This window comes from Mesorhizobium sp. Ca11 (assembly GCF_020165275.1).
Lineage (GTDB): Bacteria > Pseudomonadota > Alphaproteobacteria > Rhizobiales > Rhizobiaceae > Mesorhizobium.
The window spans coordinates 397228-452419 of record NZ_JAIUHU010000003.1 but is presented as its reverse complement, the minus strand read 5'-3'; the positions used below and the strand labels follow the sequence as shown (position 1 = coordinate 452419).

Sequence of the window (55192 nt, the reverse complement as noted above, 5' to 3'; positions counted from 1 at the left end):
TGTCGGCGCCAACCAGCTCGCTTCGGCGGTCGCCTCGGGATGCGACAGCCTCGAAGCGATCGGCTCGACGCTGCGCGCGGGCACCAATTGCGGCTCATGCCGCTCGGAGATCAGGGCGATCATCGACGCCCGCCGTGTGCAGGCTGCCGAGTAACCCATGCGTGTCGCCGTCGCCGGCATCGAAACGTTCTACTCCGGGTCTTTCTGCACTGGTCCCGCATAAGGCTACAGCGCGGTTTTGGCTCAGACGCTCGCGATCGCCAAGAGCCAGGCCAGAATGTCGAGCAGCAGAAAGAGCAGCGCGATCTGCAGAGCCACGCGCAGGCGCTGGATGATTCGCCAGTTGGCGGCCATGTCCGCCTTGATGCGAAGAGCAAGGGCGCGGTGCATCGCCGACATCGATGCCGGCCCGTCGCCATCGACATATTGATGCAGCAGTTCTTCCGGATCGAAGCGGAATGAGTATTGGTGATAGGGCCAAAGCATAAAGACGATGAGCCCGCCGATGCTGAACAGCAGGAACACCGCAATCCATTCCCAAAGCCCGAGCCCATCGGAAAGGGCCGCGCCGCCGAGCAGCGAATTCGCGAATGCTGTGGCGAAGATCAGGCTCCCGGCGCGGGTGCTCATGTTCTCCACCACGGTCTGCTGATGGGTGAGACCTCTCACCGCCTCCTGGTAGATGAACGCAAGACGAGGGTCATCGTCGGCGGGACTGTTTGCAGCAGCACGCGAACGCTCGGCCATCAGGGGTGCCTCTCCGATGCGACAGGGATGAGCCGCCTTAAAGTGCGTCGCCCGAAAACGGATTCGGGCGACGCACTTTAAATCCTTATTTTATGCATGTCGTTGCAGCAAAACCGCTGCGCACTTTTGCGCGACATGCCTTAGCTCAAATACTACCGGTCCTCGATGATCCTCAAATATGCCGCCGTCACGAACAGCACGATGAAGCCGAAGAGTATGCGGCGGCCGCCTTCGGGTATCTGCAGGATGGTGAGCAGCGTCGTCAGCACCGTCAGGATCAGCGCGCCGACGATGGTGCCCGTGTAGCCGCCGCGACCGCCGAAGATCGAGGTGCCGCCGATGACGGCCGCCGCCACCGAAGGCAGCACCAGCGGCTCGGCGAGCGACAGCGATGGCGCCTTGATCAGGCCTATATAGAGCAGGCCGGTGATGCCGGCGAGCAGGCTGGAGAGGACATAGAGCGCCGTGATCACCTGCCAGTAGCGGACGCCTGACAGGCGCGCGGCGCGTTCATTGTCGCCGACGGCATAGAGCAGGCGGCCGAAGCCGGTGCGGTTCAGCATGAAGACGATCAGCACCGCCACCGGCACGAACAGGAAGAGCGCGTTGGGAAAGCCGTAGGTGAGGCCGGTGCCCAGCCAGTTGAGGAAATCGGGAATCCTGGCGCCGGACGCGATCACGGTGCGCTGGTAGACCTGCAGGAAGCCGGTGCCTATCAGGCTGGTGCCCAGCGTCATGATCAGCGGATGCACCCGAAACACGCCGACGCCGATGCCGTTGACGAGGCCGATCAGCACGGCAGGCAGCATGGCCAGCAGGAAAGCCACCGCGGGATCCTGGTTGACGATTTGCGTCGCCATGATGAAGGCGCTCATCGTCGCCACGGTGCCGACCGAAAGGTCGATGCCGCCGGTCAGCATCGTCATGGTCTGGCAGCCGGCGAGGATCGCCAGCGGGATGGCGAACTTCGCCGTGTTGGCGATCCAGCGCTCGTTGACGATGCCCGGACGCAGGACCTGCAGGATCGCCACGAGGATGATCAAAAGGATGATCAGCGGGATGAGCGGCCGGTCCGCCATGAAGCGCTTCAAGCGGCGGCCGAACGAGACCGGCTGGGGCATGGTCGCGATGTCAGTCATGGCGTTGCTCCCACCGGACGGCCGCGGATGGTGATGAAGGCGCCGAACATCACGACCGCGACCATGATCGCGCCTTCGATGATGGCGGTAACGTTCGGATCGATGGCCAGAAGCGTCAGATCGGTGCGCACCAGCCGCAGCACGAAGACGGCGATGATCGGCCCGAGCAGGCCGCCCTTGCCGCCGCCGAGCGCGACGCCGCCCAGCACGACGGCGGCGACGCTGGCGAGCAGATAAGGCCCGGGAATGGGCGCGCCAATGCCGGTGCTGATGGTGAGAGACAATCCGCCCATCGCGGCGAACAGGCCGGAGAGCGCATAGGCGACGATCCTGGTGCGCGCCACCGGCACGCCGCTGCGAAAGGCGGCGAGTTCGTCGCTGCCGATGGCATAGATGGAGAGGCCAAGCCGCGAGCGCCTGAGCGGAATCCACACGATGCAGAGGCAGACGACGAGCAGCACCAGGGCTTTCGGCACCCAGGCGTCGGCCCAGTCCGGCAGGCCGGGGATGGGCGCGGTGCCGATGACGCTGGCCTTCAGCCACTCGGCGGCGGCGCCGCCGGGCGCACCAAGCACCAGCAGCGCCGCGCCCTGCAGCACGAACAGCATGGCCAAGGTGACGACAATGTCGGGCACCCGCGTGATGACGATGAGGACGCCGTTCAGCGCGCCGAGCACCAGCCCCATGGCCAGCACGAAGGGCACGACGAACAATGCATATTCCTCGCCGGCGCCGTTCATCATCGAGGCAGCGGTCACGCTGGTCAGCGCCATCATGGCGGCGACCGACAGATCGATGCCGCCGGCGATGACGACGACGGTCTGGGCCGCGACGGCAAAGGCGTAGGGCAGAACCGCCCGCGCCAGCGAACCGAAGTCGCCGCTGCCATAGCCCGGCTGGATCAGCTTGGTGACGACGAAGACAAAGATCAGCAGGGCGAACAGGCCTGCCACCCAGCCCTGGTTTCGCAAGAAGCGGCTCATGACGCGGCCTCGGCGCTGGAACCAGGTTTGACCTCGGCAAGGATGCCGACATCCGCCCTGGCGCCGCGCGGCAGGCCGTAGGCGGCCCGCATCAATGCCGCTTCGTCGGCGTCTTCGACCGGGAAAGTGTCGACGACGCGGCCGCCGAAGATGACGATCACGCGGTCGCAGACACGCTGCACCTCTTCCATCTCGGATGTGTAGAACAGCACCGACTTGCCCTGGCCGGCAAGCTCGCGCAGCAGCTTGTAGATCTCCTGCTTGGTGCCGACATCGATGCCGCGCGTCGGGTCGAAGCAAAGGATAGTGCGGGCGTTGGCGGCGATCCAGCGGGCGATGGTCACCTTCTGCTGGTTGCCGCCGGACAGGCGCTGCACTTCGCCCTGGGCGCGGGTGTCGATCTGCAACCTGCCGATGGCGCCGGAAACCACCACCTGCTCGCGGCGCATGCGGATCGGGCCCCATTTGCGCGGCGCCGCGCTGAAGGGCAGCGCGATGTTCTCGCGCACCGAACGCTGCATGGCCAAGGCCTCGGCGCGGTCGCCCGGCACATAGGCGATGCCGGCCTGGATGGCGTCGCTCGGATGCGAGAATTTGACCGGCGCGCCGTCGACGTCGATGCTGCCGCCGGTCGGACGGATCGAGCCGGCAAGCGCGGCGAAGAGCTCGTCCTGGCCTTGACCTTCGAGTGCAAAGACGCCGGCGACCTCGCCATTGGCGAGATCGAAGGAGACGTCGTTGAGCTTGGTGCCTAGCTGCAGGTTGCGGACCGACAATCGCGGACGACCGTCGCCGGCAACCGCCCCTTCATTCGCCGCGCGCGCGGCGACGCGCGTCTTCTCGATGCGGGTGCCGAGCATCATCTCGACTATTCTTTCCTCGATGCCCGGCTCGATGTCGACGACGCCGACAGTTGCGCCGTCGCGCAGCACGGTGGCGCGGTCGCAGAGCGCGGAGATCTCGACGAAACGGTGCGAGATGAAGATGACGGAGCGGCCGGCGTCGCCCTGGCGGCGCACGACTTCAAGCACTTTCTCAGCGAGGTTCGCCGGTAGTGCGGCGGTCATCTCGTCGAGAAGAAGCACGTCGGGCTCGACGGCGAGCGCGCGCGCCAAGTCGAGCACGCGCAGGATGGCCAAGGGGATATGACGCGCCGTCTCGCGGATATCGAGGTCGGGAATGCCGAGCTCGCGCACCCAGGCGCGGAACGGCTCGACCGGCGTGCCGGTGAGCCGCAGATTGGATAGGACATCGAGGTCGGGGATCAGCGAGGGTTCCTGGTAGACCGGCAGCAGGCCGGCGCGGCGGGCGGCGGCGGGCGAGCGGACATCGAGCTGCTGGCCGCGGATCAGGATGCGGCCGGCGTCTGCCTTGATCGCCCCCGTCAGGATCTTCACCAGCGTAGACTTGCCGGCGCCGTTGGCGCCCATCAGCGCATGCACCTCGCCCGGCAACACGGACAGCGAGGCGTTGCGCAGCGCGGCAACCGCACCATAGTTCTTCGCTACGCCGGAGGCGTCGAGGAGAGGGCTTCGCGGCAACGGGTTTGTTGTCAAATCGTGTGGTTCTCGTTCCAAAAACCGATGCAGGCCGCGGCTGACCTCCTCCTTCTCCCCTTGTGGGAGAAGGTGTCGCCGAAGGCGACGGATGAGGGGTGCTCCAGCGGAGTGAGACGTTGGCGTTCCCTGGAATACCCCTCATCCGTCTCGGCGCTGCGCGCCGATCCACCTTCTCCCACAAGGGGGAGAAGGCAGAAAGGCGTCTCGTCGCTTATTCGCCTGGGCCCTTGCAGGCGATGATCTGATCCTTGGTGTAGGTCGTCCAATCCGGGATCGAGATCGAGACAGGCCATTCGGGGCTGAGCGAGGGGTCGACGACGCTCTTCAGCTTGGCCTTGCCTTCGTCGGTGGCGTTTTCCCAAAGCTGCGGCTCGACCAGGACGGTCTGCTGCGCCGGCTTCTTGCCGTCGAGGATCTGCAGCGCCAGCGTCACGCCGGCGCCGCCGATCGAACCGGGATTGGTGACGGCCGCGCCCACCAGGCCCTTGACCGAGCTCAACTGGCCGACGAAGCCGGCATTGTCGGCGCCGACCACAGGCACCATCGGCGCCTGCTGCTCGACCAGGGCGTCGACGATGACGTTGTCGATGCCCGAGGTCCAGATGCCGTTGATCGGGGTGCCGGTGGCGAGAAAGGACAGGATCTGCTGCTTGGCCTGATCCTGCTGCCAGCCGGTGAAGACTTCCTGCGCGACCTTCACGTCGGGGAATTCGGCGAGCGCCTTCTTGAAGCCTTTGTCGCGATCCGAGTCGGCCGAAGCGCCGGCGGCGCCGCGCATGTAGAGCACCTCACCCTTGCCGCCCATCTGCTGGAACAGCCACTTGGCGCCGAGATAGGCATATTGTTCCTGGTTGTTGGAGATGATGTAGGCGGACGGCTCGGTCACCGCCTGGTCGACGGCGACGACGACGATGCCGGCCTTTGTCGCTTCCTCGAGACCGGCCTTGATGCCTGCCGGATCGGCCGGGTTGACGACGATGGCGTCGACCTTGGCGCTGATCAGGTTGCGGATGTCCTCGAGCTGGCCGGCGGCATCGGTGTTGCGATGGGCGATGTTGAGCTTCGCCACCTCGCCGGATGCGAGCGCCTGCGCCTTCATGGCGCAGATCATTTCCTCGCGCCAGCCATTGCCCTGCACGGTGTTGGAAATGCCGATCGTGTACTTGCCGGCGGCGGCCGAGGCGCCCGCCGAGGCAAGCAGCGCGGCGCCGGCAAGGAGCGAGGCCACGGTCAGATGTCTTTTCATTTCAGTACTCCTCCACATTGATCTTTTCAGTTCGGTTCCAGGCTCTGATTCAGTCGGAGCCAAGCTTTTCGTCATTTGATGAAGGGGCGCAGCACGTCGCGGGCCAGCAGGAAGCCGCGCTTGACCTTTTCGTCCGTCCCTTCGAAGCGCCGGTCCTCGTGCTCGATGATGACCGGCCCGTCATAGCCGGCCCGATACAGGCCCGAAAAAATCCTGCTCCAGTCGATGTCCCCAAGCCCCGGCATGCGCGGCACCTGCCAACCTATGCCAGCCGAAAGGATTCCGCGCTCGTACAATCCATCATGATCAATCATCAGGTCCTTGGCATGCACATGCAGCATGTTTGCGCCGAACTCGCGGATGAAGCGCTCCTTGTCGATCATCTGCCAGACGAGATGCGAAGGATCGAAGTTCATGCCGACATCGCCGCCCCAGGCTTCGAGGATGCGGCGCCAGACATAGGGCGAGTAGGCGATGTTGTGCCCGCCCGGCCATTCGTCATAGCTGAAGATCATCGGGCAGTTCTCGAAGGCGAGTTTTACGCCGTGCCCGCGGGCGTGGGCGACGATCGCCGGCCAGACTTTTTGCGCATCCTCCCAGTTGGCATCGATGGTCTTCGAAGCGTCGCCGCCGCAGAAGGTGTTGACGAGCGGCACGCCCATGCGGCTGGCAAGCACGATCACCTTCTTCAGATGGTCGATCACTGCTTCGCGATGCGCTTGGTCGGGATGGAGCGGATTGGGATAGAAGCCGAGACCTGAGATGGCCAGGCCCTTGCCGGCGAGCTCGTCCGCGATGTCCTTGGCCTCAGCGGCCGGGACGTCCACGTCGATATGGCTGGTGCCGGCGTAGCGGCGGCTGGCGCCGGAAGTCTTCGGCCAGCAGGCGATTTCCAGCGCCTCGAAGCCGGCCGAGCACGCCCAGTCGGCGACTTCGCCGAGCGGCGTGTCGGGAAACGGTGCTGTCAGCAGTCCAAGCTTCATGATCCCTCCCGGTTGCTAACTATGCAGATCGCGCCGGCTGCTTCAACCGCGCATCGGTTGGCCCAGCGCAGACCTGTCCGACAAAGCCCATCGGATCGCCCGAAAGCAAACCATCGAGCCCGGCGGCGACATGGGCACGGAATTTGGCGTTGGCGGCCAAGGCCGGGTCGAAGATAGCGTCGATGGCGAGGATCGAATCGACGAGCGCTTTGCTGTCCGCACCGAGGCGGTCGGCGATGGCGGCGATCTTGTCGGCAAAAGGATCGGACACCTGCCAGGCGCGGCCGAAGCGGGCAGAAGCCTTGATCAGATAAGCCATCCAGCCGGCAACCGGCACCGAGAGAAGCGCGATGCTCCCGCCCTTCGCCAGCCGGTCGCGGATCGGGTTGAGCAGGCGCTGCACGATCTTCTGCGAGCCGTCGGTGGCGATCTGGTGGTTGCGATGTCGGATCGCCGTGTTGGTGAGGCGCGACAGGCTCTGCTCGACATAGGCCGCCGGCTGAATGCCGGGCACGGGCGTCAGTGTCGGCAATGTTTCCTCGGTCAGCATGCGCCGGACGAAACGGGCCAGAACTGGGTCGGCGATGGTCTCGAACGTGTGCTCGAAGCCGCCCAAAACTCCGAGATAGCTGAGCGTCGTCTGGGCACCGTTTAGCACGCGCATCTTGAGGTGCTCGAATGGCGTAACGTCGTCGACGAAGGTCGCGCCGACAATGTCCCAGCGGGGCACTCGGCCGGCGAAGCGGTTCTCGACCACCCATTGGCGGAAGCGCTCGCCCACCACCACGGCGTCGTCGCGATAGCCGAAGCGCTGCTCGACGGCGTCGATATCGACCTCGGTCGTCGCCGGCGCGATGCGGTCGACCATGGCCGAGGGGAAGGCGACATAGGCTTCGATCCAGTCCGCCAGCTTCCTGCTGCGCCGCTCGGCGAATGTGCGTACGACGTTGCCGAGGATGACGCCGTTGGTCGGGATGTTGTCACAGGAGAGCAGCGTCACCGGCCTGCCATGCGTGGCCATGCGCAATTCCAGCGCGCGCGCCAGGATGCCGGGCACGCTGCGCGGCGTCTCGGGATTGGCGAGGTCGTGCACGATATCGGGATGGGCGAGGTCGAGCGCGCCGATCGAGGGGATGTGGCAATAGCCTTTCTCGGTCACCGTCATGGTGACCGTCGCGATGTCGGCCGAGGCGAGCACATCCAGCGCCGGCGCCGCGCTGTCCTGGCTGTCGACGACGCGAACGATGCTGCCGATGACGCGCGCCTCGACCTCGTCGTTCTGACGGATGAGCCGCGTGTAGAGACCGTCCTGGCGCCCCAGCGTGCCGGCCAGCAGGGGAGGGCGGATGTTGATGCCGACCAGTCCCCAGCGGTCGAAATCCTTCGCCAGAAGATCGTCGGTGTATTCGGCCTGATGGCAACGGTGGAAGGCGCCGACGCCGATATGGGCGATGCCCGGCTTCAGCGCGGCGCGATCGTAAGCCGGCGTGCGGACCTCCGACGGTAGGCGGCCGAGCAGGGCAGGGCCGAGATTTTCGGGCGGCGACACGCTCACCGGTTGGCTCCGATCACCCATTGTTCCTGGTCGATCAGCGCGCCGGTCATCGGGCCGGCCGCGTCGGAAAGCAGGAAGACGGCAAGATTGGCGATGTCGGTCACGGACAACAGCCGGCCGAAGGGTTGCGTCGCATTGGCCGCGTCGAGCCAGCCCGGACCGTGGCCGAGCGTCTCGGCCTGCATGACTCGTTCGGCCGGCGTGTCGGTCCAGCCGACATTGATGCCGTTGACGCGGATGCGGTCGAAGCGGTGCGCATTGGCGGCGTTCTTGGTCAGCGTCGCCAGCGCGCCCTTGGTGGCGGAATAAACGGCAAGCTCCGGCGAGCCGCAATGCGCGTTGATCGACAGGATGTTGACGATCGAGCCGCCCTGTCCGCGTTTCTTCATATCGGCGATTGCCGCCTGCATCAGGAAGAAGGGCGCGCGGGCGTTGACGGCAAACAGCGATTCCCAGTCGTCGAGCGTGGCATCGACGAAGGAAGCGCGGTCGGTCAGGCCGGCGGCGTTGACCAGGCCGTCGATGCGGCCGAAGAGGTCGATGCAGGCTTGCGCCAGCCGCGCCGGGGCCTCGGGATCGCCGAGATCGGCAGCAGCGAAGGCGGCGGGAGTGCCCATGGCCGAGAGTTCGGCGGTGACAGCATTGCCACGCTTCTGGTCCCGCCCGGTGATCAGCAGTCCGGCGGCGCCGGAGCGAGCAAGCGTCTCAGCGATCGCCCGGCCGATGCCTTGCGTCGCGCCGGTGACCAGCACCACCTTGCCGTCGAGACGAACCTCCATTCCTCCTCCCGGAACAAAGTTTCCATTTTTTCGAATATGGAACGACGGTTCTCTTTAGTCAATCGTGCTAAAGCGGTTCACCGTTTTCATGCAACCGGTGAACGGCCTATCTGCCTGCCTTTCGCAATTCCGGACGGAAGGTTACGGCGAAGACGCCGAACTTAACCGCTCACACTTTTCCTGGAATTGCTCTTGTCAGCCTGTCCGCTGCGCGACGACGCCGTGGACCAATGCCATGCCGACCGCGAGCGAGGCGGCAAGCGAGCGAAAGCCGCCAAAGTCCTGCTCGACCACTTCCAGCCAGGTGTCGGAGAGTTTTGCCAACGGCGAAAAGGTGCTGTCGGTGATGGTGAGAATGCGCGCCTTGCGCTCATGCGCCACGGCGACGAGGTCGGGCGTGATCGAGTTGTAGGGGCTGAAGGAGACGGCCAGCACCGCGTCGCGCGGCGTGATGCAGCCGACCTGGTCGAGCGCGGTCGAGCCGACATTGTCGACCAGCACGTTGCGCACGCCCTGCTGCGAGAGCGTCAGCGACAGATAGGTGGTGACGGGGAAGGCGCGCTTGCTGCCGATGACATAGATCAGCTCCGCCGCCGCCAGATGATCGACCATCGTCTCGAAAGCGGCGATATCGAGATCGTTGCCGATGCGGCCGAGCGAGGCCTGGCAGGCACCGACCATGCCATTGAGGAAATGCAGGTTGGCGTTCGGCTCCGCGGCCTTGTCCTGGCCGCCTTGCGTGTCCGGCCAGGAGCCTTTCATGCGGTCCTTGAACAGGAGCTGGAAATCGGAAAAGCCCGAATAGCCGAAGATCTGGGCGAAGCGCACCAGGGTCGAAGGCTGCACGCCGGCCTGGTCCGCCACCTGCGCGATCGTGCCAAGCGCCACCTCGCTCGGATGCTGCCAGAGAAAGATCGCCACCTGGCGAAGACGTTTCGGGAAATGCACAGTCCCCGACGCAAGCACCGCCCGCAATTCCTCGTAGGTTTGCGGTTTCGTGTAGCCAAGTGCTGCCAGCGAACGGCTCCGTTTTCTTGCCGCCGTCTCCAGACTATCTGTGAACGGTTCGTCAGCCGCTCCGCGATGGCCGCTCATAGAAATATGCCTCATCGTGACCCAACCGTCGGATGCGTCATCGGATCCTGTCCTCCGGAAGCGCCCGATCGCCTGGTCCCTAGGGTTAAAAAGCTAACGCGGCACAATCGTTTTACAAAACAAAAAATAGAAATATCATTTCGAAAACATCCGCGCCGGCCGGCATGCCGAACCTTGGGAGAATCGCAGTCATGGTCTATGCAACTGCCGACGGAACCTCGCGTCAACGCCTGCGGGTCGGCATGGTCGGAGGCGGCCGCAACGCCTTCATCGGCGCCGTGCACCGGCTGGCGATGCGGCTCGACGACCAGATCGCGCTGGTCGCCGGTGCGCTGTCCTCCGATCCGGAGAACGCAGCCGCCTCCGCCGCGGAGATCGGCATCGCGCCGGAGCGCAGCTATGCCGACTACCGCGCCATGGCGAAGGCCGAAGCGGCGCGGGCCGATGGCATCGAGGCGGTCGTTATCGTCACGCCCAACCATCTGCACGCGCCGATCGCCACGGCGTTCCTCGAGGCCGGCATCGACGTCATTTGCGACAAGCCGCTGTCGACGACGCTTGCCGAGGCGGAGGCGCTGGTGGCGCTGACAAAAGCGAAGCAGCGCCGCTTCGTCATCACGCTCAACAATACCGGCTACGCCATGGTCCGCCAGGCGCGCGAAATGGTGGCGGCGGGCGAGCTCGGCCGGATCGTTTCGGTGCATGGCGCCTAAATCCAGGACTGGCTGACCAGGCCGATCGACGCCGAGGGCCAGAAGCAGGCGGAATGGCGCACCGATCCGGCGCGCGCCGGACAGTCGGCGGTGCTCGCCGATATCGGCGTACATGCTTTTAACCTGGCAAGCTTCGTCTCCGGCTTCGAGGCCGAGGCGGTTTCCGCTGACCTCTTCACCGCCGTGCCGGGACGGCGGCTCGACGACAACGCGCATGTGCTGCTGCGCTGGGCGGGCGGGGCGCGGGGCACGATCCTCGCCAGCCAGACCTCGCCCGGCCACTACAACGACCTTTCGGTGCGCATCTATGGCGAGAAGGCCGGGCTCGAATGGTTTGGATCGCGGCCGGAGGAACTGCGCTTCTCGCCCTATGGCGAGGAAACCCGCACCCTGGTGCGCGGGGGCAATGGCTCGACGGCGGAAGCCCGGCGCGTCTCGCGCATGCCGGCGGCGCATCCGGAAGGCTATATCGAGGCCTTCGCCAATTTCTACCGCGACGCCGCCGAGATTATTCGCGCGCATCGATCGGGCGGTGCGGTTGATGCCGCGCGCGCGGCGCAGGTACCCGATGTCGTCGACGGCGCGCGCGGCGTGAAGTTTGTCGCCGCCGCGGTGGAGTCGAACGCGGCGGGAGGAGCTTGGACGGCGGCGAGGTTTGGGTGAGGACAGTCGCACTCTTGACGGCTTTGCCGAACTCAGTCTCCGATGGCCGCAAACGCAGTTGGATGAAGCTGCCTCGGTTAACCATGAAGCGCGCGCAGATCGAAGAGCAGAACCGTTACCTCCTGCGGCGCCAGCGCGAATTCCGCCAAGCTGCCGATGTCGTCACGCAGTCCTGGATGGCGTTCCCCGAGATCGAGGCGATCGCTGTCATAGGATCAGTGGCAAAACCACTCTGGAAGGAGATTCCGAGGTTCAGCGACTTCCGCCGCGCGCGTATCGAAGTTTGGCATGAATGCAGCGACCTCGACCTCGCTGTCTGGGTCGACTCGCAACACCGGCTTGGCGAGTTGCGCCGTAAGGGCGCCGCGGCGCTGCGGCAGGCGTTCGAGGCCGGGCTTGGCATCAGTGTCGCTGACCATCAGCTCGACGTCTTCCTGTTCGAGCCCGGCACTGACCGTTACCTTGGCCGGCTTTGCTCCTTCAACCGCTGTCCGAAGGGAAATCGGGATTGTCTGGTTCCAGGCTGCGGGACCATACCCTTCAACAAGCGCATCGCGGATTTCCGGCCTCACACCGATTTGTTGGAGCCGATCACATATTCTACTCTCTACCGCCGGGATCGCGGCTTACTGCGTTCCGCGCTTGAATTGCCGAATGTCGATGAGGCTGGCTGAGCGACTCTCGCAAGCTATCCCTTGATCGCCGATCCCACGATCGAATCGACGAAGAAGCGCTGCAGGAAGACGAAGAGGATGAGCGGCGGCAGCACGGCGAGCGTGGCGCCGGCCATCACCAGGCCGGTGTTGACGGCGCCGCGGTTGTAGCTGAGCAGCCGGCTGAGGCTGATGACGATCGGGTAGGCGTCGGCATTGCCCTGCAGCACGGTGAGCGGCCACAAATAGCTGTTCCAGTGATAGACGAAGGCGAAGAGCGCGAGCGCCGCGATCGCCGGCGCGACGCTCGGCGCCACGATCTTGAACAGGATGAGGAGCTCGGACGCGCCGTCCATGCGCGCGGCATCGATCAACTCGTCCGGCACGCCGGCGATGAACTGGCGCATCAGGAAGATGCCGAAGGCGTTGGCGAGGTTGGGCACGATGATACCGGCCAGACTGGCGCTCAAGCCCAGCGAGCCGACCATGCGGTAGAGCGGGATCAGCGTCACGATCGGCGGCAGGAACATGGTGGCGATCAGCACAGAGAAGAGCAATGAGCGGCCGGGGAAGGAGTATTTGGCGAAGGCGTAGCCGGCCATCATGCTGGTGACGAGGATGCCCGCCGTGGTGACTGTGGCGATAACAAGCGAATTCCACATGGAGCGCCCGACATTGATGACGCCGGCGACCTTTTCGTAGGCCTCGAGCGTCGGCGTACGCGGGATCCAGACCGGCGGCACGTGCATGGTCTCGGCCGGCGTCTTCAGGCTGGAGAGCACCATCCAAGCAAGGGGAAAGGCGGAGGCAACCGCGACCAGAAGCATTGCGGTGGCAAGCAGCGCCTTGCGGCCCGAAGGGCGCCTAAGGGACAGTGATCGGGCAGTCACGCTCATTCGCTGTCCTTGCGATTGGCAAAGGCAAACAGCGCCGAGACGCAGACGATCAGCGACAGCATCAGCATCACCGCCATGGCCGAGCCCAGCCCGCCCTGCGCGCGTTCGATGCCGACGCGGCGGATGTGGTAGGTGAGCACGTTGGTCGAGCCGACCGGTCCGCCTTGCGTGATCAGCGCCACCGGCTCGAATACCTGCACCGCATTGATGATGGCAATGACCGCGCTGAACAGAAGCGTGCGGCGAAGCAAGGGCAGGGTTATGAATCGGAACTGCTCGCGTCCGTTGGCGCCGTCGAGCGTCGCAGCCTCATAGAGGCTGCCGGGGATCTGCGTCAGTCCGGCGATGGCGAGCACCGTGAAATAGCCGACCTGCTGCCAGACATTGAGGAGCACGATCGAGATCAGCGCCGAGCGCGGCGAGGAGAGCCAGGGTTGCGGGCCGATGCCGACCAGCCCAAGCAACTGGTTGAGCGGACCCTCGCTCGGGGAATAAAGCTTCGACCAGACCAGCGCGACCGCGATCATCGGCACCATGTAGGTCGAAAACAGCACCGTGCGCAGCGCCGTGCCGCCGGCGATTTCGCGCTGGTAGACCAGCAGGCCGAAGACGACCGACAGCGGCAGGATGAGAACGACGGACAGCGCGGTGTAGACCGTAGTGTTGAGCAGCGCCGTCTTGAAATCACGGCCGACCGAGGTCGGGCCGAAGATTTCCTGGAAATTGCCGAGACCGGTGAAGCTCGCCTCGGAAAAGGGCGTCTGCGTCGACCAGTCCTGGCAGGACAGCCAGACGGTCAGCAGCATCGGCAGCAGCACGAACACGCCGATCAATGTCACGGCGGGCGCAAGCATGATGCCCGCCGAGGCACGAAAAGCTTTGGCCATTCACCTGCTTCCGATGGCTCCGGGTCAAAGACCCGAGCTTATTTCGCCGCGCGCTCCAGGATCGACGTGGCGTCGGCCTGCGCATTCGCCTGCGCATCCTTGGCCGAGACCTGGCCATACTGCAACGCCTCGAGCGTCTGCTGCAGGGATTCCGAGAATTCCTGGCCACCGAGCACGACAGGAAAGGGGCGCGCATCGGCAAGAACCGAGACGTAGCCGGACAGGAATTCGGAGCCGAGCTTGTCCTTATGCGCCTCAATGTCGGAGGTGCGTGACGGCAGGATGCCCATCGACATCAATATGTCGGACATGGCCGAGGCGCCGTTCTTGCCCGACTTCGGGCTGTTCAGCCAGGCGAGGAACTCCCAGGCCGCCTTCTGCTCGGCCTCGCCGGCCTTGGCGTTGACGACGGTCATCCAGGAATAGGAAATCGAATGCGGCTTGTCGCCGCTCGGGCCGACAGGGATGGGAGCGGTGGCGATGTTTGCGAACTTGTCGCCCATGCCGGTCTTCAGCGCGCTTTCCCACCAGTTGGCCATGATGATCATGCCGGTCTTGCCGGAGACGAAATTGTCGAGGAACGGGCCCGTGGTGTTGGCGTCCGCCGTTGCCATCGCCGGATTGCTCGCGCCGGACTTTATCAAGTCTTCATAGAGCGCGAAGGTTTCGCCGGCCTGGGGACTGTCCAGCGCCGGCTTGCGGTCCTTGACCAGGTTGCCACCATTGGAGACGAGCAGCGAGGCGAAAGGATGGACCACGCCCGCCGCCCATGAGTTGATCATGCCGAAGCCCTGCTGGCCCTTGGCCTTGTCGGTCAGCTTCGCGGCGGCATCCTTGAGTTCGGCCCAGGTTTTGGGCGGAGCGGCGATGCCCGCTTCCTTGAACAGTTCCTTGTTGTAGTTCAGCGCGTAGACGTCGATCTCGTTCGGAATGCCGTAGAGCGTCCCGCCGACCGAGGCGGCGCTGACGACGCCCGCCGGCCAGGCGCTCTTCACCTCGGCTGCCACCGCATCGGGAGCGGGGGCGACGAGCTTGTCCTTTGCCAGTTCCGGCAGCCACAGATCGTAGATACCGCCGATCGTCGGACCATCGGACGAGCCGCCCTGCGAGCGCAGCGTGGTCAAGAGATCGCCGAAGGGAACCGCACGCACGGTGACGGCGACATCCGGGTGCTCCTTGGAAAAATCCTTGGCCGCCGCTTCGAGCAGCGCCACCGTCTCCGGCGACCAATGCGTCAGGTAGGAGATGTTGACCGATTGCGCCCAGCCGGTCGCGGGCAGCGCAATAAGCCCCGCGGCGAATCCAAGCTTCGAGATCCAGGCAAGCGACATCGGCGTCCTCCACATAAGCCATGACCAGAGTAGATGACGTTATGACAAGTTTGAGCAAAGGTGCAAGCCCCCTCGCACATGGACGTGCGGATCATGCTTGCAGATGAAAAACTCGATGATGTCGATCCAGTCAGATTACGTAATAAATCAAAAGGATGAGATGCGGTTTCCTGGCCGATCGCCGATCAATAGGTAGCCGTCGACGTCTTTGCGGCTCTTGCGAGCGGCATCATGTCGTTATAATGACATCTGAAAAAATGCTGACCGGAGCCGCCATACATGACACGGGTTCTCGCCATCGATCTCGGCGGCACCAATCTGCGCGCCGCGTTCCATACGGGCGATATCGGCGAACTTGTGCCCCAGGTCCGTGAGTCGGCGCCGGCGAGCCTCGACGCGTTCGTGACGCGCGTCCGCACGCTTGCGGCCGCAGGCGAGGCCGAAGCGCTCGGGCTGGCCGTGCCGGGACTTGTCGAGGGCTCCGCATGCCGCTGGATACCGAATCTGCCTTGGCTCGACGGCGTCGACGTCGCGGCGCTGTTTCCCGACCTTCGCGTGGCGGTCGGCAATGACGCGCAGATCGCGCTGCTCGCGGAAGCGGCGCACGGCGCGGCCAAGGGTGTTTCCGATGCGATCCTGCTTGCGATCGGCACCGGCATCGGCTCGGCGGTGCTGGCCAATGGCGGCATCGTCGCCGGCGCGCATGGCGGCGCCTGTTCCTTCGGCTGGGCCAGCGCCGACGTCAGGGACCACGGCGAGGATCGCAGCGGCTGGCTGGAACGTGTCGCCTCCGGCCGTGCGCTGGACGCCCTTGCCGCACAGATCGGACTGGCCGACAGCCGCCAGCTGATCGCCGCCGCCAAAGCAGGCCAGCTTGCCGCGCAGACCCTGCTCGAGGTGCCGGCGCGCCAACTCGGCACGGCGCTGGCCGGCGCGGTCGGGTTGCTCGATCCAGGAGTCATCCTGGTCTCGGGCGGCCTGGCCGATGCGCTAGATGTGATTGCGCCGCCATTGCTTGCGGCGCTACGGCGTCAATTGCCGCCGCATCTGCGCGGCATCGAACTTAGGCCTGGATTGTTCGGCTCCCGCGCCGGCCTGGTCGGTGCTGCGCTTGCCGGACATGCGGGAAGCGGGTGGAGGCAGATCCGATGAGCGAAGCGAGCTTTCAGCAGCCGGACCGCAGGCGACCGGAGCCGCTCTGGTATCAGGTCGAGGAGGCGATCCGCGCCATCGTCAAGAGCGGCGAGTGGGCGACCGGCGACCAGATCCCGGCCGAGGACAGGCTCTGCGCGCTATTCGGCGTCAGCCGCATCACGCTTCGCCACGCGCTGCGCAATCTTGAGGAAAGCGGACTGCTCAGGCGCGAGCATGGGAGGGGCACTTTCGTGCGCTCGGCGACGCTGGTCGCCGGCACGCGCGAGCTCACCTCCTTCACCCAGGAGATGGGCAATATCGGCGTGGTCGCCGGCTCGCGCCTGCTCGACTGCAGCCTGACGACGGCGAATGCGGCGGCGGCCGGCGCGCTGGAGATCGAGGAGGGCGATCCTGTCGTGCGGATCCGGCGATTGAGGCTGGGCAACAACGAGCCGATCGGCATCCAGACGGCGCAACTGGCGGCCGCGCGCGTGCCGGGCTTTCTCGATGCCGGCCTGCTCAAGGGCTCGCTCTACGAGGCGCTGGAGCGTCAGTACGGCATCGTGCCGGCCGAGGCGCGCGAGAACTACCGCGTCGGCGCGGTCAGCGCCGCCGACGCCGAGCTGCTCGACCTGCCCGCGGGCAGTCCCGCCTTCGTCGTCGAGCGCATCACCATCGACGAGCGCGGCCCGTTCGAATTCACCGTCTCGGTCATGCGCGGCGACCGCTACGAGATACGCTCGACGCTGCGCGCCGGCCGTCTCCCAAACACCAGAAGCTGACACGATCAACAGGAGTACCGAAGTGTCCGATCTCTACATCCCCCGTCTCGCCGCCCTCCTCGAACAGGCATCGAAGGCCAATGAAGAAGCCTTCGGCCAGGCGGCGAGCCGCTTCGCCGACACGCTGCAAAATGGCGGGCTGGTCCATCTCTACGGCTCGGGCCATTCGGTGCTGCCGGCGCAGGAGATGTTTCCGCGCTATGGCAGCTTCGTCGGCTTCAATCCGCTGACCGACCCGCGCGTGATGTGGCACAACGTGCTCGGCGCAGGCGGCGTGCGCGAGCTTTTGTGGCTGGAGCGGACCGAGAAATATGCCGAGAAGTTCCTCGACCATCAGCCGCTGAACACGGGCGATTCCATCATCATCTTCGGCCATAGCGGCCGCAATTCCTCCGGCATCGACACCGCGCTCTATGCCAAGAAGCGCAGCATCTTCGTCGTCGCGGTCACCAGCAAGAACAATCTCGACAAGCCAGCCACGCATTCCTCCGGCAAGCGGCTGGCGGACGCCGCCGACCTCGTCATCGACACCTGCTCGCCGATCGAGGACGCGGTGGTGCCGATCGAAGGCTGGAGCCGCCCGGTGTCGGGCTCGTCGACGGTGCTGGCGATGATCATGGCGCATGAGTTGCTCGCCCGCACGGCCGAGCAATTGTCGAAGCGCGGCATCGAGCTGCCGGTCTTCGCCTCGCCGACCATTGCGGGCGTGACGCTGCACGACACCGACGTCATCTACGGCGTCTACCGCGAACGCATGATCGAGGCGCAGAAGAAGCACCTGCCGACCTTCCAGGCGACGATGCGCGGGGAATGATCAGGCGGGAGGCGCATCAGGCGCCTCCCGCGAGTCGCTCAAATTCGGCGCCGCCTGGTTGCGGAATGCCTGGGCGGTGCGTCATTCTCATCGGGATTGGGGATCGGCTCCTCGTCGGGCAGCCGGTCCGGCTCCGGTTCGCGCACCGGTTTCGGTTCCGGGATGGGCGGCGGCGTGGGCACGGGCGTGGGAGATGGGTCCGGATTGGGGAGAATGGCCATCGCGTTTTCCTTCCGTTCGATGCCTTGGCAAGGCCTGCTGCGAATCCCAAAAACGGGGATGTCCTGCCCGACCTGAACTGATGGAGGTGACCGCTGCATTCGGACGCTTCGTCTGGAGCGATCGGCGGCGCAAGCTGGCAGAACGGCCACGCCCGCGGATGGTTCCAACACGATCGCGGCGTGCGACGGCGGCAGACAATGATCAAATGATTCCACCTGCCTATTTCGGCTCTTGCCGGCGTCGGTCGGCGCCTTAAATCCCGTTGTGGACGGGGGCCATCTGCCGACACAGGAGACGGCCGTGAAGCACCAAACCCTTGATCAGATCAACGCCGTTGCCGACGTTCATACCGAAGCACCGGCTCTCATCGCCAATCGCGGTCAGCGTCTTGAGCGCTGGGCGCAGCTTCTTGAACAAAATCCCGGCCGCCGCCTCACGGCGCTGGCGGGCACCGAATACGCCTCAGCCGATGTGCGCCAAAGAATGCGTATCGACGGCTCGGCGATCACCATCGCTTTCGAGGATCCGATCTTCCGCGCGCAAGGCCTGCGGGACGACACTTACGGCGAAGCCAAGCGCTTCTTCGAAATGAGCGACTGGCAGCTGCATGAAGTCGTCTGCCATTGCCATGTCGGCGCCAACATGCCGGCCCGCTGGGCGGCCTCGCGCGTGCGGGCGGCGATCTCCCCGGGCGCCGGCATTCTTGCGTGGCTGAGAGCGGTGTTCATGCGCTAGAGCGGGTCCGTCGGCGGGATCGCGTCGGGCTCGCTGATTGACGCAGACGAAGGAGAGGCGCCGGGCTCTCCTCCGCGTCAGCGATCGATCTCGCCGAACACGATGTCGAGCGAGCCGATGATCGCCGCGACATCGGCCACCATGTGCCCGCGCGACAGGAAATCCATCGCCTGGAGATGGGCGAAGGATGGCGCGCGTATCTTGCAGCGGTAGGGAACGTTGCTGCCGTCCGAGACCAGATAGACGCCGAACTCGCCTTTCGGCGCCTCGACAGCGGCATAGACCTCTCCGGGCGGCACGCGGTGGCCTTCGGTATAAAGCTTGAAATGATGGATGGTCGCTTCCATCGAGCGCTTCATGGTGGCGCGCGACGGAGGCGTGATCTTCTGGTTGGGCACCGCGACCGGGCCCCGGCCATCGGATGAGCGCAGCTTTTCCAGGCACTGCCGCATGATCCGCACCGACTGGCGCATCTCTTCCATGCGCACCAGATAGCGATCGTAACAGTCGCCGTGCTTGCCTATGGGGATATCGAAATCCATTTCGGGATAGCATTCATAGGGCTGCGCCTTGCGCAGATCCCAGGCGGCGCCCGCGCCGCGCACCATGGGGCCGGAGAAGCCCATGCCCCAGGCGTCGTCGAGCGAGATCACGCCGACGTCGACATTGCGCTGCTTGAAGATGCGATTGTCGGTGAGCAGGCCCTCGAGATTGTCGCAGACCTTCAGGAACGGATCGCAGAAATCCCAGATGTCGTCGAGCAGCTTTTCCGGCAGGTCCTGGTGGACGCCGCCGACGCGGAAATAGTTCGCGTGCATACGCGCGCCTGAGGCGCGTTCATAAAACACCATCAGCTTCTCGCGTTCGGCGAAACCCCATAGCGGCGGCGTCAGGGCGCCGATATCCATGGCCTGCGTGGTGACGTTGAGAAGATGCGACAAGAGCCGCCCGATCTCGCAAAACAGCACGCGGATCAGTTGGCCGCGCCGGGGAACGGACAGCTCGAGCAGCTTTTCGGCGGCAAGGCAGAAGGCATGCTCCTGGTTCATCGGCGCGACGTAGTCGAGTCGATCGAAATAAGGCAGGGCCTGCAGATAGTTCTTGTATTCGATCAGCTTCTCGGTGCCGCGATGGAGCAGGCCGATATGCGGATCGGCGCGGTCGACGATCTCGCCGTCCAGTTCCAGCACCAGCCTGAGCACGCCATGCGCCGACGGGTGCTGCGGCCCGAAGTTGAGCATGAAGTTGCGGACCGCGGCTTCGGTCATGACAGCCTCCGCAAGAGTGAGGATCGAAGGCGAACCGCGGCCCGTCGGCCGCCGTTCGGCTGCGTCATGCCCCCAAAGGTCAAGCCGTCGTTTGGATGATCAGCGTCAGCGTGCCGTCACCGTCGATGTTGGCGGCAACGACCTGCGAGGAATTCAGTCCGTTCGCATGCAGAACCGACGTCGCCTCGGGCGAGGCGTCGACCGAGTTCTGCAGCTTGGCCAGTTCCTTGGCGGTCGTCCTGGTGACTATGGCTTCGGCCTGCGCCTTCACTTCCGAGGGCAGGTCCTCCATCGCCACCACGACGATGTTGGTGACGTTCTGGGCGGCATCGTCCTGGCCGGGCTGCGGCTGGCCGGGGATGGGTTCCTGGGCAGGGGGCGTCGCTTGCGGCGGCTGCGGATCGACGCGTTGAGCGGAAGCGGGTTGCGCCAATGCCATTGCCGACAGCGTCAGGACCATCGTCAACATGCGCATCGTCTTTCCTTTCCATCTGGAAAACCTGACGACACAACCCAGGCGCCCGGCGATGGTTCCCGGATAATCGCCGGCGCGGCTGCTTAAAGAGCCCGCATTGTCCGCAACGTCACCGAATAGCGATGGCGTTCGACTGGCGGAATGCTGTGCTCCCACTCGTGCCTGGCCGGCCCTGCCATGAGGTAGAGCGATCTGGGCTCGACCTCGATCGTTTCACGGTCCCACGCCGCGCCGTTCTTGCGGCGCAGCCGGAAGCTGCAGGACGCCAGCAGGGAAACGCCGGCGACCAGCTCGAAATGCGGCTTGTCCCGATGCCAGCCTATCCCCGCGCCCGGGCGATATTCGTTGATCAGCACTTGCGCGAACTCTGTTGCGGGGATGCACGCAAAAGCGGCGACCTTGGCGCGAAGCGGCAGCAGGAAGTCCGGTATGGGCGGCGCTTCGACGACCTGGCGGCGTTCGTAATCGTAGCGCAAGCCGAAGCCGATGACCTGCCTGTTGGCAAGATGGCCGTGGAAATCGAACGGCTTGAAGGGCAGGCCCCGGATATGACGGACCAGCTCGTGTTCTTCGTCGCGGGCAATCAGATCCGGCTGGTAGGAGAAGCCTGCGGGCATGGGTGGCTGGCTTGCAGGCCCACCGAACAGATCGCCCTGGAAAGCGTCGCCGGCAGCCCGGTTTTTCAATGATGTCATGCGGCTCAGATAGGCAATCGGGCCCCTTGTGCAAGCCGGCACGGCGGAACCTCGCGGCGCACGAAGAATTAAGCGTTGGAAGCAGGAGGCGGCACATGCCTTCCACCGCGATCCGGGCTATCCATTACGATCCGTCGAGGCGGGTCCTCTCGGTATGGTTCGTCCCGACCGGCAAGCGCTATGACTATGAGGACGTAGGACCCGAGGTCTACACGGCTTTCAAGGCGGCCTTCTCAAAAGGGCAGTTCTTCAACGAATTCGTGCGCGACCGTTTCAGATATCACCTGGTCGAGCATGAAGGCTCGGCCTGCTCCGAAAAATATAGAAATCAATGAAGTTAAATGGCGGAGAGAGCGGGATTCGAACCCGCGTTACGGTTTCCCGTAAACACACTTTCCAGGCGTGCGCCTTCAACCACTCGGCCACCTCTCCGTCTTGGCATCTCGCGTCGGCCGGTTTTGCCGCGCGGGTTGGGGAGATGCTCCCATGGGAAGTCCTCAACGGATATCTGGTGTGCCCTCAACCGGCAGGCAACCCTTCCCGGCACCGCTAGCCGTCTAGGCAAACAGGCGCGGGGCTCATCTAGTCGATCCTAAAGCGAAAGCCAAGCCATATTGGCATTGCCGCGGCTTTTGCCGTGTATGGGCGCAAAGGCGGGTCCAGGGGGCGATGCGTTCGAATGATGTGCACAGGCCGATGGCGGCGCGCCGGCGACGCTTGACTTCGCCTCCGCCCGGCTGTCGACTGCGCCAAATCTTTGTTTCGTGCAGTCCCGGTGGACGGTTGCGAGCTTTCCCTGGAACTGCAGGTTCGGTTTTGCAGTTCCCGCCGGAAAGCCGCGAGGCGGCTTTCCCGGAATTGCTTGGGCGAGGGGCATCGTCCCGACATGGCATCGATCGACCAGCAACCCGCGGGGCGGCCGGACGGCGGGCTTTCCCTCATCCCGGTGGCGTGGCTCGTCATCGTTATGGGGCTGTCGGCCTACGGGCTGATCTCCTCCTGGCGGCTGATCGGCGACTTCAGCCTGCCCGACAGCGTGTTCTTCCTGGTCTATGGCGGCCTTACGGGCGGCGTCATCACCATCCTGTGGGGGCTGTACCTGCTTGGCCTTGCCTTCAACCGGTCGGCCCGCTTTCCTCGCCATTACACGATCTGGCAGATCGCCATCATCATCTGGCTCCTGGTGCGCCAGGCCTATGTGTTGCTCGTGTCCGACTTCGTCTTCTCGGCCGAGGCGCTGGGCTTCACCGTCGCCGAGATCGCCATCGGCCTACTTTGCATTTACCTGCTGCGCAACGGGGCCGGCGCCGAGACGATCTACGCCAATCCGGAGACCGAGCGGCCGCCGGTCTTCGTCTCGATCCTTGCCGCGCTGCTCGGCATCATCCTTGGCGGCGCGATCGGCGCCTGCGCCGGTTTCTTCGCCGGTTCGCTGATAGCGGACCTAACGCATATGAGCTGTTTCGAGGGCGCCTGCGGATTTTTCGCGGCTTTTGTCGGCCTGGGCGGCCTGATCGTCGGCGCGGTCGCCGGCGGCATTTTCGCCATCTGGCGGGTGAACCGGCGCAAGCCTGCGCGGGCTCGCTAATTTCACGGGCCGCGATTGCGCGGAAACCACGCACGCTCTATGTCGGTTTACGGGGCAGGCGGGAGCGTTCCCCGGGGAGAGCGTCGATGTTGCGTTTCATCTTTCGGCTGGCAGCCATGGTTGCGCTGTCGATCTCGGTGATCATGGCGGTGATCGATACGACACGCTCGGTCGCAGCCTCCTCGCTGGTGCTGACGCCGCTCAATGCAAGCTGGCTCGCGGTCTCGCCCGATACCCGTGCGGCCTTCGAGACTTTCGTGCGCGCCAAGGCAAGCCCGCTGGTCTGGGACGGCGCCGTCGCATGGGTGCTCGCACAACCAGGTTTTGCTGTTTTCGCGGTGCTGGCCTTCCTGCTCTACGCCATCGGCTACCGGCGCAAGCGCCGCGGCGCGGAATTCGCCCCAAGTCCCTGAAGGCTCTTGTTTTGACGCTGTTGCGGACGGACGGCCACGGCGAAATCGCCGGTAACCGCTTTTTCCAACAGGTCAAAATTCCACGTGAATTTTATTTCGCGCCGTGCCAGATTGACCGCGAGCGGGAGGGGCAAAACACTTCCTGCCTGGCACCGCAAGCCTGCCGGAGAACCGGGCGGGCAGGCGGCGCATAACGGAAAAATAACCGACAGGGTGTGGATCACATGAAACGTATCGTTCTCGGCCTTCTGGCCGCAACCGCAATGGTTCTTCCGGCTTTCGCCGCGGATGTCCAGCCGGCCATCCTCTATGATCTGGGCGGCAAGTTCGACAAATCCTTCAACGAGGCCGCCTATCATGGCGCGGAGAAGTTCAAGGCCGAGACCGGCATCGCCTATGTCGAATTCGAGGTCTCCAACGCCTCGCAGCGCGAGCAGGCGCTGCGCCGCTTCGCCGAGGACGGCCGCAACCCGATCGTCATGGCCGGCTTTGCCTGGGAGGACGCGCTGAAGAAGGTCGCGGCCGAATATACCGATCTCAACTTCGCCATCATCGACGATGCCGTCGACCTGCCCAATGTCCGCTCGCTGGTGTTCAAGGAGAATGAAGGCTCCTACCTCGTCGGCATCCTGGCGGCGATGGCGTCGAAGTCGAAGAAGGTCGGCTTCGTCGGCGGCATGGACATCCCGCTGATCCGCAAGTTCGAATGCGGCTATGTCGGCGGCGCCAAGTCGGCCGGCGCGACGGACGTCATCCAGAATATGACCGGCGACACGCCGGCCGCATGGAACGACCCGGCCAAGGGCGGCGAGATCGCAAAGACGCAGATCGACCAGGGCGCCGACGTGGTTTACGCGGCTGCCGGCGGCACCGGCGTCGGCGTGCTCCAGGCGGCGGCGGATGCGGGCAAGCTCGGCATCGGCGTCGATTCCAACCAGAACGGCCTGCAGCCCGGCAAGGTGCTGACCTCGATGCTGAAGCGCGTCGACGTTGCCGTCTACAATGCCTTCATGGACGGCAAGAACGGCACCTTCAAAGGCGGCGTCGAAAATCTCGGCCTCAAGGAAGGCGGCGTCGACTACGCCATGGACGACAACAACAAGGCGCTGGTGACCGATGAGATGAAGGCGGCCGTCGAAAAGGCCAAGGCCGACATCATCTCGGGCAAGGTCCAGGTGCACGACTACACCACCGACAACGCCTGCCCGTATTGATCTGCGGCTGAAGCAAGGTTTGAACCGCCGGGCCAACGCCCGGCGGCTTCGCTTTGGAGAGGGAACGATGCGGCCGACGATCGAGGCCATGGCTGAAGGCGACGTCGAAGCAATCGCGGGGCTTCGCCTCGCGGCTTTCTTCGAAGGCACGGACCGGACACTCGACGAGGACATGGCCGGGTTGCGCGGGTTGATCGCCGGCGACGGCTCCGAGGCAGCCTTCGTTGCGCGCGACCGTGGCCGGCCGATCGGGAGCTGCCTGCTCGTCCGCAGCGAAATCAGTTCGCCGCACGACTTCTCGCCATGGCTGGCCGGGCTGATCGTCGAGGATGGATATCGCGGCAGCGGCGTCGGCACGGCGCTGGTCAGAACCGTTGAGGCTCGTGCTGTCTCGGCCGGTATCGGCAAGCTCTATCTCTACACCTGGCAGGCGCGCGGCTTCTACGAGGCGCTTGGATGGACGGCGGTCGAGACCTTCGAGCAGGACGGCGCGCCGATGCTTCTCATGTCGCGTGAGCTATAGCGTGCCGGCGAGATAGCCGAGCGCAAAGGCGGCCAGCAGGGCAAGCACAATAACAAAGCCAAGCCTGCCGCGCGGATGGAGGCCGACGCGATAGGGCTTGCGCTCGAGCCGGTGGATCATCGGCGGCGGCGGTTCGGCCTCGGCGGCAATGCCGGCGAGCCGTGCCTGCATCTGCGGCAATTCGGCAAGGCCCTGCGTGACCAGCTCCCAGCGATTGTCGCGCCCTTCAGGTGCCGCGGGATCGAAGGCGCGCAAGCGCTCGGCCAGCCGCAGCACCGTGTCGCGAAAGGCGGGATCAATCTCGAGGTCGCGCTCGGCGCGGGCGCGTTCCCTGTCGTTCATCAGGCCAAAGACATAATCGCCGGCCCTGGCGACGTTGTCGCTTTCACTGGACATGGCCGTCTTTCCCCATGGCTTCTCACCAATGCGGCGGCTTGGTCACCGGCACGTCGGAGGCGGTCTGCTCCTCCAATTCCAGGAAACGGTCGGCGAGGGCTGCGAGCTTGCGCTCCATGCGCTCGATCACCTTCCACTGTTCGGCGATCTGGCCGGACAGTTCCTCGATGGTCTTTTCCTGCTCGGCGGCGCGGATTTCCAGCGTCGTCAACCGATCGTCAGGCATGGCCATGCAAAACCGACCCTTCGAATGTGAAGCCTCCACCCAAGCAGATATTCGTGGGATGCCCGAATATCTGCTTAGGCCCTGTTGGTTCTCGCAGGTTCTGATCGCAAAACCGTGGACAGTTTTGCGGAACTTGCTCAGGTTCGAAATTGACAAGGGCGCGGCGATTTGTCGAGAGTGAACGGCCGATTGGCATAAGCGGGGCATCATGCTAGGCCTTTTGACCAAGCGATAAAAAATAACAGTGGGAACAGGCTGCATGGCGCAAGCCGCAATCGAGCTCATAGGCATCAACAAGAGCTTTGGCGCAGTGCGCGCCAACCGCGATATCAACCTGGAAGTGGCGCGCGGCACCATCCACGGCATCGTCGGCGAAAACGGCGCCGGCAAATCGACGCTGATGTCGATCCTCTACGGCTTCTACCAGGCCGACAGCGGCGAGATCCACGTCGGCGGCAAGCCGGTGTCGATCAACACCTCCAACGACGCCATCGCACTCGGCATCGGCATGGTGCATCAGCATTTCATGCTGGTCGACAATTTCACGGTGCTGGAGAACGTCATCCTCGGCGCCGAAAACGATGTGCTGCTGAAGAGCAGCATCGCCAAAGCGCGCTCGGAACTCGACCGGCTGGAGCGCGAATACGGGCTCGAGGTCGATCCCGACGCCGTCATCGAAGAGCTGCCGGTCGGCCTGCAGCAGCGTGTCGAAATCCTCAAGGCGCTCTATCGCGGCGCCGAGATCCTGATCCTCGACGAGCCGACGGGAGTGTTGACGCCGGCCGAGGCCGACCACCTCTTCCGCATCCTCAAGCAATTGAAGGATCAAGGAAAAACCATCGTGCTCATCACGCACAAGCTGCGCGAGATCATGGCGATCACCGACACGGTTTCGGTGATGCGCCAGGGCACGATGGTGGCGACCCGGGTGACGAAGGAGACCACGGTCGGCGAACTGGCCGAGCTGATGGTCGGCCGGCGCGTGCTTCTGCGGGTCGAGAAGGGCCAGTCGGACGCTGGCGCCGTAAAACTCTCGGTCAAGAACCTGACGGTGAAGGATTCGCGCGGCGTCACCATGGTCGACAATGTCTCTTTTGACGTGCGCGGCGGCGAGATCGTTGGCATCGCCGGCGTTGCCGGCAACGGCCAGTCCGAACTGCTCGAAGCGATCTCCGGCATCAGGCATGCGGTTTCCGGCGAGGTTATGCTCGACGGCAAGCCGATCGATCTCACCGGCAAGGCCGATCCCGGCGAATTGCGCGACCGGGGGCTTGCCCACGTCCCGGAGGACCGCCACCATGTCGGGCTGGTGCTCGCCTTCGAGGAGAACGAGAATTCGATCCTCGGCTACCACGACGACGAGCGGTACCTCAAGGGGCCGTTCCTCGACGTCGATGCCATCATGGCCGACGCGAAGGACAAGATCGAGAAATACGACATCCGCCCCGGCAATCCGCGGCTGAAGACGGCGAACTTCTCCGGTGGCAACCAGCAGAAGATCGTGCTGGCCAGGGAGATGGAGCAGGATCCCGGCGTGCTGATCGTCGGCCAGCCGACGCGCGGCGTCGACGTCGGCGCCATCGAATTCATCCACAAGCGGCTGATCGCCATGCGCGACCAGGGCAAGGCCGTGCTGGTGGTATCGGTCGAGCTCGACGAGATCCGCTCGCTGTCCGACCGCATCCTGGTGATGTTCGCCGGCCGTGTCGTCGGCGAGCGCGGCCCTGACGCGACCGAAGGCGAGCTCGGCCTGCTGATGGCCGGCGTCGAGCACCAGGAGGCCGCCGAATGAGCACGCCTTACGCCAAGCTGCCTGCCTGGGCCGATTATGGGTTGATTCCGCTGATCAATCTGTCGGTTGCCTTCATCGTTGCCGGCTTCGTCGTCATGCTGGTCGGCGAAAACCCGTTTCGTGCCGCCGTCATCCTGGTCGAAGGCGCCTTCGGCAAGGGCACGGGCATCGCCTTCACGCTCTTCTACGCCACGACCTTCATCTTCACCGGGCTGTCGGTGGCGGTGGCGGCGCATTGCAGCCTGTTCAACATCGGCACCGAGGGCCAGGCCTATATAGGCGGCCTCGGCATCGCGCTCGTTTGCCTGAGTCTCGACAGCGTGCTGCCCTGGTGGGCGATCTTTCCGATCGCGATCGTAGCCGCGGCGGCGTTCGGTGCGCTGTGGGGGCTGATCCCCGCCTATCTGCAGGCCAAGCGCGGCTCGCACATCGTCATCACCACCATCATGTTCAACTTCATCGCCGCCTCGGTGATGGTCTATCTCTTGGTCGGTGCGCTGAAGCCGGCCGGCTCGCAGGCGCCGCAGACGCGCAATTTCCTCGCCGGCGCCGAGCTGCCGAAGCTCAACTGGATCATCGAATTGTTCGGCGCCAAGATCCGTTCCGCACCCCTCAACATCTGCTTCCTGCTGGCGCTGGTCATGGCCTTCCTGGTCTGGCTTTTGATCTGGCGCACCAGGCTCGGCTATGAGATGCGCACCTATGGCCACAGCCCGAAGGCGGCGCGCTACGCCGGCATATCGGAAACCCGCATCATCATCACCGCGATGATGATCTCGGGCGCGCTGGCCGGTATGATGGCGCTCAACCCGGTGATGGGCGACCAGCACAATGTCGCGATCGATTTCGTGTCCGGCGCCGGCTATGTCGGCATCGCGGTCGCGTTGATGGGCAGGCTGCATCCGGTCGGCATCGTCCTGGCGGCGATCCTGTTCGGCATGCTCTACCAGGGCGGCGCGGAGCTTGCCTTCGAGATGCCGGCGATCAGCCGCGACATGATCGTCATCATCCAGGGGCTGGTCATCCTGTTCGCCGGCGCGCTCGAACACATGTTCAGGCCTTACATCCAGGCGCTGTTCGCCTCGGTCAGCCCGAAATCGGTCGGCATGCAGGCAGTGAACGGTAAGGGGGCCTGAGATGGACATGTTCAACGCCATCATCCAGGTGCTGGATTCGACCATCCGCCTTTCGGTGCCGCTGCTGCTCGCCTGCTTGGCGGGTCTTTATTCGGAACGGGCCGGCATCTTCGACATCGGGCTGGAAGGCAAGATGCTGGTCGGCGCCTTTGCCGGCGCATCGGCCGCCGCCGTCTTCCATTCGGCGCTGATCGGCCTCGGCACGGCGGTCCTGATCTCGGTCGCTTTCGCCCTGGTGCACGGCTTCGCCTCGATCACGCATCGCGGCAACCAGATCGTCTCCGGCGTGGCGATCAATTTCATCGCTGCCGGATCGACCATCATCCTTGGCCAGGCCTGGTTCCAGCAGGGCGGGCGCACGCCGGCGCTGCAGCCGGCCGAACGCTTCGAGGCGATCGTCTGGCCCGGCGCCGAGGCGATCAAGGACGTGCCGATCATCGGCCCGATCTATGCCGAGCTGATCTCCGGCCATTCGATCCTGGTCTATTTCGCCTTCGCCATGGTGCCGTTCACCTGGTGGGTGCTGTTTCGCACCCGCTTCGGTCTCAGGATGCGCGCGGTCGGCGAAAACCCGGCCGCGGTCGACACGGCCGGCATCTCGGTCGCCTGGCTGCGCTACCGCGCGCTGATCTGCACCGGCATCCTCACCGGCGTCGCCGGCGCGTATCTTTCCATGGTGCAGAATGGCGGCTTCGTGAAGGACATGACTGCGGGCAAGGGCTATATCGCGCTGGCTGCGCTCATCTTCGCCAAATGGAAGCCGGTCAACGCCATGTTCGCCTGCCTGTTGTTCGGCTTCCTCGATGCTGCGGCCATTCGCCTGCAGGGCTCACCGCTGCCGATCATCGGCAAGGTGCCGGTGCAATTCATGCAGGCGCTGCCCTATGTGCTGACCGTCATCCTGCTCGCCGGCTTCATCGGCAAGGCCATCCCGCCGCGCGCCGGCGGCGTGCCTTATGTGAAGGAACGCTGAGGTCGGAGAATGCCGGGCGGATTTTCGTGCGGCGGCGACCGGTATTTGAACAAGATCGTGGGAGAGAAGAACCGGATGTCGCATGATCTTTTCGAGGCGGCGAAGACGGCGATGGCAAAGGCCTATGCGCCCTATTCGAAGTTCCCTGTGGGGGCAGCACTGCGCACCGAGGACGGGCGCGTCTTCACCGGCGCCAATATCGAGGTGGCATCCTATCCGGAAGGCTGGTGCGCCGAGACGACGGCGCTCGGCCATTACATCATGGGCGGCGGCGGCAGGATCGTGGAGATCGCGGTGATCGCCGAACGCATGGCCAAATGCTCGCCATGCGGCGGCTGCCGGCAGCGGCTGGCGGAATTCTGCCGGCCGGACACGAAGCTTTATCTCTGCGACAACGCCGGCGTGGCCGAGACGGTGACCATGGGCGACATGCTGCCCTACGGCTTCAGGGGCGACATCTTGAAATGAAGAGCGGGTTGAAATGAAGGAAGCGCTGGATCATCTGGTCGAGAAGCTGGACGGACTGGCGCCGACCGCGGCGCTCGTGCTGGGCTCGGGCCTGGGCGGGCTGGTCGACCAGGTCAAGGATGCCAGGCGCATCTCCTATGCCGAACTGCCGGGCTTCCCGCGCAGCGGTGTTTCCGGCCATGCCGGCGAGGTGGTTGCCGGGCATTTCGCCGGCACGCCGGTGCTGATGCTGTCGGGGCGCGCGCATTATTACGAGCATGGCAATGCCGCGGCGATGCGGCCGGCGCTGGAGGTGCTTGCCGGCATCGGCATCTCGCATTTGATCCTCACCAATGCCGCCGGCTCGGTCGATCCTGAAATGGGGCCGGGCTCGGTGATGCTGATCACCGACCACATCAATTTCTCCGGCTCCAATCCGCTGATCGGCGAGCCGAGCGACCGCCGCTTCGTCGGCCTCACGGAGGCCTATGATGCCGGCCTGCGCAAAGCGATCGAGAAGGCGGCGAAGGCAACCGGAACGGCCCTGCATCAAGGCGTCTATATGTGGTTTTCCGGGCCATGCTTCGAGACGCCGGCCGAGATCCGCATGGCCCGCGTCATGGGTGCCAACGCCGTCGGCATGTCGACCGTGCCGGAGGTCATCCTCGCCCGCTTCCTCGGGCTCAAGGTCGCCGCCTGCTCGGTCATCACCAACCTGGCGGCCGGCATGACCGGAGCGGAGCTCTCGCACCAGGAAACCAAGGATATGGCGCCCATCGGCGGCGCGCGGCTGGCGACGATCCTGCGGCGCGTCTTCCAGGACGGCTTGCCCGACTGATGCTGCCGCAGGAGATCATCCGCCGCAAGCGCGACGGCCACAGGCTCTCGGCCGACGAGATCGCGGACTTCATCGCGGGGCTGACGGCCGGCACCATCTCCGAGGGCCAGGTCGGCGCTTTCGCGATGGCCGTGTTCCTCAACGGCATGAGCCGCGAGGAAGCGGTGGCGCTGACGATCGCGATGCGCGATTCCGGCGATGTGCTCGACTGGTCCGACCTGCCGGGCCCGGTCACCGACAAGCATTCTACGGGCGGCGTCGGCGACAATGTCTCGCTGATGCTGGCGCCGATCGTTGCGGCCTGCGGCGCCTGTGTGCCGATGATCTCGGGCCGCGGGCTCGGCCACACCGGCGGCACGCTGGACAAGATGGATGCCATCCCCGGCTATGCCAGCCAGCCGGACGTGGCGCTTTTCCGCAAGACGGTGCTCGAGACCGGTTGCGCCATCATCGGCCAGACCGCCGATCTCGCGCCGGCCGACCGCAGGCTCTACGCGATCCGCGACGTCACCGGAACGGTCGAATCGGTGCCGCTGATCACCGCCTCGATCCTGTCGAAGAAGCTTGCCGCGGGCCTGGGCTCGCTGGTGCTCGACGTCAAGGTCGGCAACGGCGCCTTCATGGAGAAGTCGCGCGATGCCGTCGCTCTGGCGAACAGCCTGGTCGAGGTCGCCAATGGCGCCGGCTTGAGCACCTCAGCGCTGGTGACCGGCATGAACGAGCCGCTGGCCTCGGCCGCCGGCAACGCGGTCGAGGTGAAGAATGCCGTCGATTTCCTCACCGGGCGATATCGCGACCGGCGGCTGGAGGAGGTGACGCTGGCGCTGGCGGCCGAGATGCTGCAGTCGACGGGGCTCGTCTCGTCCAACCAGGACGGCATCAGGCGCGCCACCGAAGCGCTTGCCGGAGGCCGTGCGGCGGCCGTCTTCGCGCGAATGGTGTCCGTGCTTGGCGGTCCCGCCGATTTCATCGAGAACGCGGAAAAATATTTGCCGACTGCGCCCGTCGAACTGGCCGTGAAGGCGGAACAGGATGGATTCGTGACCGGCATCGCCACGCGCGATATCGGGCTTGCCGTCGTCACGCTCGGTGGCGGGCGTAGCCATCCGGACGACAAGATCGATCATGCCGTCGGCTTGACCCGGCTGTTGCCGGTCGGCGCCGAGCTACGCTCGGGCGAGGCACTGGCGCTGGTGCATGCGCGTACCAATGCGGAGGCCGAGGCGGCGGCGGCGGCCGTGCGAGCTGCTTATACGATCGGCGGTTCCAAACCGCCCGCCGAAAAGACCGTGTTCAGGCGGATACTGCCGCGCTAGAGCAGTTCATCGTTTCGCGGAAACGGTGAACTGCTCTATCCTTTGTGGCTGACGCAATTCCGGACGGAAAACCGCTGCGCACTTTTCCTGGAATTGTTTACGTCGGATTTACTGAACGAGCAGCAGCGAGCCGTCCTGGACCTGGTATTTCTGCAACCGCTGCAGGAAGCTCATGCCGATCAGGTTGGTCTGCAGCGCCCTGTCGTCGAGCACCATCGCCTGGACGTTATCGACCGAGATCTTGCCGATCTGCAGGCGGTCGACCGTCACCGCGGCGGCCTTTACCGCGCCGTTGGCGGTGCTCACCGATCGATTGAAGTCGGACGGATTGAGCGAGACGCCGATCCTGCGCGCCGTCGAGGTGTTGATGGCGACCAGCGTCGCGCCGGTGTCGATCATGCCGTCGATCTGGCGGCCATTGAGCTTGAACTGCGACGTGAAGTGGCCGCGCGCATCGGCATTGACCAGCACCTGGCGGCCGAGCGGCATCGGCGCGGCTGGTTTGTTCGGGACCGAAGCGAGATTGACCAGGGGCTGAGCCTCCGGGGCTGCCGGCTGCGGGGCGGCGGCCGATTTCAGGAGGCCGTCCACCAGATGCGGGTTAGCCTGATAGACGATCGGAATCGAAGCCGAAGTTCCGGCAAAGATGCCGAGGATGAGAAGCTTGCGCAGCATGGATGCCCCTAAAGCGTTTTCACCGTTTCACGAAAACGTCGACCCGCTCTATCCCTTTGGTTTGGAGCAATCCCGAACGGAAAACCGCTTCACACTTTTCCTGGAATTGCTCCCGAAGGCCTGCATCCTTATGCCGATATGGTGTGTGCGACTTTAACGCGTGCGGGAACCGCAAGCTTGCGTAAACGGCCAGTTAAGAACGGCGCTCACTTTGTGCCGTACATGCGGTCGCCGGCGTCGCCGAGGCCCGGCATGATGTAACCCTTGTCGTTCAACTGCCGGTCTATCGAGGCGGTGAAGATCGGCACGTCCGGATGCGCCTTGGTGAAGCGCTCGATGCCTTCGGGGGCGGCAAGCAGGCAGAGGAAGCGGATGTTGGTGGCGCCGCGCCCCTTCAGCTTGTCGATCGCGGCGATCGCGGAATTCGCGGTCGCCAGCATCGGATCGACGACGATCACCAGGCGGTCGGCAAGATCGCTCGGCGCCTTGAAGAAATACTCGACCGCTTCAAGCGTCTCGTGGTCGCGGTAGAGGCCGATATGGGCGACGCGTGCGGCCGGCACCAGGTCGAGCAGGCCCTCGAGCAGCCCGTTGCCGGCGCGCAGCACCGAAGCAAAGACCAGCTTCTTGCCCTCCAGCGTCGGTGCCTCCATCTCCTCGATCGGCGTCTCGATCATGGTCGTGGTCAGCTCGAGATTGCGGGTCACCTCATAGCCGAGCAGCAGCGAAATCTCGCGCAGCAGCCGCCGGAAGCCGGCCGTCGAGGTCTCCTTCTTGCGCATGATGGTCAGCTTGTGCTGGACGAGGGGATGGTCGACGACGGTGACGCCCTGCATGATGTGCTCCGACTGTTCGGGGTAGTAGTCAGTAGTCAGTAGTGAGTAGTGAGTAGTGAATAGTGAGCCGATTTGCGAGTCCTCGCCTCGGGGAAAGCTCCGGCCCTCAACCGATCTATGCGCGATCGGCCAAATGCATAACTACTGACTACCGACTACTCCCCTACTCACTCACCGCACCTTCGCGTCCAACCGGCTTAGCAGCATCGCCTTGGTCTTCTTGTCCACGAAGGCCGCTTCGATGGCCGTTCTGGTGATCCCGGCGAGCGCCTTGTCGTTCAAGGCGAAATGCTCGGCGGCGATATCGTATTCGCGCTTCAGCGAGGTCCAGAAGTAGGGCGGATCGTCGGAGTTGAGCGTCACCTTGCAGCCGGCTGCGCGCAGCGCCGGAAAGGGATGGTCGGCGAAGCTGTCGAATACTTTCAGCGCGATATTGGAGCCCGGGCAGCATTCCAGCACCACGCCTTCGGCGGCGATGCGGCGGACCAGGTCCGGATTCTCGATGGCGCGAACGCCGTGGCCGATGCGGGAGGGGCGGATGTGGTCGAGGGCGGCCGCCACACTTTCCCAGCCCATCAGCTCGCCGGCATGGATGGTGATGCCGAGACCCGCTTCGCGCGCGATCTCGAAGGCGCGGACATAATCCTCGAAGTCGCCGATGCGCTCGTCGCCGGCGACGCCGAAACCGGTCACCAGCGGGTGGCCGCAGCGTGCCGCGAAGCGCGCCGCCTGCTCGATCGCCTCGACCCCGACATGGCGCACGCCGGTGACGATCATGCGGCCCTCGATACCGGTCTTGGCCTTGGCGCGGGTCATGCCTTCGCCCAGCGCATCCGTATAGGCTTTTGGCGACAGGCCGGCCTTTTTGGCGTGGTCCGGCGAGGTGAAGATCTCGGAATAAATGGCGCCGTCCCGGGCGAGGCTGGTCAGATAGTAGTCGGCGAGGCGGGCATAGTCCTCCTCCGTGCGAAACAGGTCGGAAGCGAAATCGTAAGCCGCGAGAAACGAGGTGAAGTCCTGCCAGACGAAGGAGCCGTCCTGGATGTAGGGCGAAGGGTCCTTGCCGTATTTGCGGGCTTGGGCGACGACGAGCTCGGGCGCCGCCGCCCCTTCGATGTGGCAGTGCAGTTCGGCCTTCAAAATCATGCGGTCATCCCGTCCGATGTGCTGCTCTCGCGCAGATTCTGGCCGGAAAATCATGCGTGGCCTTTCCCTGCCGGGTTTTGAAGGCGCGGCCGAAAACCGCGCCTTGGACAATAGCGTCGGCACCATCGATCGGCTATGGTCCCGCCGGTTTTATGGCGGATCAAAATAATGTCGGTTGAGAGAACCACGGCCGCGGGCGGCATGGAAACCTCCTATGGTTTCAGGAAGGTCGGGGAAGGCGAGAAGCAGCCCCTGGTCAATGACGTCTTCCATAAGGTGGCCAATCGATACGACCTGATGAACGATCTGATGTCGGCCGGGTTGCATCGGTTGTGGAAGGACGCGATGGTCGCCTGGCTGAATCCTCCCAAAAAGGCAGGCTGGAAGGTGCTCGATGTTGCCGGCGGCACCGGCGATATCGCCTTTCGCATCATCGAGGCCAGCCAGCGCCAGGCCCATGCCACGGTGCTCGACATCAACGGCTCGATGCTGGCCGTCGGCCGCGACCGCGCCGAGAAGCTGGGGCTTGCCGCAAACACCGACTTCGTCGAGGCCAATGCCGAGGAATTGCCGTTCGAGGACGACAGCTTCGATGCCTATACGGTTGCGTTCGGTATACGCAACGTGCCGCGCATCGAGGTCGCTCTTGACGAAGCCTATCGGGTGCTGAAGCGGGGCGGACGGTTTCTGTGCCTGGAGTTCTCCGAGGTCGACATGCCGCTGCTCGACAAGGCCTATGAGGCCTGGTCGTTCAACGCCATCCCCAAAATCGGCAAGGCGGTGACCGGCGATGGCGAGCCCTATTCCTATCTCGTCGAATCCATCCGCAAGTTCCCCAACCAGCAGAATTTCGCAGCAATGATCACCCGCGCCGGCTTCGCCCGCGTCACCTTCCGCAACTATTCGGGCGGCATCGCCGCCCTTCATTCCGGCTGGAAGCTTTGAGGCGCGGCACCTTGCAGCAGGCCCCTTTGAAGCAGGCAGCGCTATGAGCAGCGTCGCTGCCGCCTTCAGGCTCGCCAGGGCCGGCTGGGTGCTGGTCCGCGAGGGCGTCGTCGCGGCGCTGCCGGGCGAAGAGCTTTCCGGAATGCCGAAATTCGGCTGGCGCATGGCGCGGCTTTTCACCCGCCGCCGGGCGCTGAGCTATCAGCGGGGCGACAGGCTGGCGCGGGCGGTGGTGCGGCTCGGACCTTCCTACGTCAAGCTCGGCCAGTTCCTGGCGACGCGGCCCGATGTCGTCGGCAACGACATGGCGCTGGACCTCGCGCTCTTGCAGGACAAGATGCATACCTTCCCGAGAGCGGAGGCGGTCCATGCGATCGAAGCCTCGCTCGGTCGCAGGATCGACGATCTCTATTCGAGCTTCGGCGAACCGGTGGCGGCGGCCTCTATCGCGCAGGTGCACGGCGCCGAAATCGTGCGCGAGGGTAGCGCTTCGCAGGTGGCGGTGAAAGTTATCCGGCCCGGCGTGCGGCACCGCTTCTTCCAGGATCTTGAAAGCTATTTCCTTGCCGCCCGCCTGCAGGAGAAATACATCCCCGCGTCGCGTCGCCTGCGCCCGGTCGAAGTGACCGAGACGCTGGCACAGACCACCAGAATCGAGATGGATCTGAGGCTCGAGGCAGCCGCGCTTTCCGAACTCGGCGAGAACACCAAGGACGATCCGGGCTTCCGCGTGCCGGCGGTCGACTGGGAGCGCACCGGACGCGATGTCCTCACCATGGAGTGGATCGACGGTATCAAGATGAACGATCTCGCCGGCCTTGCCGACGCCGGCCACGACCTCAAGGCGATCGCCGCCAATCTGGTCCAGTCGTTCCTCAGGCACACGTTGCGCGACGGCTTCTTCCATGCCGATATGCATCCCGGAAATCTGTTCGTCGAGGCGAACGGCACCATCGTCGCGGTCGATCTCGGCATTGCCGGCCGGCTCGGCAAGAAGGAGCGGCGCTTCCTCGCCGAGATCCTCTACGGCTTCATCGTGCGCGACTATCAGCGCGTCGCCGAGGTGCATTTCGAGGCGGGCTACGTGCCGCGCCAGCACAATGTCTCGGCCTTCGCGCAGGCGATCCGCGCCATCGGCGAGCCGATCCACGGCCAGTCGGCGGAGACCATATCGATGGCGAAGCTGCTGACGCTGCTGTTCGAAGTCACCGAGCTGTTCGATATGGCGACGCGGACTGAGCTGGTGCTTTTGCAGAAGACCATGGTGGTTGTCGAAGGCGTCGCCCGCACGCTCGATCCGGCCTTCAACATGTGGAAGACGTCCGAGCCTGTGGTCAGCGACTGGATCGCGGGCAATCTCGGCCCGCGTGGCATGCTCACCGACGCGCGCGACGCGGGCAGAGCCCTTGTGTCGCTGGCAAGGCAGGCGCCGGATCTTGTGGCACGCACCGAGCGGCTGTCGCGCGAGATCGATTTGATGGCGGAAAACGGCCTGCGCTTCGACGAAGCGACCGCGCGCGCGATAGGGAGAGCAGAAGCGCGCCACACCCGCTCCGGCCGCGTGGCGCTGTGGGTGATCGCGCTGACGCTGATTTACGTAGCATGGAAATTGCTCTGACCGCCACACGGCTTGTCGCCGATTGATTGCATTGCTATCATTGCAAGCGCCACCTCACGCGAGTGCAATCACATGGCCAGCATCACGATCCGCAATCTGGATGACGGGGTCAAGGACCTGCTCCGGCAACTCGCGGCCGAAAATGGCTGCTCGATGGAGGAGCAGGCACGAGCGATGATACGCGCCGCGGTCGAAGGCCGGGCAGGGCAGGCCGACCGCATCGGTCAGATCGAAGAAAAGCTGCGTGCGCTGACAGGCTCAAAGGAGCAGGCGGCGCCAGTTGTCACCGCATCCGCGAAATCAGTTTCGCGAGGCTCGCTCTCCGGAAAGCACATCCTGCTCATTATCGGCGGCGGCATCGCGGCTTACAAGGCGCTCGATCTGATCCGGCGGCTGCGCGAGCGGGGCGCTTCGGTGCGGGTGGTGATGACGTCGGCCGCGCAGGAATTCGTCACCACGCTGTCGGTCGGCGCGCTTTCGGCCGACCATGTCTTCACCGAGCTGTTCGACCGCAATGACGAGCACGATGTCGGCCATATCAGGCTGTCGCGCGAGGCCGACCTGCTGGTCGTTGCGCCGGCAACCGCGGACCTGATGGCGAAGCTCGCCAACGGTCATGCCAACGACCTTGCCTCGACGGTGCTTCTGGCCACCGACAAGAAGGTGCTGATGGCGCCGGCGATGAACCCGAAGATGTGGGGGCATCCGGCAACGCGGCGCAATCGGGCCACCTTGCAGAAGGACGGCGTCGCCTTTGTCGGCCCCGCCAAGGGCGAGATGGCCGAAAGCAATGAAGTGGGCGAGGGCCGCATGGCCGAGCCGCTGGAGATCGTCGCCGCGATCGAGGCGATGCTCGACGAGAAGCCGAAACCGCTTGCCGGCCGCAGGATCATCGTCACCTCCGGCCCGACGCATGAGCCGATCGATCCGGTGCGCTACATCGCCAACCGCTCGTCCGGCAAGCAGGGCCATGCCATCGCGGCCGCCTTGGCTAAGCTCGGCGGCGATGTCAGGCTTGTCTCCGGCCCGGTCACCGTCGCCGATCCGGCCGGTGTTGCGACCACCCACGTCGAAACGGCCGCGCAGATGAAGCAAGCGGTCGAGAGCCTGCTGCCGGCGGATGCCGCCGTGTTTGTTGCCGCCGTCGCCGACTGGCGCACGGAAAACGCCGCCGGCGAGAAGATTAAGAAGGTTGCGGGCAAGGGACCGCCTTCGCTGCGGATGGTCGAGAACCCCGACATCCTCGCCGGCATCGGCCATCACGCGGAGCGACCAAGCCTCGTCGTCGGCTTCGCCGCCGAGACGCGGGATCTGATCGCCAATGCCGAGGCCAAGTTGAAAAAGAAAGGCGCGGACTTCATCGTTGCCAACGACGTCTCGCACGAAAGTGGCATCGGTCCATCCGGCGTGATGGGTGGCGACCGCAACAAGGTGCGCATCGTCTCCAGGACCGGCGTCGAGGAATGGCCGGAAATGAGCAAGGACGAAGTGGCGGTGCGGCTCGCCGCGCTGATTGCCGAGCGGCTGCAGCAGACTGTCGTCGTCTGAGACCGAGCGGCAAGCCGGCACTTCGGCCGCGGCCGCCGTGACATCCCCGTCAACCCGCTGCCAATCTCGGCCGGTTTGTCGCTGAAAATATCCTCAGCGCTGCCAGGCAGCCGAACACGCCGAGGGGCACGAAGGCCAGAAACAGCCAGCCGGCGACGCCTGCGGCCGCTTCACGGTTCAGACCTTCCGAGAAGCCGCTGGCATTGGCGACGATGCCGGCAAGCGCTGCGCCTACCGCATAGCCGATGCGCTGCATGGTCGGCACGGCGGCCGAGGCGATGGTCTGCTCACCGTCGCGGGCCGAGGCGACGATGACGCGCGTGAGGAAGGGCCAGCAAACGCCGAAGCCGCCGCCCTGCAAAAGGGCGCAGAGCAGGATCAGCGGGATCGAGCCTGCCGGGATTGTGTAGGCGAAGCCGGCGAGGCCAGAGGCGATCATCAGGTCGCCGACGACGATGATCAGCCTCTCGCGCTCCAGCGGTGCATTGGCGATGAGGATCGACAGGATCGACCAGGCGATCGATTCTGCGGCGATGATGTAGCCGGTGGTCAGGATCGGAATGCCGTGCAACGTGGTCAGAAGCAGCGGCCCGTAAATGGTGAAGGTGCAGGTCGCCACGGAGAAAGCCGCAACCATCGTCATGCCGCTGCCAAGCGGCGAGCGCCATGAAAACAGAGGCGACGGGAAGAGCCGGGATTGCGGTCTAAACGCATCCACGCGGAAGAAAAGCGCCAGGCCGGTCAGGCCGAGGAAGAGGAGCAGCGACGAGCGCAACAGGGCGATATCGATGCCGGCGGCGGCGATCAGCACGACGCTGAGGGCGAGACAGGCAAGCGCGGGATAGGGAAAGGGCGGTGCCTTGCCGCCGCTCGCCTGCGGCTTCCTCGCTTCAGGCGTGTCGAGCACGACGAAGCTTGCCAGCGCCATCGCCGCGCCGCCGAAGGTGAATACGCCGAAAGCCCAGCGCCACGACAGGAATTCGGTCATGAGAGCGCCGAGCATCGGGCCGCTGAAGGCGGCGACGCCCCAGATCGCGGACATGATGCCGAAGAGCTGCGGCCAGATATTGCGTGGAAACAGGCGCTCGACCGAGACGAAAGCCAGCGATACCAGCGCGCCGCCGCCAAGCCCTTCGACCAGTCGCCCGACGAGGAACAACGGCATGGAAGGCGCTGCGGCGCAGATCAGCGCGCCGGTCGCATAGAGCAGGGCCGCGACCATCATGTTGGAGCGCAGGGCGACATAACTGACCAGCCGGCCGGCCGCGGCGCCGGCGACGATCGCGCCGAGCTCGTAGATCGCCAGCGACCAGCCGACCAGCTGCACGCCCGCCAGTTCGCCGACCATGGCCGGCATCACCGTTGCCACCATTGTTTCGTTGGTGGCATGCAGCAGGATGCCGAGGCTGACGAAGCAGAAGCGCGCCAGGTCGCCGCTTGCCCACAGCGCCCGCCAATCCACCCTCTTGCTGGCCACCCTGTTGCTGGCCACCTTGTTGCCGCTCGCTGCCGTCACGCCGATCTCCTGCTTGTTTTGCGCACCTCATCCGCGTTGCGAACGAGGGGCAAGATCCAGTTCGGCAGGGCTTGTAGAACCTCAAGCGCAGTTGAGCTCAAGAGGCTTTTTCGCGGATTTCGAGGCAAGCCACCATTTGCGTCGAAGCGATCCGGCGTTCCAAAGCACTCGGCCCGGAACAGATGTTCCAGGCCGAGTGCGGCGCAATGAATTTGAAAAGCCGAGGGCTCACTTGTAGGAGTGGACGAGGTCCAGCGACGCTACCGTGACGGCCAGGTTGAGGCCGGTCTGTGCCTGGACGCTGAGCGGCTCCAGCATGAAGGCGCTGTCCAAGCCGCCGACCAGGACGTTGGCGCCGCCGCCGGTCACCACGCTCGCCTCGGCGTTGACGCCGTAATAGCTGCCAGCGAGATCGCCCGCGTCATGGCTGCGGGTGGCGGCAAGCACCGCCCAGACGAGCTGGCCCTGATGCGTCTTGCCCACGTCCACGCCGAGCTTGGAGATCATCCCGGTATAAATCTCGGCCGGGCCGTGATGGGAGGGGCGGAAGACGCAGGAGACGCCCTTGTTCGACGTGATGACATAGCCGACACCGCCGTCGATGGTGCAATCGAGCGTGCCGAGCCGGAGCGTGCCGGCGCTGACCGGAGAAGCGAGGACCGTGGCGGCAAGCGCGGCAGCGGCACAGGCAAGTGTCTTGATCATTGGAAAGTCCCTTTCGCGAAAATCTTGGCCCGGCTTAAACGATCGAGGTGCACGGAGCGTTCCGCCGAAACTTTGACGCGAACATGGCAAGGGTTAACGCATTGCCCTGGGCGGTTAACGGATCGCTATCGGCGTCTCCGCAGCGCATCATCGCGGCCGCCGACGGCGATTGGGAACGACGCCTAGGCGCCGTGCAATACACCCTTCCGGCGTCGGCTTGATCAGCTGGCGTTGCCGCCGGTGCGCGACAGACCGTCCTTGGCCGGCTGGTAGTTGGGGTCGAGGTGGACAGCCTCGCGGTAGGACTTCGCGGCCCTTCCCTTGTCGCCGCGCTTTTCGTAGATCAGCGCCTGGTTGGCCCAGGCCTCGGCGTTCTTGCCGTCGAGCTTGATGGCCATGTTGAAGTCGGAGAAGGCGTTGTCCTCGTCGCCTGTCGCCAGATAGGAGAGGCCGCGGCCGTTGTAGGGCTCGGCGGCGTCCGGCGCCAGCGAGATCGCGGTCGAGAAATCCTCGATGGCGAATTTGTGCTGGCCCTGGCTCTGATAGATCAGGCCGCGATTGTGGTAGGCGCGGGCATCGGTGGTGTCGAGTTGGATCGCCTTCTGGAAGTCGTTGAAGGCATCCTGGGTGCGGCCCGCCTTGCGGTAGAGATTGCCGCGGCCGATATAGGCTGCGTCGTAGTTGGCGTTGATCTGGATCGAGCGGTTGTAGTCGGCCAAAGCGGCTTCCTGATTGCCGAGGAAGCGCTGGATCAGCGCGCGATTCGAATAGGCCTGGTAGAAGTTCGGATTGAGCTGGATCGCCTGGTTGAAGTCCTTGAGCGCCGCCTGGTACTGGCCGCCGCGGCCATAGGCCGAGCCGCGCACGTTATAGCCCTCGGGATCCTGAGGATTGCGCTGGATGACCGCCGAAAGCGAGGAGATGTTCTCGCTCGACGCCTGCGCCTTGTCGATCGAGTTGAACTCACCCGTCGGGGTCGTCTGGCATGCTGCAAGCGTCAGACCCGAAAGCAGGGCCGCCGTCAGGGCGAAGCCGCGAAAAGCGGTTTTGCGCTCCACGGTAATTGCGTTCATCTTTGTCCTCACTGCCGCAGCGCCGTCAGTCCGTTCCCTCTCCGAACCGGCTCCAATACATAAACAAAAAGGTGGCGGCGATTCCGCATCGCGCCACCTTCGGTATCCTTCGAAAAGGACGAAAAATAGGCGTTATGAGCGCGGCGAGCGCGATGCGCCGGCGGCACCAGCCGGAGCCGGGCGCGGGGTCATCGGCAGCAGGCCTTCGCGCTGGGCGCGCTTGCGGGCCAGCTTGCGGGCGCGGCGCACGGCCTCGGCCTTCTCGCGGGCACGCTTCTCGGACGGCTTCTCGTAGTGACCGCGCATCTTCATTTCGCGGAAAATACCTTCGCGCTGCATCTTCTTCTTCAGCGCGCGAAGCGCCTGATCAACGTTGTTATCGCGGACGAGTACCTGCACGGGCAATCCTGTCTTCGGTTTGAAATCATTAGGCAAACAGCCATAGCTGACATGCCTCCGCGGCGAATTGCACCGCGAATTGTGGCGGCTGATAGCAGAATCAGGCTGGGATGTCCACCTCCGATTGCGCGAACCGGCGATCAAAAACCCGAGCGCTGCGCCCGCATGTTCGCTCGCGCTACGCGGTCGCCAGATGGTGGCGCGCAAAGTCCTCGAAAAACTCACCATAATCGCAGGTGATTTCCTCGCCGGCGGCGATGTCGCGAATGGCGGTGGCGCCGCCATATTGCGAGAAATCGGTATTCGGCCGCTCGGAGTGATTCATGAAGCGGCCATTGTCCACCTCATAGACCATGAAGCCGGGCTTGTCCGGGCTCGGATAGGCATAGCGGTCGAGCAACTCGCGCAGATGCGGCGGCGCCGTCTCATATTTATCCAGCGGGATCAGCCGGTCGAAATCCGGATCGAGGCGCCAGATCGAAGCGCCCTTACGGATCGGCTCGGCGGCGAAGACCCCGACCCCTTCGATGGCGCTCTGGGCAACATAGGTTCTGATCAGCAGCATCGTTCCGGTCCGATTTCGACGGAAACGAAAATCGTCAAAATGAACGGGAATGCAAGGCCGCATCGCAACATTTTGGCGGATGGGCATGTCTGTCGTCTGCCAAAATAGATCATGTCCGGTTGATCGAGACACCGCCATCGGCAAACAGCGCGGTTCCGGTGGTGAAGCTCGACGCATCCGAGGCAAGGTAAAGCGCGGAGCGGGCGATCTCTTCCGGCTGCGCCATGCGCTTCAAAGCATGAATGCCTTCGACGAAAGCGCGCGCCTCGGGCGTGGTCGTGGTTGCGCCGGGCGTGTCGGTGCCGCCGGGCAGCAGTGCGTTGACGCGCAGCCCTTGCGGACCGTATTCGGCAGCGAGCACCTGCGTCAGGCCGATCAGTCCGGCCTTGGCAGCGGCGTAGGCCGCCATGCCCGGCATGCCGGCGGTGTAGCCGACGAAGCTCGAGGTGAAGATCAGGGAGCCGCCGCCGCGCTCCAGCATGGCCGGTATCTGGTGCCTTGCGGCGAGGTAGGCGCTGGTCAGATTGGTGTCCATCGTCTCGTGCCAGGTGGCTGGCGCCATATCGGTCACCGGTCCCATCACGCCGACGGCGCCGGCATTGTTGAAGGCGATGTCGAGGCCGCCAAACCTTGCGACGGCGAATTCGACGAGCGCCTTCGTATAGGCCTCGTCCCTTACATCGCCGGCAAGCGCGGCTGCCGTGCCGCCGGCCGCTTCGATCTCGCCGACGAGCACATCGAGCTCGGCCTGACGCCGGGCCGCGACGACCAGGGATGCGCCTTGCTCGGCAAACAGTTTGGCGGTGGCGCGGCCGATGCCGGAGCTCGCGCCGGTGACGATGGCGACCTTGTTTGTAAGGGTGAACATGTCTTTGCATCCTTCCTCTGTACCGGGCTTGCCGGCGGTTGGATGCTTGGTCGCAGATGAGGATTACGGCGGCCACCCGAAACCGGCAAAGGCGCCATTGCCCTACTGCGGCAACAGCCAAGCCAGCCGATCCAGCGAGAAGGCGTAGCTGAAGGCAATCAGCAGAGCCATGACGATGCCAATGGCCGCGTGACCGGTCAGATAGAATCCCGCGGCGCCGCCGCACAGGATGACAAGTTCCAGCGCCAGCCTGAGGGCGCCGGGCACAGGCACCGGAGCTCGACCCGACCGGCTCGGATCATTGAGCACGGCGAAAGTGCCCCACAGCACCGCTGCGACGAGCGGCAAGGCGACGGCAAGAATCCAACGGCTGAAATCGACGGCAAAGCTCCAGCCGACCATGCCGAGCCCAAGCAGCGCTGCAAGTTCCAGCAGGAAGCGCAGGGTCAGATTCCACCAGGCATTACCCATTGTCGTCCCCCAGCATCACGCGACAGGAGTGTCGGCGAACGGAACCACGGAAGCCAGAGCAGACGCTTCGTTTTTTGACCGTGGCGCAAAACGGCAAGCGCCGTCGCAAACAGCGCAAGGATGACATCGCGGTTTCGCTAGTGATACACCTCGCAAGCCGGGGCAGGGATGCCCGGCCGCAAATCCGCGAAAGCTACTGGCGCGAGGCTTAACGTGAAGAAATACTCGGTATTCGCCATTGCCCGCGAGGCGATGCGCGGCCACAGAGGCTGGGAAGAGCAGTGGACGTCGCCCGAGCCGAAGAAGGAATACGACGTCATCATCGTCGGCGCCGGCGGACACGGCCTGGCGACGGCCTATTATCTGGCGAGCGAGCACGGCATCACCAATATCGCGGTGCTGGAGAAGGGCTGGCTCGGCGGCGGCAATACCGGCCGCAACACCACCATCATCCGTTCCAACTACCTCTATGACGAGAGCGCCGGCATCTACGATCATGCGCTAAAGCTGTGGGACGGGCTCAGCCAGGAGCTCAACTACAACGTCATGTATTCGCCGCGCGGCGTCATGATGCTGGCGCACAACGTGCACGACGTCCAGGTGTTCAAGCGCCATATCCATGCCAATCGCCTCAACGGCATCGACAATGAATGGCTGACGCCCGAACAGGCGAAGGAATTCTGTCCGCCGCTCAACATCTCCAGGGAAGCGCGCTATCCGGTGATGGGTGCCGCGCTGCAGCGCCGCGGCGGCACGGCGCGTCACGACGCGGTCGCCTGGGGCTATGCGCGCGGGGCTTCGGCGCGCGGCGTGCACATCATCCAGAATTGCGAGGTCACCGGCATCAAGCGCGCGGCCAATGGCGCTGTGAGCGGGGTAGAGACGACGCGCGGCTTCATCGGCGCCAAGAAGGTCGGCGTGGTCGCTGCCGGCCATTCCTCCGTGATCATGAACATGGCGGGCGTGCGCATGCCGCTCGAAAGCTATCCGCTGCAGGCGCTGGTGTCGGAGCCGGTCAAGCCGGTGGTGCCCTGTGTGGTGATGTCGAACACGGTGCACGCCTATATCTCGCAGTCGGACAAAGGCGAGCTGGTGATCGGCGCAGGCACCGACCAGTATGTCTCCTATTCGCAGACCGGCGGCCTGCACATATTGCAGCACACGCTCGACGCCATCTGCGAGATGTTCCCGATCTTCACCCGCATGAAGATGCTGCGCTCCTGGGGCGGCATCGTCGACGTGACCCCCGACCGTTCGCCGATCCTGGCGAAGACACCGGTCCAGGGCCTCTACGTCAATTGCGGCTGGGGCACGGGCGGCTTCAAGGCGACGCCCGGCTCGGGCAACGTCTTCGCGCACACGATCGCCAAGGACGAGCCGCACCCGATCAACGCGCCCTTCACGCTTGAGCGCTTCCGCACGGGACGTCTCATCGACGAGGCCGCCGCGGCGGCTGTGGCGCACTGACGATGGGCCAAATGACCCTTATGCCGCTTTGCGATCAACCGGCCGGCGTCCGCGTCGGCCATGGCGAGTTGTAGGATCCACCGAAAATGCTTCTCATCCGCTGCCCCTATTGCGAGGAAGAGCGCCCGGAACTCGAGTTCCGCAATGCCGGCGAGGCGCATATTGCGCGCCCGACCAACATTGCCGCCGAGAGCGACGACGATTTCGAGAAATTCTTCTTCATCCGCGCCAACCCGAAGGGCGTCATCTATGAGCGCTGGCGGCACATCCATGGCTGCGCCCGCTTCTTCAACGCGGTGCGCGATACGGTCACCGACAGGTTCGTCATGACCTACAAGGCCGGCGAGCCGAAGCCCGCGAAGCTGCCGGGAGCCTCAAAATGAACGCCGCCTTCCGCATTTCCGGCGCCGGTCGCCTCAGCCACGCGAAGACTGCCTCCTTCAGCTTCGACGACAAGCCGTATATCGGCATCGAGGGCGACACGCTGGCCTCGGCGCTGCTCGCCAACGGCGTGCACCTGGTCGGCCGCTCGTTCAAATATCACCGTCCGCGCGGCTTCCTGTCGGCCGGCGCGGAAGAACCCAACGCGCTGGTGCAGATCGTGCGCGACGATGCGCGCAAGACGCCGAATGTGCGGGCGACAGTGCAGGAGCTCTATGACGGGCTGACGGCCAACTCGCAGAACCGCTGGCCGTCGCTTGCCTTCGACGTCGGCGCCGTCAACGACATCGCATCACCGATGTTTTCGGCCGGCTTCTACTACAAGACCTTCATGTGGCCGAAATGGGCCTGGAAGGACCTCTACGAGCCGAAGATCCGCGCTGCCGCGGGCCTCGGCGTTTCGCCGGACAAGCCGGATCCCGACCACTATGCCGCGCGCTACGCGCATTGCGAGGTGCTGGTGCTGGGCGGCGGCGCCGCCGGCATCGCGGCCGCGCTCGCCGCGGCCGAAACGGGCGTGCGGGTGATCGTCGCCGACGAGCAAGCCGAATTCGGCGGCAGCCTGCGCTTCGAGAGCGGCGCCAGGATCGACGGCCAGGACGGCTATGCGTGGGCGCAAGCGGCGATCGCGAAGCTCAAGGTGATGGACAATGTGCGCGTGCTGTCGCGCACGACCGCCTTCGGCTATTACGCGCAGAACTTCGTCGGACTGGTCGAGCGGGTCAGCGACCATCTCAAGAGCCCGGGCCGGGAGCTTGCGCGAGAACGCCTGTGGCAGGTTCGCGCCAAGCGCGTCGTGATCGCCACTGGCGCCATCGAGCGCCACATGGTGTTTGCCAACAACGACCGTCCGGGTGTGATGCTCGCTTCGGCGGCGCGCACCTACCTCAACCATTACGGCGTCGCGGTCGGCAGGAATATCGGCGTCTATACGGCCAACGATTCCGCCTACGCCGCCGCGATCGACCTCAAGAAGGCCGGCATCAACATCGCGGCGATCGTCGACCTGCGCGACAACCCGGCCGGACCGGTGATCGACGAGGCGAGGGCGCTCGGCATCGAGATCAATTTTGGCCGTGCGGTGGTCAGCGCCGGCGGCAAATTGCGCGTGTCGTCAATGAGCGTGCAGCCGAAGCATGGTGGCGGCGAGCGGACCATCCCGGTTGACGCGATCCTCATGTCGGCCGGCTGGACGCCATCGGTGCATCTGTTCTCGCAATCGCGCGGCAAGGTCGCCTTCAACGACGAGACCAAGCGCTTCGTGCCGGGCACCTACGCGCAGGACTGCGTCTCGGTCGGCGCCTGCAACGGTACCGACGGGCTGGCCGCCTCAGTCGACGAGGCTTACGCGGCGGGCGCCAAGGCGGCGAAGGAGGCCGACGGCAAGGTTGGCAAGGGCGCCAAGCCCAAGGTCGACGCCGGCGAGAACTGGTCGCGCGGTATGTTGGGCGCCGCGCCCGGTGCCGGCCCGGGCACGACGGTCAAGGCCTTTGTCGATTTCCAGAACGACGTCACTGCCAAGGACATCCGCCAGGCGGTGCATGAAGGCATGCACTCGATCGAGCACGTCAAGCGCTTCACCACCAACGGTATGGCGACCGACCAGGGCAAGACGTCGAACATGCACGGCCTGGCGATCGCCGCCGAGACGCTCGGCAAGCCGATCCCGCAGGTCGGCCTCACCACCTTCCGGGCACCTTACACGCCGGTGACGTTCGGCTCGATCGTCGGCCACGCGCGCGGCGCACTGTTCGACCCGACCCGCCGCACGGCCACGCATGGCTGGGCCGCGTCGCATGGTGCTGTGTTCGAGGATGTCGGCCATTGGAAGCGCGCCTGGTATTTCCCCAAGGCGGGCGAGGACATGCATGCCGCCGTCAACCGCGAATGCGTGACGGTGCGCAAGGCCGCCGGCCTGTTCGACGCCTCAACGCTCGGCAAGATCGAGGTGGTCGGGCCGGACGCGGCGAAGTTCATGGAGCTGCTCTACACCAATCCCTGGGAGAAGCTCGAAACCGGCCGCTGCCGTTACGGCATCATGCTGCGCGAGGACGGCTTCATCTATGATGACGGCGTCGTCGGCAGGCTGGCGCCGGACCGCTTCCACGTGACGACCACCACCGGCGGCGCGCCGCGCGTCATGAACCACATGGAGGATTACCTCCAGACCGAGTTCCCGCATCTCAATGTGTGGCTGACCTCGATCACCGAGCAATGGGCTGTCATTGCCGTGCAGGGGCCCAAGTCGCGCGAGATCATCGCGCCGCTGATCGAGGGCATCGACATGTCGGACGAAGCGATGCCGCATATGTCGGTGCGCGAGGGCAGGATCTGCGGCGTGCCGACAAGGCTGTTCCGCATGTCCTTCACCGGCGAGCGCGGCTTCGAGGTCAACGTGCCGGCCGATTACGGCGAGGCCGTGTGGGAAGCGCTGTGGGCCGAAGGCCAGAAGCATGGCGCGACCGCTTACGGCACCGAGACGATGCACGTGCTGCGCGCCGAAAAGGGCTACATCATCGTCGGCCAGGATACCGACGGCACGGTGACGCCGAACGATGCAGGGCTCGACTGGGCGGTCGGCAAGAAGAAGACCGATTTCGTCGGCATTCGCGGCCTGACCCGGCCGGACCTCGTAGCCAAAGGCCGCAAGCAGCTGGTCGGCCTGAAGACCAAGGACCCGAAGGTCGTGCTGGAAGAGGGCGCGCAGATCGTCGCCGACCCGAAGCAGGCGATCCCGATGAAGATGATCGGCCACGTCACCTCCAGCTACTGGTCGGAGAATTGCGGTCGCTCGATCGCGCTGGCGCTCGTCGCCGGCGGCCGCGACCGCATGGGCCAGACGCTCTATGTGCCGATGCCGAACGGCACGATCGAGGTGGAAGTCACCGGCATGGTGTTCGTCGACGAGAAGGGAGAACGCCTCAATGGCTAAGGCCGCTGCCAAGACAAAAGCCGCTGCTGCTTCCACCTCCGTCGAGCGTCGGCCCGCGCTTGCCGGCCGCACGCTGTCGGCGCCGGGCGTCAAGGTCGAGATGCTGCCGCCGGCTGAACGCATCTCGCTGCGCGCCCCCCAGGCTTCCCTTGCAGCGCTTTCCAAGGCGCTCGGCCTCACGCTGCCGACAAAGCCCAAGACTTCGGCGACCAAGGACGGGCGCACGGCGCTGTGGCTCGGGCCCGACGAATGGATGATCATCGACGAGGCGGGCAAGGATCCGCTCGCCGATTGCGCCAAGGTGACAATGCTGCATTCGGCGGTCGGCATCTCGCACCGCAATGTCGGGATTTCCGTTGTCGGACCTGCCGCCGCGGCGACGGTCAATTCGGGTTGTCCGCAGGACCTATCGCTCGAGGTTTTCCCGGTCGGTGCTGCCTCGCGCACCATTCTCGGCAAATCCGAGATCGTGCTGCTGCGCAGCGCGGCCGATGCGTTCCGGGTGGAATGCTGGCGTTCCTTCTCGGACTATGTCTTTACTCTGCTTTCGGAAGCGGCAAGCGACGCGGCGAACTGAGCTTCGCGGCGTCGGTTTCAAGGAACCATCGCCAGTCCATGCCGTTTCTGCGGCTTGCGAGGGAGATTGCCGATGCCGTCCAAATCCGCGCCGAAGGCGTCCAAGAAGACAGCTGCAGTCCGCTCGCTGGAGCAGGAGCGGCGCCATGAGATCGAGGAAGAGGAACTCGAGGAAGGCCTCGAGGACACATTTCCGGCCAGCGATCCGGTATCGATCACCAGCACTTCCATCCCCGGCGGACCGGCAAAGCCGAGTAAGGCCAAGACCGCGGCAGGAGCGAAACCGCGCAAGAAATAGTCTCGAGCAGGTCCTCAGGGGCGCGGGCAGAAACGAAAAAGGGCGGCCAAATGCCGCCCGTTTTCGTTCGAAGTCTTGCCAATAGTGCTCAGAGGCCGGGCACAAACCAGGGGCTGACATCGATGCCGAGCCGCGGGCTCTTTGTCGTCTTGTTGGCGTCGGCCTTTTCCACCGAACCGGTCGGGGTGCAGTCGAGCTTCACGCTGGCGTTGGTCTGAGCGCAAGCCGCGGGGGCGTGCTTGGCCGGCTGGCTTGCGCCAGCGAAAGCGGTACCCGAGAAAGCCAGCACGGTGGCGAGAGCAAGGATGGTGTTCTTCATTTTCCGTCTCCAGTCAATCTTTTCCGTACGCGTACGATGCGGTGTACAAATACGGTTAATGAAGTCGGAATTCAAGGAGGGATCTGTACATGTACGACAAATTTTTTTGAACACAGGAATTCGGCGCCGCAAATCAAGCGAAGCGGTGCAAGTCGGCGATCAAAGAGATCAGCAGTTGACGGGCGTTGCGGTCAGCGGCGGAATATCCTGCGCCTGCAACCCCGCCAGCGTGAAATCGCACATGCGCTTCACATAGGCCTGGGCGTCGCCGAACGGATAGAAGGGAAAGGTAATCAACAGCGAAATCGTGCCGTGGCCCACGGTCCACAGCATGGTGGCGATGGCGCGCGGGTCGCCCTTGAGCCTGCCGGCGGCAACGCAGGCCTCGACGCGTTTGATCAGCACCTTCATGGCCGGATTGCCTTCCTCCATGTCCTCGTAGCTGCGTCCTTCAGGCAGCTTGGTCTTCTCGGTCATGAAGACGGTGCGATATTCGTTGGGGTTGCCGAGCCCGAAAGCCGCGTATTCGGTCATCACCGCCTTGAGCGCCTCGATCGGATCGTCCGCGGGATGCTCCTCGATGCGCCGCGCGAGCGTTTCGAAGGCGTCTTCGGCGAGTGCGAACAGAATGTCCTGCTTGTCGGCGAAATAGGAATAGACCGACATCGGCGCGTAGCCGACCCGCTTGGCCAGCTTGCGGATGGTCAGGCCCTCATAGCCCTCTTCCTGGACCAGCTTGTGAGCCGCCGCGACCAGTTCGGAGCGAAGCTCCGCCTTCTGTTTTTCGCGGCGTTTCTGAACGCTTAGCGCCAATATACGCTTGCCTTTGTGATTGGTTGCCTGACGAAATTATATACGCTGTACGGAAACGGACAAGGGCGCCTCCAGTTCCCTTGCGTGCGCTCTGCGTTTTAACGCAATCCGGATGGAAACAGCTAAGGCCCTTTCCTGGAATCGCTCAGATCGCGCCAATGCCGCCGTCGAGCGCCAGAGCGTGGCCGGTCATGAAGGAATTGGCCGGGTCGGCGAGGAACAGGATGCCGGTGGTGATCTCGTCGACCTCGCCGACACGCTTCATCGGCACGCCGCGCGTGAGCTCGGCCATCGCTTCGGCTTCGGGCGCTCCGGTGAAACGCACGAAGCCGTCGACCATCGCGGTGCGGGTGTGGGCCGGGCAGACCGCGTTGATGCGTATGCCCTTGCTGGCGTATTCCACGGCAGCCGAGCGCGTCAGCCCGACGACGCCGTGCTTGGCGGCGGCATAGACCGAAAGCTTCGGCGCGCCTGAGAGGCCGGCGACCGAGGCGATGTTGACGATGACGCCGCCCTTGCCGCTTTCCCTGAATTGCCGTTCCAACTGAGGAATCTGGTGTTTCATGGCATAGAAGACGCCGAGCAGGTCGACCTCCACCACGCGGCGCGCTTCCTCCGAGGTGACCTGCGGCAGGCGTACGAAGGAGTGGACGATGCCGGCATTGTTGACGGCGATGTCGAGCCGGCCGAACTTTTGCACGGCCAGCTTCACCAGATCCTCCGAGAGCTTTTCGTCGGCGATGTTGCCGGCAAGGTGAGCCGTCTCGGCGTCGAGCGTTGCGGCGAAATCGCCAAGCGCAGACTCGTCGAGGTCGGACAGAACGAGCCGTGCCCCCTCCGCGGCGAAGGCCTTTGCCGCGCCGCTGCCGAGACCGCCGGTCGTGCCGGTGATCAGCACCGTCATCCCATCGAAACGGCCCATTGCCCGGCTTCTCCGCGTTCAGCTGTTCTCGTCAATCAGTTCCACCGCGAGCGCGGCGAGCAGTTTTACCGCCTGGCCGTAGGTCCTTGCCTTTTCCGGATTGGAGGCGTTGCCGTCCAGCGCGCGGCGGTAGACGCCCTGGCAGATCGCCGCCAGCCGGAAAAAGGAGAAGGCGAGGAAGAAGGTCCAGTTGTCTATCTTCTCGATGCCGCGCCGTCTGCAGTAGGCCTCGACATAGGCTACCTTGGAAGGCAGGCCGGCAGCGGCGCGGTCGATGCCGCCGAGGCCGCGAAAGCCCGAGGCATGCGGCAGACGCCACTGCATGCATTGATAGGCGAGGTCGGCGAAGGGGTGGCCGAGCGTCGACAGCTCCCAGTCGAGCACCGCGATGACTTTCGGTGCGTCAGGCGCGAACATCATGTTGTCCAGCCGGTAGTCGCCATGGACAAGCGAGACACGGCCGTCATCGGCCGGCATATGCGTTTGGAGCCACGCAATCAGCCTGTCCATGTCGGTTATGGTTTCGGTTTCGGAGGCCTTGTACTGGCTGGTCCAGCGCGCGAGCTGGCGCTCGAAATAGCTGCCGGGCCGGCCGAAATCGCCAAGTCCGACGGCGTCCACATCGATATCATGCAAGGCGGCGAGCGTCGCATTCATGGCATCGTAGATCGCGGCGCGCTCGTCATTGCCGGATGCGTCCGGCAGCGATGGATCCCAGAAGATGCGGCCGTCGAGATATTCCATGACGTAGAACATGCGGCCGATCGGGGAGTCCTCGCCGGAAAGATGCAGCATGCGCGGCACCGGCACCGCCGTGCCGGCAAGCGCCTGCATCACCCGGAATTCCCGGTCGACCTGATGCGCGGATTTCAGCAACTGTCCCGGCGGCTTGGCGCGCAACACATAGCGGCCGCTGGCGGCGGTCAAAAGATAGGTCGGATTGGACTGCCCTGACTTGAATTTTTCAATCGCCGACAGGCCGGCAAAACTCGGGATATGCGCCTCGAGGTAGGGCGCAAGGGCCGCCTGGTCTATGGCACCGGCCTCGCCGCTCATGCGTTCTCGGGTTGGCGCTCAATCAGCGTCAAGGTCAGCCAGCGCGCCGTCAGCGCCGGCTTCTTCGAGCCTTCGATCTCGATGGTCACGTCATGTGCGGTCTGCACCCAGCCGGACGGCCTGACCTTGACGTCCGCCAGCACGAAGCGGGTGCGGATGCGCGAACCCGTCTTCACCGGCGCCAGGAAACGCAGCGTGTCGAAGCCGTGGTTGACGCCCATCTTGCTGTTTTCCAGCGGCGGCATGGTCTCGAAGGTCATTGCCGACAAAAGCGACAGCGACAGGAAGCCATGCGCGATGGTGCCGCCAAACGGCGTCTCGCGCGCGGCGCGCTCAGGATCGCAATGGATGAACTGGTGGTCGTCGGTCGCATCGGCGAACTGGTCGATCATGCGCTGCGTGACCGTTCTCCAAGGCGAGACGCCGACCTCCTTGCCGACGCTTGCCAGAAGCGTATCGAGACTGATCGGTTCCACACTGATGTCCTCCGCAACCCGCCCGGATCGCGATTCCTCGAACCGGGCACCTTATTCCTTGAACAAAGTCATGCCATGCTGCACCGACTGGCCGCCGTCGATAGGCAGGATGGCGCCGGTGACATAGCTTCCGGCTCGGCTGCACAAATAAAGCGTTGCGCCGGCAATGTCATCCGCCACGCCGATGCGGCCGAGCGGAACATGGTTACCGACATGTTTCGCCTGCTCCTCGGTCGCGGTGGCAAAGGCCGTCATGCGGCTCTGGAAAGGACCGGGCGCAAAGGCGTTGACGGTGATGCGGCGGGCGGCGAACTCGATCGCCAGCGTGCGCGTCAAATGATGCACCGCCGCTTTCGAGGCGGCGTAGGAATAGGCGTCGTCGGCCAGCGGCTGGGTGCCCATCACCGAGCCAAGATTGATGACGCGGGCAGGATCCTCGTCGCTCGCGGCGGCATCGAGAAGCGGCAAGAGCTCCCGCGTCAGGTGGAAGACGGCGGTGACGTTGACGCCGAACACCTTGGCCCAGGCGTGGTAGGGGAAATCCTGCAGCGGCGCGCCCCAGGAAATGCCGGCATTGTTGACAAGAATGTGCAGGCGTTCCGTGCGCGCCTTGACCTCGGCGACTAAAGCGGCGATGCCCGCTTCGCTGGACACGTCGCCGGCAAAGCCCTCGGCATGGCCGGTGCCGCCAAGCGCGTTCAATTCGTTGGCGACTTTCGCGCAATCCTCGCCCTTGCGCGAGGCGATCATCACCTGCGCGCCGGCGCGTACCAGCCCGGTCGCCACCATGCGGCCGATGCCGGTCGCCGCACCCGTCACCAGCGCGGTCTTGCCGGCGACCGAGAACAGCTTGTCCAGATAGCTCATCGTGTTTCTCCGCATCCGGCCGGCCAGGACTCGCCCAAGGACTCGCGTTGACAAGGCTAGCCGAAGTACGGTCATCCTTGCCACGGGTAAAGATCTATCTTCGGAAAGGCCGGAAGCGATGGCGGACATGAATCTCGGCATGACCGAGCGGCTGAAGCCGCTCCATGAGTGCGTGGCGGCGATGGTGCGCGACGAGATCGCGCCGCTCGGCGAAGAGTTCCTCGCCGAAGTCGGCAAGAATGGCGACCGCTGGGCCTATACCGCTAGGCAGACGGAAATCCTGGACGGCTTGAAGAAGACGGCGCGCGAGCGCGGCCTGTGGAACTTTTGGCTGACCGATTCCAAGCGCGGCTACGGCCTTTCCACCGTCGAATACGCCTATCTGGCGGAGGAGATGGGCAAGGCGCATCTCGGCGCCGAAACCTTCAACTGCTCGGCGCCTGA

The 55192-nt window shown here is 64.6% G+C and carries 59 protein-coding genes, 1 tRNA gene and 1 pseudogene (2 of these 61 running past the window's edge); 27 read left to right on the top strand and 34 right to left on the bottom strand.

Features of this window, described 5'->3' with window-relative positions:
- On the top strand, positions 1-154 hold part of the coding region annotated (locus LB538_RS08540; protein WP_224685820.1) for a nitrate reductase (this coding region is incomplete at its 5' end). The annotated region extends 2443 nt beyond the left edge of the window; 154 of 2597 annotated nt are visible.
- A gap of 89 nt (positions 155-243) precedes the next feature.
- Here the strand turns inward: LB538_RS08540 and LB538_RS08535 are convergent.
- The 9 genes from LB538_RS08535 to LB538_RS08495 all read right to left on the bottom strand — a co-directional run bounded on the left by LB538_RS08535 (position 244) and on the right by LB538_RS08495 (position 10086).
- A complete protein-coding gene (locus LB538_RS08535; RefSeq protein ID WP_224523969.1) occupies positions 244-747 on the bottom strand; it encodes a hypothetical protein in 504 nt (167 codons plus the stop codon).
- A gap of 152 nt (positions 748-899) precedes the next feature.
- On the bottom strand, positions 900-1886 hold the full coding sequence (locus LB538_RS08530) for an ABC transporter permease (RefSeq protein WP_224523971.1): 987 nt from the start codon (positions 1884-1886) through the stop codon (positions 900-902).
- On the bottom strand, positions 1883-2869 hold the full coding sequence (locus LB538_RS08525; protein ID WP_224523973.1) for an ABC transporter permease: 987 nt from the start codon (positions 2867-2869) through the stop codon (positions 1883-1885). The genes LB538_RS08530 and LB538_RS08525 overlap by 4 nt, the downstream gene beginning before the upstream one ends.
- Positions 2866-4410 (bottom strand): sugar ABC transporter ATP-binding protein, encoded by a 1545-nt coding sequence (locus LB538_RS08520; RefSeq protein ID WP_224523977.1) that lies wholly within the window; start codon positions 4408-4410, stop codon positions 2866-2868. Before LB538_RS08520 ends, LB538_RS08525 begins: the two co-directional genes overlap by 4 nt.
- Positions 4411-4639: 229 nt before the next feature.
- Complete coding sequence (locus LB538_RS08515) at positions 4640-5692, bottom strand: ABC transporter substrate-binding protein (protein WP_411908997.1); 1053 nt, start codon at positions 5690-5692, stop codon at positions 4640-4642.
- Between the two features lie 53 nt (positions 5693-5745).
- A complete protein-coding gene (locus LB538_RS08510; RefSeq protein ID WP_224523982.1) occupies positions 5746-6657 on the bottom strand; it encodes a sugar phosphate isomerase/epimerase family protein in 912 nt (303 codons plus the stop codon).
- A 19-nt stretch (positions 6658-6676) separates the two neighbouring features.
- On the bottom strand, positions 6677-8206 hold the full coding sequence (locus LB538_RS08505; protein ID WP_224524632.1) for a mannitol dehydrogenase family protein: 1530 nt from the start codon (positions 8204-8206) through the stop codon (positions 6677-6679).
- A gap of 2 nt (positions 8207-8208) precedes the next feature.
- Positions 8209-8991 (bottom strand): SDR family oxidoreductase, encoded by a 783-nt coding sequence (locus LB538_RS08500; RefSeq protein ID WP_224523985.1) that lies wholly within the window; start codon positions 8989-8991, stop codon positions 8209-8211.
- Between the two features lie 195 nt (positions 8992-9186).
- Complete coding sequence (locus LB538_RS08495) at positions 9187-10086, bottom strand: MurR/RpiR family transcriptional regulator (protein ID WP_224523987.1); 900 nt, start codon at positions 10084-10086, stop codon at positions 9187-9189.
- 191 nt (positions 10087-10277) lie between these two features.
- Here LB538_RS08495 and LB538_RS08490 point away from each other — a divergent pair.
- Both LB538_RS08490 and LB538_RS08485 read left to right on the top strand, forming a co-directional pair.
- Positions 10278-11462 (top strand): annotated as a pseudogene (locus tag LB538_RS08490) (Gfo/Idh/MocA family protein).
- 83 nt (positions 11463-11545) lie between these two features.
- The gene (locus tag LB538_RS08485) at positions 11546-12136 is read left to right on the top strand and encodes a hypothetical protein (RefSeq protein WP_224524634.1); all 591 of its coding nucleotides are present in this window, start codon (positions 11546-11548) and stop codon (positions 12134-12136) included.
- Between the two features lie 14 nt (positions 12137-12150).
- Here LB538_RS08485 and LB538_RS08480 read toward each other — a convergent pair whose 3' ends face one another.
- From LB538_RS08480 to LB538_RS08470, 3 genes are read right to left on the bottom strand one after another with little or no spacing between them, the layout of a single operon-like run.
- Complete coding sequence (locus LB538_RS08480; RefSeq protein WP_224523989.1) at positions 12151-13011, bottom strand: carbohydrate ABC transporter permease; 861 nt, start codon at positions 13009-13011, stop codon at positions 12151-12153.
- Positions 13008-13898, bottom strand: a complete 891-nt coding sequence (locus LB538_RS08475; RefSeq protein WP_224523990.1) for a carbohydrate ABC transporter permease — start codon at positions 13896-13898, stop codon at positions 13008-13010. The genes LB538_RS08480 and LB538_RS08475 overlap by 4 nt, the downstream gene beginning before the upstream one ends.
- Before the next feature lie 38 nt (positions 13899-13936).
- Positions 13937-15229: an ABC transporter substrate-binding protein gene (locus tag LB538_RS08470; protein ID WP_224523991.1), complete on the bottom strand. Its 1293-nt coding sequence runs from the start codon at positions 15227-15229 to the stop codon at positions 13937-13939.
- A gap of 279 nt (positions 15230-15508) precedes the next feature.
- On the opposite strand from LB538_RS08470, the gene LB538_RS08465 reads away from it, so the two are divergent.
- The 4 genes from LB538_RS08465 to LB538_RS08450 all read left to right on the top strand — a co-directional run bounded on the left by LB538_RS08465 (position 15509) and on the right by LB538_RS08450 (position 18916).
- Positions 15509-16381, top strand: coding sequence for an ROK family protein (locus tag LB538_RS08465; RefSeq protein WP_224523992.1), 873 nt, complete (start codon positions 15509-15511; stop codon positions 16379-16381).
- Positions 16378-17145, top strand: coding sequence for a GntR family transcriptional regulator (locus LB538_RS08460; protein WP_224523993.1), 768 nt, complete (start codon positions 16378-16380; stop codon positions 17143-17145). Before LB538_RS08465 ends, LB538_RS08460 begins: the two co-directional genes overlap by 4 nt.
- 22 nt (positions 17146-17167) lie before the next feature.
- Positions 17168-17959 carry a sugar isomerase domain-containing protein gene (locus LB538_RS08455; RefSeq protein WP_224523994.1) on the top strand — a complete coding sequence of 264 codons (792 nt, stop codon included), beginning with the start codon at positions 17168-17170 and terminating at the stop codon, positions 17957-17959.
- Between the two features lie 522 nt (positions 17960-18481).
- Positions 18482-18916 carry a hypothetical protein gene (locus tag LB538_RS08450; protein ID WP_095766690.1) on the top strand — a complete coding sequence of 145 codons (435 nt, stop codon included), beginning with the start codon at positions 18482-18484 and terminating at the stop codon, positions 18914-18916.
- 77 nt (positions 18917-18993) lie between these two features.
- On the opposite strand, the gene LB538_RS08445 is transcribed toward LB538_RS08450, so the two are convergent.
- The 3 genes from LB538_RS08445 to LB538_RS08435 all read right to left on the bottom strand — a co-directional run bounded on the left by LB538_RS08445 (position 18994) and on the right by LB538_RS08435 (position 21354).
- Positions 18994-20184 (bottom strand): NADH-quinone oxidoreductase subunit D, encoded by a 1191-nt coding sequence (locus tag LB538_RS08445; RefSeq protein ID WP_224523995.1) that lies wholly within the window; start codon positions 20182-20184, stop codon positions 18994-18996.
- A 79-nt stretch (positions 20185-20263) separates the two neighbouring features.
- On the bottom strand, positions 20264-20659 hold the full coding sequence (locus LB538_RS08440; RefSeq protein WP_224523997.1) for a hypothetical protein: 396 nt from the start codon (positions 20657-20659) through the stop codon (positions 20264-20266).
- An 83-nt stretch (positions 20660-20742) separates the two neighbouring features.
- On the bottom strand, positions 20743-21354 hold the full coding sequence (locus LB538_RS08435) for an alpha-ketoglutarate-dependent dioxygenase AlkB (RefSeq protein WP_181174938.1): 612 nt from the start codon (positions 21352-21354) through the stop codon (positions 20743-20745).
- Between the two features lie 95 nt (positions 21355-21449).
- On the opposite strand from LB538_RS08435, the gene LB538_RS08430 reads away from it, so the two are divergent.
- Positions 21450-21689, top strand: coding sequence for a KTSC domain-containing protein (locus tag LB538_RS08430; RefSeq protein WP_224523998.1), 240 nt, complete (start codon positions 21450-21452; stop codon positions 21687-21689).
- Between the two features lie 7 nt (positions 21690-21696).
- On the opposite strand, the gene LB538_RS08425 is transcribed toward LB538_RS08430, so the two are convergent.
- A tRNA-Ser gene (locus LB538_RS08425) sits at positions 21697-21786 on the bottom strand.
- A 454-nt stretch (positions 21787-22240) separates the two neighbouring features.
- On the opposite strand from LB538_RS08425, the gene LB538_RS08420 reads away from it, so the two are divergent.
- From LB538_RS08420 to LB538_RS08405, 4 genes are all read left to right on the top strand, one after another.
- A complete protein-coding gene (locus LB538_RS08420; RefSeq protein WP_140846322.1) occupies positions 22241-22942 on the top strand; it encodes a DUF2569 family protein in 702 nt (233 codons plus the stop codon).
- An 86-nt stretch (positions 22943-23028) separates the two neighbouring features.
- Complete coding sequence (locus tag LB538_RS08415) at positions 23029-23355, top strand: hypothetical protein (RefSeq protein WP_140846323.1); 327 nt, start codon at positions 23029-23031, stop codon at positions 23353-23355.
- A 224-nt stretch (positions 23356-23579) separates the two neighbouring features.
- Positions 23580-24569, top strand: a complete 990-nt coding sequence (locus tag LB538_RS08410; RefSeq protein WP_095766256.1) for a BMP family protein — start codon at positions 23580-23582, stop codon at positions 24567-24569.
- Between the two features lie 67 nt (positions 24570-24636).
- Positions 24637-25092, top strand: a complete 456-nt coding sequence (locus tag LB538_RS08405; protein WP_224524001.1) for a GNAT family N-acetyltransferase — start codon at positions 24637-24639, stop codon at positions 25090-25092.
- On the opposite strand, the gene LB538_RS08400 is transcribed toward LB538_RS08405, so the two are convergent.
- Together LB538_RS08400 and LB538_RS08395 are read right to left on the bottom strand one after the other, a co-directional pair.
- A complete protein-coding gene (locus LB538_RS08400; protein ID WP_224524004.1) occupies positions 25087-25488 on the bottom strand; it encodes a hypothetical protein in 402 nt (133 codons plus the stop codon). The genes LB538_RS08405 and LB538_RS08400 overlap by 6 nt on opposite strands.
- Before the next feature lie 22 nt (positions 25489-25510).
- The gene (locus LB538_RS08395) at positions 25511-25720 is read right to left on the bottom strand and encodes a SlyX family protein (RefSeq protein ID WP_140901446.1); all 210 of its coding nucleotides are present in this window, start codon (positions 25718-25720) and stop codon (positions 25511-25513) included.
- 253 nt (positions 25721-25973) lie between these two features.
- Here LB538_RS08395 and LB538_RS08390 point away from each other — a divergent pair, with 253 nt between their 5' ends.
- The 6 genes from LB538_RS08390 to deoA all read left to right on the top strand — a co-directional run bounded on the left by LB538_RS08390 (position 25974) and on the right by deoA (position 32216).
- Positions 25974-27506: an ABC transporter ATP-binding protein gene (locus LB538_RS08390; RefSeq protein ID WP_224524006.1), complete on the top strand. Its 1533-nt coding sequence runs from the start codon at positions 25974-25976 to the stop codon at positions 27504-27506.
- The gene (locus LB538_RS08385; protein ID WP_224524019.1) at positions 27503-28642 is read left to right on the top strand and encodes an ABC transporter permease; all 1140 of its coding nucleotides are present in this window, start codon (positions 27503-27505) and stop codon (positions 28640-28642) included. Before LB538_RS08390 ends, LB538_RS08385 begins: the two co-directional genes overlap by 4 nt.
- 1 nt (position 28643) lies before the next feature.
- A complete protein-coding gene (locus LB538_RS08380; RefSeq protein WP_140846328.1) occupies positions 28644-29615 on the top strand; it encodes an ABC transporter permease in 972 nt (323 codons plus the stop codon).
- 75 nt (positions 29616-29690) lie between these two features.
- On the top strand, positions 29691-30083 hold the full coding sequence (gene cdd, locus LB538_RS08375) for a cytidine deaminase (protein ID WP_095766692.1): 393 nt from the start codon (positions 29691-29693) through the stop codon (positions 30081-30083).
- Between the two features lie 13 nt (positions 30084-30096).
- Positions 30097-30900, top strand: a complete 804-nt coding sequence (locus LB538_RS08370) for a purine-nucleoside phosphorylase (RefSeq protein ID WP_224524023.1) — start codon at positions 30097-30099, stop codon at positions 30898-30900.
- Entirely contained in the window at positions 30900-32216 is a 1317-nt protein-coding gene (gene deoA, locus LB538_RS08365; RefSeq protein ID WP_224524025.1) for a thymidine phosphorylase, read from the top strand. The genes LB538_RS08370 and deoA overlap by 1 nt, the downstream gene beginning before the upstream one ends.
- A 108-nt stretch (positions 32217-32324) precedes the next feature.
- Here deoA and LB538_RS08360 read toward each other — a convergent pair whose 3' ends face one another.
- The 3 genes from LB538_RS08360 to LB538_RS08350 all read right to left on the bottom strand — a co-directional run bounded on the left by LB538_RS08360 (position 32325) and on the right by LB538_RS08350 (position 34873).
- On the bottom strand, positions 32325-32891 hold the full coding sequence (locus LB538_RS08360; RefSeq protein ID WP_224524029.1) for a TIGR02281 family clan AA aspartic protease: 567 nt from the start codon (positions 32889-32891) through the stop codon (positions 32325-32327).
- A 206-nt stretch (positions 32892-33097) separates the two neighbouring features.
- Positions 33098-33727, bottom strand: a complete 630-nt coding sequence (upp, locus tag LB538_RS08355) for a uracil phosphoribosyltransferase (RefSeq protein WP_027165262.1) — start codon at positions 33725-33727, stop codon at positions 33098-33100.
- Positions 33728-33898: 171 nt separating this feature from the next.
- Positions 33899-34873, bottom strand: a complete 975-nt coding sequence (locus tag LB538_RS08350; RefSeq protein ID WP_224524033.1) for an adenosine deaminase — start codon at positions 34871-34873, stop codon at positions 33899-33901.
- A gap of 168 nt (positions 34874-35041) precedes the next feature.
- On the opposite strand from LB538_RS08350, the gene ubiE reads away from it, so the two are divergent.
- The 3 genes from ubiE to coaBC all read left to right on the top strand — a co-directional run bounded on the left by ubiE (position 35042) and on the right by coaBC (position 38984).
- Positions 35042-35818, top strand: coding sequence for a bifunctional demethylmenaquinone methyltransferase/2-methoxy-6-polyprenyl-1,4-benzoquinol methylase UbiE (gene ubiE / locus LB538_RS08345; protein WP_224524034.1), 777 nt, complete (start codon positions 35042-35044; stop codon positions 35816-35818).
- A gap of 43 nt (positions 35819-35861) precedes the next feature.
- The gene (gene ubiB, locus LB538_RS08340) at positions 35862-37436 is read left to right on the top strand and encodes a 2-polyprenylphenol 6-hydroxylase (RefSeq protein WP_224524035.1); all 1575 of its coding nucleotides are present in this window, start codon (positions 35862-35864) and stop codon (positions 37434-37436) included.
- Positions 37437-37508: 72 nt separating this feature from the next.
- Positions 37509-38984, top strand: a complete 1476-nt coding sequence (gene coaBC / locus LB538_RS08335) for a bifunctional phosphopantothenoylcysteine decarboxylase/phosphopantothenate--cysteine ligase CoaBC (RefSeq protein WP_224524036.1) — start codon at positions 37509-37511, stop codon at positions 38982-38984.
- Positions 38985-39033: 49 nt separating this feature from the next.
- Here coaBC and LB538_RS08330 read toward each other — a convergent pair whose 3' ends face one another.
- The 7 genes from LB538_RS08330 to LB538_RS08300 all read right to left on the bottom strand — a co-directional run bounded on the left by LB538_RS08330 (position 39034) and on the right by LB538_RS08300 (position 44581).
- Positions 39034-40500 carry an MFS transporter gene (locus LB538_RS08330; RefSeq protein ID WP_224524037.1) on the bottom strand — a complete coding sequence of 489 codons (1467 nt, stop codon included), beginning with the start codon at positions 40498-40500 and terminating at the stop codon, positions 39034-39036.
- A 228-nt stretch (positions 40501-40728) separates the two neighbouring features.
- Positions 40729-41205: a DUF992 domain-containing protein gene (locus LB538_RS08325; protein WP_140541919.1), complete on the bottom strand. Its 477-nt coding sequence runs from the start codon at positions 41203-41205 to the stop codon at positions 40729-40731.
- A 221-nt stretch (positions 41206-41426) separates the two neighbouring features.
- On the bottom strand, positions 41427-42278 hold the full coding sequence (locus LB538_RS08320; RefSeq protein ID WP_224524038.1) for a tetratricopeptide repeat protein: 852 nt from the start codon (positions 42276-42278) through the stop codon (positions 41427-41429).
- A 132-nt stretch (positions 42279-42410) separates the two neighbouring features.
- On the bottom strand, positions 42411-42677 hold the full coding sequence (rpsU, locus tag LB538_RS08315; protein ID WP_027165252.1) for a 30S ribosomal protein S21: 267 nt from the start codon (positions 42675-42677) through the stop codon (positions 42411-42413).
- A 178-nt stretch (positions 42678-42855) separates the two neighbouring features.
- Positions 42856-43242 carry an SET domain-containing protein gene (locus LB538_RS08310; RefSeq protein ID WP_224524039.1) on the bottom strand — a complete coding sequence of 129 codons (387 nt, stop codon included), beginning with the start codon at positions 43240-43242 and terminating at the stop codon, positions 42856-42858.
- Between the two features lie 109 nt (positions 43243-43351).
- A complete protein-coding gene (locus LB538_RS08305; protein ID WP_140842252.1) occupies positions 43352-44110 on the bottom strand; it encodes an SDR family oxidoreductase in 759 nt (252 codons plus the stop codon).
- A gap of 102 nt (positions 44111-44212) precedes the next feature.
- Positions 44213-44581: a YrdB family protein gene (locus LB538_RS08300; protein WP_224524040.1), complete on the bottom strand. Its 369-nt coding sequence runs from the start codon at positions 44579-44581 to the stop codon at positions 44213-44215.
- 213 nt (positions 44582-44794) lie between these two features.
- Here LB538_RS08300 and LB538_RS08295 point away from each other — a divergent pair, with 213 nt between their 5' ends.
- The 5 genes from LB538_RS08295 (at position 44795) to LB538_RS08275 (ending at position 50295) form a co-directional block, all read left to right on the top strand.
- Positions 44795-46048, top strand: coding sequence for a sarcosine oxidase subunit beta (locus tag LB538_RS08295; RefSeq protein WP_224524041.1), 1254 nt, complete (start codon positions 44795-44797; stop codon positions 46046-46048).
- A gap of 86 nt (positions 46049-46134) precedes the next feature.
- Entirely contained in the window at positions 46135-46431 is a 297-nt protein-coding gene (locus LB538_RS08290; RefSeq protein WP_140541913.1) for a sarcosine oxidase subunit delta, read from the top strand.
- A complete protein-coding gene (locus LB538_RS08285; RefSeq protein ID WP_224524043.1) occupies positions 46428-49421 on the top strand; it encodes a sarcosine oxidase subunit alpha in 2994 nt (997 codons plus the stop codon). The genes LB538_RS08290 and LB538_RS08285 overlap by 4 nt, the downstream gene beginning before the upstream one ends.
- On the top strand, positions 49414-49998 hold the full coding sequence (locus LB538_RS08280; protein WP_224524046.1) for a sarcosine oxidase subunit gamma: 585 nt from the start codon (positions 49414-49416) through the stop codon (positions 49996-49998). The genes LB538_RS08285 and LB538_RS08280 overlap by 8 nt, the downstream gene beginning before the upstream one ends.
- A gap of 72 nt (positions 49999-50070) precedes the next feature.
- Entirely contained in the window at positions 50071-50295 is a 225-nt protein-coding gene (locus tag LB538_RS08275) for a hypothetical protein (protein WP_224524048.1), read from the top strand.
- An 88-nt stretch (positions 50296-50383) separates the two neighbouring features.
- Here the strand turns inward: LB538_RS08275 and LB538_RS08270 are convergent, their stop codons facing one another.
- The 6 genes from LB538_RS08270 to LB538_RS08245 all read right to left on the bottom strand — a co-directional run bounded on the left by LB538_RS08270 (position 50384) and on the right by LB538_RS08245 (position 54748).
- Positions 50384-50614, bottom strand: a complete 231-nt coding sequence (locus LB538_RS08270) for a DUF680 domain-containing protein (RefSeq protein ID WP_224524049.1) — start codon at positions 50612-50614, stop codon at positions 50384-50386.
- 168 nt (positions 50615-50782) lie between these two features.
- Positions 50783-51427 carry a TetR/AcrR family transcriptional regulator gene (locus tag LB538_RS08265; protein ID WP_224524050.1) on the bottom strand — a complete coding sequence of 215 codons (645 nt, stop codon included), beginning with the start codon at positions 51425-51427 and terminating at the stop codon, positions 50783-50785.
- Positions 51428-51572: 145 nt separating this feature from the next.
- On the bottom strand, positions 51573-52349 hold the full coding sequence (locus LB538_RS08260) for an SDR family NAD(P)-dependent oxidoreductase (protein WP_224524051.1): 777 nt from the start codon (positions 52347-52349) through the stop codon (positions 51573-51575).
- A gap of 18 nt (positions 52350-52367) precedes the next feature.
- Positions 52368-53405 carry a phosphotransferase family protein gene (locus LB538_RS08255; RefSeq protein WP_224524052.1) on the bottom strand — a complete coding sequence of 346 codons (1038 nt, stop codon included), beginning with the start codon at positions 53403-53405 and terminating at the stop codon, positions 52368-52370.
- Positions 53402-53881, bottom strand: coding sequence for a MaoC family dehydratase (locus LB538_RS08250; RefSeq protein ID WP_095766281.1), 480 nt, complete (start codon positions 53879-53881; stop codon positions 53402-53404). The genes LB538_RS08255 and LB538_RS08250 overlap by 4 nt, the downstream gene beginning before the upstream one ends.
- Positions 53882-53932: 51 nt before the next feature.
- Entirely contained in the window at positions 53933-54748 is an 816-nt protein-coding gene (locus tag LB538_RS08245) for an SDR family oxidoreductase (protein ID WP_224524053.1), read from the bottom strand.
- Positions 54749-54866: 118 nt separating this feature from the next.
- Between LB538_RS08245 and LB538_RS08240 the strand changes: the two genes are divergently transcribed.
- Positions 54867-55192: the 5' end (the start) of an acyl-CoA dehydrogenase family protein gene (locus LB538_RS08240; RefSeq protein ID WP_224524054.1), read on the top strand. The gene runs 916 nt beyond the window's last position; the window shows 326 of its 1242 coding nt (coding positions 1-326); the start codon lies at positions 54867-54869; its stop codon lies off the right edge, out of view.

Excerpts from the sequence above, each read along its gene's own strand:
- LB538_RS08515 (WP_411908997.1), bottom strand. The coding sequence starts at position 5,692 with ATGTGGAGGAGTACTGAAATGAAAAGACATCTGACCGTGGCCTCGCTC.
- coaBC (WP_224524036.1), top strand. The coding sequence starts at position 37,509 with ATGGCCAGCATCACGATCCGCAATCTGGATGACGGGGTCAAGGACCTG.
- LB538_RS08350 (WP_224524033.1), bottom strand. The coding sequence starts at position 34,873 with ATGATTTTGAAGGCCGAACTGCACTGCCACATCGAAGGGGCGGCGGCG.
- LB538_RS08525 (WP_224523973.1), bottom strand. The coding sequence starts at position 2,869 with ATGAGCCGCTTCTTGCGAAACCAGGGCTGGGTGGCAGGCCTGTTCGCC.
- LB538_RS08290 (WP_140541913.1), top strand. The coding sequence starts at position 46,135 with ATGCTTCTCATCCGCTGCCCCTATTGCGAGGAAGAGCGCCCGGAACTC.
- LB538_RS08445 (WP_224523995.1), bottom strand. The coding sequence starts at position 20,184 with ATGACCGAAGCCGCGGTCCGCAACTTCATGCTCAACTTCGGGCCGCAG.
- LB538_RS08460 (WP_224523993.1), top strand. The coding sequence starts at position 16,378 with ATGAGCGAAGCGAGCTTTCAGCAGCCGGACCGCAGGCGACCGGAGCCG.
- LB538_RS08475 (WP_224523990.1), bottom strand. The coding sequence starts at position 13,898 with ATGGCCAAAGCTTTTCGTGCCTCGGCGGGCATCATGCTTGCGCCCGCC.
- LB538_RS08470 (WP_224523991.1), bottom strand. The coding sequence starts at position 15,229 with ATGTCGCTTGCCTGGATCTCGAAGCTTGGATTCGCCGCGGGGCTTATT.
- LB538_RS08405 (WP_224524001.1), top strand. The coding sequence starts at position 24,637 with ATGCGGCCGACGATCGAGGCCATGGCTGAAGGCGACGTCGAAGCAATC.
- LB538_RS08415 (WP_140846323.1), top strand. The coding sequence starts at position 23,029 with ATGTTGCGTTTCATCTTTCGGCTGGCAGCCATGGTTGCGCTGTCGATC.
- cdd (WP_095766692.1), top strand. The coding sequence starts at position 29,691 with ATGTCGCATGATCTTTTCGAGGCGGCGAAGACGGCGATGGCAAAGGCC.
- LB538_RS08530 (WP_224523971.1), bottom strand. The coding sequence starts at position 1,886 with ATGACTGACATCGCGACCATGCCCCAGCCGGTCTCGTTCGGCCGCCGC.
- LB538_RS08385 (WP_224524019.1), top strand. The coding sequence starts at position 27,503 with ATGAGCACGCCTTACGCCAAGCTGCCTGCCTGGGCCGATTATGGGTTG.
- LB538_RS08310 (WP_224524039.1), bottom strand. The coding sequence starts at position 43,242 with ATGCTGCTGATCAGAACCTATGTTGCCCAGAGCGCCATCGAAGGGGTC.
- LB538_RS08380 (WP_140846328.1), top strand. The coding sequence starts at position 28,644 with ATGGACATGTTCAACGCCATCATCCAGGTGCTGGATTCGACCATCCGC.
- LB538_RS08495 (WP_224523987.1), bottom strand. The coding sequence starts at position 10,086 with ATGAGCGGCCATCGCGGAGCGGCTGACGAACCGTTCACAGATAGTCTG.
- LB538_RS08435 (WP_181174938.1), bottom strand. The coding sequence starts at position 21,354 with ATGACATCATTGAAAAACCGGGCTGCCGGCGACGCTTTCCAGGGCGAT.
- LB538_RS08360 (WP_224524029.1), bottom strand. The coding sequence starts at position 32,891 with ATGCTGCGCAAGCTTCTCATCCTCGGCATCTTTGCCGGAACTTCGGCT.
- LB538_RS08485 (WP_224524634.1), top strand. The coding sequence starts at position 11,546 with ATGAAGCGCGCGCAGATCGAAGAGCAGAACCGTTACCTCCTGCGGCGC.
- LB538_RS08480 (WP_224523989.1), bottom strand. The coding sequence starts at position 13,011 with ATGAGCGTGACTGCCCGATCACTGTCCCTTAGGCGCCCTTCGGGCCGC.
- LB538_RS08440 (WP_224523997.1), bottom strand. The coding sequence starts at position 20,659 with ATGCGCATGTTGACGATGGTCCTGACGCTGTCGGCAATGGCATTGGCG.
- LB538_RS08400 (WP_224524004.1), bottom strand. The coding sequence starts at position 25,488 with ATGTCCAGTGAAAGCGACAACGTCGCCAGGGCCGGCGATTATGTCTTT.
- LB538_RS08510 (WP_224523982.1), bottom strand. The coding sequence starts at position 6,657 with ATGAAGCTTGGACTGCTGACAGCACCGTTTCCCGACACGCCGCTCGGC.
- LB538_RS08320 (WP_224524038.1), bottom strand. The coding sequence starts at position 42,278 with ATGAACGCAATTACCGTGGAGCGCAAAACCGCTTTTCGCGGCTTCGCC.
- deoA (WP_224524025.1), top strand. The coding sequence starts at position 30,900 with ATGCTGCCGCAGGAGATCATCCGCCGCAAGCGCGACGGCCACAGGCTC.
- LB538_RS08245 (WP_224524053.1), bottom strand. The coding sequence starts at position 54,748 with ATGAGCTATCTGGACAAGCTGTTCTCGGTCGCCGGCAAGACCGCGCTG.
- ubiE (WP_224524034.1), top strand. The coding sequence starts at position 35,042 with ATGTCGGTTGAGAGAACCACGGCCGCGGGCGGCATGGAAACCTCCTAT.
- LB538_RS08535 (WP_224523969.1), bottom strand. The coding sequence starts at position 747 with ATGGCCGAGCGTTCGCGTGCTGCTGCAAACAGTCCCGCCGACGATGAC.
- upp (WP_027165262.1), bottom strand. The coding sequence starts at position 33,727 with ATGCAGGGCGTCACCGTCGTCGACCATCCCCTCGTCCAGCACAAGCTG.
- LB538_RS08420 (WP_140846322.1), top strand. The coding sequence starts at position 22,241 with ATGGCATCGATCGACCAGCAACCCGCGGGGCGGCCGGACGGCGGGCTT.
- LB538_RS08325 (WP_140541919.1), bottom strand. The coding sequence starts at position 41,205 with ATGATCAAGACACTTGCCTGTGCCGCTGCCGCGCTTGCCGCCACGGTC.
- LB538_RS08395 (WP_140901446.1), bottom strand. The coding sequence starts at position 25,720 with ATGGCCATGCCTGACGATCGGTTGACGACGCTGGAAATCCGCGCCGCC.
- LB538_RS08500 (WP_224523985.1), bottom strand. The coding sequence starts at position 8,991 with ATGGAGGTTCGTCTCGACGGCAAGGTGGTGCTGGTCACCGGCGCGACG.
- LB538_RS08300 (WP_224524040.1), bottom strand. The coding sequence starts at position 44,581 with ATGGGTAATGCCTGGTGGAATCTGACCCTGCGCTTCCTGCTGGAACTT.
- LB538_RS08410 (WP_095766256.1), top strand. The coding sequence starts at position 23,580 with ATGAAACGTATCGTTCTCGGCCTTCTGGCCGCAACCGCAATGGTTCTT.
- LB538_RS08280 (WP_224524046.1), top strand. The coding sequence starts at position 49,414 with ATGGCTAAGGCCGCTGCCAAGACAAAAGCCGCTGCTGCTTCCACCTCC.
- LB538_RS08285 (WP_224524043.1), top strand. The coding sequence starts at position 46,428 with ATGAACGCCGCCTTCCGCATTTCCGGCGCCGGTCGCCTCAGCCACGCG.
- LB538_RS08390 (WP_224524006.1), top strand. The coding sequence starts at position 25,974 with ATGGCGCAAGCCGCAATCGAGCTCATAGGCATCAACAAGAGCTTTGGC.
- LB538_RS08370 (WP_224524023.1), top strand. The coding sequence starts at position 30,097 with ATGAAGGAAGCGCTGGATCATCTGGTCGAGAAGCTGGACGGACTGGCG.
- ubiB (WP_224524035.1), top strand. The coding sequence starts at position 35,862 with ATGAGCAGCGTCGCTGCCGCCTTCAGGCTCGCCAGGGCCGGCTGGGTG.
- LB538_RS08275 (WP_224524048.1), top strand. The coding sequence starts at position 50,071 with ATGCCGTCCAAATCCGCGCCGAAGGCGTCCAAGAAGACAGCTGCAGTC.
- LB538_RS08255 (WP_224524052.1), bottom strand. The coding sequence starts at position 53,405 with ATGAGCGGCGAGGCCGGTGCCATAGACCAGGCGGCCCTTGCGCCCTAC.
- LB538_RS08430 (WP_224523998.1), top strand. The coding sequence starts at position 21,450 with ATGCCTTCCACCGCGATCCGGGCTATCCATTACGATCCGTCGAGGCGG.
- LB538_RS08270 (WP_224524049.1), bottom strand. The coding sequence starts at position 50,614 with ATGAAGAACACCATCCTTGCTCTCGCCACCGTGCTGGCTTTCTCGGGT.
- LB538_RS08465 (WP_224523992.1), top strand. The coding sequence starts at position 15,509 with ATGACACGGGTTCTCGCCATCGATCTCGGCGGCACCAATCTGCGCGCC.
- LB538_RS08260 (WP_224524051.1), bottom strand. The coding sequence starts at position 52,349 with ATGGGCCGTTTCGATGGGATGACGGTGCTGATCACCGGCACGACCGGC.
- LB538_RS08305 (WP_140842252.1), bottom strand. The coding sequence starts at position 44,110 with ATGTTCACCCTTACAAACAAGGTCGCCATCGTCACCGGCGCGAGCTCC.